Genomic DNA, 56786 nt, shown 5'->3' on the forward strand with positions numbered 1-56786 from the left:
GGAAGTACGTCGTGCCGCCGGAGCTGCAGTTGCCCGAGCCGCCCGACGTCACGCCCTGGGCCTGGTCGCCGGAGATGAACGAGCCGCCGGAGTCGCCGGGCTCGGCGCAGACGTTGGTCCGCGTCACGCCGGAGACGGTGCCCTCCTGGTAGGTGACGCTGGCGTTGAGCTGCTGGACCGAGCCGCAGTGGTAGCCGGTGGTCGATCCGGCGCGGCAGACGGCCGAGCCCACCTGGGCCACGGTCGAGCCGCGTACGGGCAGGATGCCGGCGCTGTAGCCGTACACCACGCCGGTCGGGGTCCACTGGCCGTTGACCTCGACCCAGGAGTAGTCGTTGCCCGGGAAGGACGAGCCGCGGAACGTGCCCATGGCGACCCGGTTGGAGCCGGACGTGCTGGACCCGGCGGTGCCGCAGTGGCCTGCGCTGACGAAGCCGCCCTGCGAGCCGGCCTTGGTCACCGAGAAGCCGACGGAGCAGCGGGTGCCGGAGCCGATGTAGTAGGCGTCGCCGCCGCGGACGTCGTAGAACAGCGTGGGCTGCTCGGCCGAGCGCACGACCTGGACGGCGGAGGCGTCCGCGCCGCTGGCCCGCACCCAGGCGGCGGCCTTGGCGGGGTTGGAGCTGAGGACGACGACGGTGTTGTTGACGACGTCCACGTACCAGACGGGGGCGGTCTTCGGGGCCTTGGCCGACGCGGCGTCCAGCCTGGCCTTGACCCCGTCGAGGCTGCTCAGCGAGCGGGCCACCACGCGGGCCTGCACACCGGCCTTGGCGATGGCGGCCACCTGCGCCGGGTCGGTGGTGGCGGTGATCGGGGTGGAGGTGGGGCCGGTCACCCAGGAGCCGGCGTAGGAGGCGCCTAACTGGGCGCGCAGGGTGGGTTCGAGCCCGGCTGCGGCGGCCTCGTTGACCAGGCGGGCCTCGGCCTGCTGGCCGGTGATGCCGAGGTCCCGGCTCATGGCGTCGACCAGGCCCTGCGGGGGGTCGGCGACGGCTTCGGCGTTGGCGCGGGCGATGGAGTAGGGGGTCTCGTCCTGGGCCGTGGCGCCCTTCGCCGCGAAGGCCAGGGCCGGGACGCTGATCATGGTGACGGCGATCGCGATGCCCGCCGTCACGGTCTTCCTGGGGAGCATGTGCACGTCTCCTCGCGTACAGGGGGGTGTCTGCACGGTACGAGCCCGAATACGAGGAGTGGTCGTCTCAAAACACCCCTATCACCGTGTTATGGGGCAAACCGTTTGGAGCCTTATGTGGGGGTATGCGGGATTTGTGCCGTCCGAATCCCATCTGGAGGCGTCATGAAGGCCGTCACCTGGCACGGCAAGCGGGACGTACGGGTCGAGGAGGTCCCCGACCCGGCCATCAAGGAGCCCAACGACGCGGTGATCAGGGTGACCAGCTCCGGCATCTGCGGCTCCGACCTGCACCTGTACGAGGTGCTCGGGCCCTTCATGGCCGAGGGCGACATCCTCGGCCACGAGCCCATGGGCGTCGTCGAGGCCGTCGGAGCCGCCGTCACCGACATCAAACCCGGCGACCGCGTCGTCATCCCGTTCAACATCTCCTGCGGCCACTGCCACATGTGCGGCCTGGAGCTGTACGCGCAGTGCGAGACCACCCAGGTCAAGGAGCAGGGCATGGGCGCCGCGCTGTTCGGCTACACCAGGCTGTACGGCCAGGTGCCCGGCGGCCAGGCCGAGTACCTGCGCGTGCCCGAGGCACAGTTCGGCCCGATCAAGGTGCCCGAGGGCCCGCCGGACGAGCGGTTCCTGTTCCTGTCCGACGTGCTGCCGACCGCCTGGCAGGCCGTGGACTACGCCGAGATCCCGGACGGCGGCAGCGTCACCGTCTTCGGCCTCGGCCCCATCGGCCAGATGTGCGCCCGCATCGCCCGCCACCTCGGCCACCGCGTGATCGGCGTGGACGGCGTCACCGAACGCCTGGAGATGGCCCGCCGCCACGGCATCGAGGTCGTGGACGGCAGCGAGACCTCCGACGTGCCCGGGGCGATCCGCGAGCTCACCTCGGGCCGCGGCACCGACTCGGTGATCGACGCCGTCGGCATGGAGGCGCACGGCTCACCGGCCGCCAAGATCGCCCAGACGCTCACCGGGCTGCTGCCCGACGCGGTGGCCGCGCCGCTGATGTCCCACGCGGGCGTCGACCGGCTGGCCGCGCTCAACCAGGCCATCGACACCGTCCGCCGGGGCGGCGTCATCTCCGTCATCGGCGTCTACGGCGGCATGACCGACCCGATGCCGATGCTGCGCATGTTCGACAAGGGCGTCACGCTGCGGATGGGCCAGGCCCACGTGCGGCGGTGGATCAACCGGCTCATGCCGCTGGTCACCGACGACTCCGACCCGCTCGGCGTCATGGACCTGACCACCCACCGCATGCGGCTGGAGGAGGCGCCGCAGGCGTACGAGATGTTCCAGAAGAAGGCGAATGGTGCGATAAAGATCGTGCTACAGCCCTGACCAGGGGTTTCACCTTCCGGAGCGCGGGCAGCGGTGCGGGCATGAGAGTCGTGGTGGTCGGGGCTACCGGCAATGTCGGCACGAGCGTCGTACGCGCGCTCGCCGCGGATGACAACGTGACGTCGATCGTGGGCGTGGCCCGCCGCCTGCCGGGATGGCGCATCGACCGGACCGAGTGGCGGCAGGCCGACGTCGCCACCGGCGACCTGTCCCGCATCTTCGAGGGCGCCGACGCCGTCGTGCACCTCGCGTGGCTGTTCCAGCCCACCAGGGACCCGGCCGTGACCTGGCGGGCGAACGTGCTGGGCAGCATGCGGGTGTTCCGCGCGGTGGCCGAGGCGGGGGTGCCCGCGCTGGTCCACGCCTCCTCGGTCGGCGCGTACTCGCCGGGCCCCAAGGACCGGCCGGTGGACGAGAGCTGGCCCACGCACGGCTGGCCCGGGGCCGCGTACGGCCGGGAGAAGGCGTACGTCGAGCGGGTGCTCGACGTCTTCGAGCACGACCACCCGGCGATCCGCGTGGTGCGGATGCGGCCGGGGTTCATCTTCCAGCGGGCGGCGGCCACCGAGCAGCGCCGCCTGTTCGCCGGGCCGTTCCTGCCGCGCCGGCTGATCCGGCCCGGCCGCATCCCGTTCGTGCCCGACGTGCCCGGACTGCGGCTGCAGGTGCTGCACGCCGACGACGCGGCCGAGGCGTACCGGCTGGCGGTGACCAGGACGGTGTCGGGGGCCTTCAACCTGGCCGCCGAACCCGTGCTCGACCCCGCCGACCTGGCCAAACTCCTCGGCACGCGGACGATACCGGTCAAGCCCTGGCTGGCCAGGACGCTGATGTCGGCCGGCTGGCACCTGCGGCTGGTGCCCGCCTCGCCCGGCCTGCTCGAACTGGCCCTGCGCATCCCCGTCATGAAGACCGACAGGGCCAGGGACGTCCTGGGCTGGCGGCCGCGGCACTCCTCCTGGGACGCCATGCGCGAGCTGCTGGACGGCCTGCACGACGGCGCCGGCATGGAGACCCCGCCGCTGGCCCCCGACGGCGGCCCGCTGGGCCGGGTCAAGGAGCTGGCCACAGGGGTCGGCACCCATCCCTGATCCGCAGGTGTAGCGCCGCCCGGCCGGGGAAGGGGACGGTTCTCTACGCAAGGTCCAGAGGCGTGGCCTGCGTGTCGTGACGACACGAAGGAGCGCCATGGCCCTTCTCCTGACCCAGGTCTTCACCCTCCACGACGTCACCAAGCTGCGCCGCGCGGTCGCCGAGCAGGCGGAGAGCAGCGGGCTGCGCGACGGCCGGCTCGACGACTTCGTGCTCGCCGTGCACGAGAGCGTGGTCAACGCCGTGGAGCACGCGGGCGGGCGCGGGCATCTGACGTTGTGGACGGTCGACGGCGTCATCCGCTCGGAGACGACGGACCAGGGGACGGGCATCCCGCAGGCGTACCTCGACGGGGACGTCCGGCCGTCCAGCCTCTCCTACACCGGTCGCGGCATCTACCTGATCCGGCGGTTGTGCGACGTCGTGGACGTCCGCACCGGCCCGGACGGCACCACGGTCCGGCTCACCATGCGCCTGCCGCACGCGTCCGTCTCCCCGAGCTCCATGAAGCGCATCCGGGTCACCGGCGGCGGCGGGCCGCCCGGGCGCTTCCAGGTCTGAGCGCGGGCGCGCCCGACCGCCCCGCCACGGCCCCGGGTAGGCTCGGCAGGAGACGGAAGGGGCCACTACGTGAGCGGCGGAAACAATCCCCCCGAGATCATCTCTCCGGTCCGCCGCATCGGGCGGCGGGAGTTCGATTTCGAACGCCAGATCGCCATCATGGCCATCGTCAACAGGACCCCCAACTCCTTCCACGACCAGGGGCGCACGTACGAGCTCGACCGCGCGGTCGCGGCCTGCGCCCGGGCCGTCGAGGAGGGCGCCGACTGGGTGGACATCGGCGGGTTCGCCTTCAGCGCCGCCCAGGCCGCGATCGGCGTCGAGGAGGAGATCGAGCGGGTGGTCCCGGTGATCGCCGAGGTCAGGGCCGCGACCGACGCCGTCATCTCGGTCGACACCCACCGCCCCGAGGTCGCCAGGGCGGCCGTCGAGGCCGGCGCCGACGTCATCAACGACACCAACGGCCTGCGCGAGCCCGGCCTGGCCGAGGTCGCGGCCGAGACCGGCGCCAGCGTGGTCGTCACCCACAGTCTCGGCGGGCCCGGCCGGCGGGTCTTCCGCCCGAGCTACGACGACGTCGTCGCCGAGGTCGCCGGCTTCCTGCGCGAGCGGGTCGCCTTCGCGCTCAAGGCTGGCATCGCCCCCGACCGGATCATCATCGACCCGGGCCACGACCTGAACAAGAACACCTTCCACTCCCTGGAGCTGACCCGGCGGCTGGAGGAGATCACCGCCATCGGCTATCCCACCCTGGTCGCGCTGTCGAACAAGGACTTCATCGGCGAGACCATCGACCGCCCGCAGGGCGAGCGTAAGGAGGGGACGATCGCCGCGAACGTCGTCTCCATCCTCAAGGGCGCCCGGATCCTGCGGGTGCACGACGTCGCCGCGACGGTGGCGTCCGTGCGCATGACCGAGGCCGTGCTCGGCTGGCGCGGGCCGGTCGCGCCGAGCCACAACCTGGCGTGAGAGGAGCCGCGTCCGTGACCGACCGCAAGCCGGTGGGCATGCCGTTCGAGAGCTGGATCGACCGTCAGATCCGCGAGGCGGCCGAGCGTGGGGAGTTCGACGACCTGCCGGGCGCGGGCAAGCCGCTGCCCGGCCTCGACCGGCGGGACGACGAGATGTGGTGGATCAAGCAGAAGCTGGAGAGCGAGGGGCTGTCCATGCCGCTGCCCCCGACGCTGGCGCTGCGCAAGGAGGCCGAGGAGGCGCTGCGGCAGGCCCGCGGGGCCCGGTCCGAGACCGAGGTGCGGCAGATCCTCGAAGAGGTCAACGAGAAGATCCGCGAGGCGATCAGGAAGGGCCTGCCGGGGCCGCCGCTCAACCTGATGCCCTTCGACGTCGATCGCGTCGTGTCGGAGTGGCGCGAGAGCCGCTGACCCGCGCCCGGCCGAGTCGCGCCGGTCGAGGGGACGGGGCCCGGCTTCCTTCACCGGACGAGGGGCCCGGGTCAGGCGGGCCCCTCGTCCGGCGGCCGGGGGCCCCGGAGCCCCCGGCCGGCTCGGTGAGCTAGCTGACCGGCGGGTAGGCGTTCCTGACCAGCTCCTGGAACTGGGCGGAGAACCACTGGCCGGACAGCGGGGCGCCGCCGAGGGCGCCCGACATGTTGTTGCCGTTGAGGTTGTTGCCGGTGTAGGTCGGGTCGCACATCCGGTCGAACTTCTTGCCCTCGTCGTTCGGGATGTCGGTGCTGGCGCCGTCGGACTCGCCCGGCGGCTTGATCCAGACGTAGGCGTCGAAACCGGCCTCGGGGCTGGCCGTCGGCCGGGCGCCGAGGCCCGCGCCGCTCTGGTTGCACCAGTTGCCGGCGTGGATGCGCCGGTCGACGCGTGACTGGTTGACGAAGGTGTTCACGTCTGTCGAGGTGCTCGCGCCGCCCGGACGGGCGGTGCCGCCCCAGCCGTTGCGCGAGGTGTCGACCAGCATGCCGAGCCCGGACTTGAAGCCCTTGTTGACCAGCGCGGTGCGCAGAGCCGTGGCGAAGGTGGACTCGTCCACGTAGTAGTTCCAGTCGATCCACTTGGACTGGCGGACGGTCTGGCCGTTCACCAGGGTGTTGATCGTGAAGTACGGCTCCTTGGTGGCGGAGTAGTTGGCGGTGTTGACGATGAAGCCGTCCACGCTGTCCACGCCGGCCGTGGTGCCCGCGGCCATGTTGTAGAAGAGGTTCACGGCGGGGCCGAAGTTCGAGTCCCAGCCGAGCCAGGCGTGGTGGGCGGCGTCCACGTAGGTGTAGACGTTGGTGATGGCGTGCAGCTTGTCGAGCGCGTACCGGACGCCGTCCACGTAGCCGCCGGGCCCGTTGGCCTCGGCGCACTTCGGGAAGTTGTTGGTGTTGGTGATCAGGTTGGGCAGCGAGTCGGGCTCGATGATCGTGACGATGCGCAGGTTGGCGTACTTGGGGTCGCGCAGGATGTTCGCGATCACGTCGATGTACTCGGCCTTGTAGCGGTTGAAGCCGTTCTCGGCGATCAGCAGCTCGCCGTTGGAGGCCAGCGCCGAACAGTCGCGGTTGGGCAGGTCGTAGATGACGAACTGCACGGTCAGCGGGGCCGTGCCGTTGAGCGCGTCCTGGGCCACGGCCTCGTCCAGGTGGGCCTGGAGGCCCATGGCCGAGGAGGAGCCGGCGATGGCCGCGATGCGGTCCAGCCACACGGCGGTGGAGGTGTTGGCGACGGCGGCGCCGCCGGGCTCGGCCGCGGCCTTGGCCTTCCACTGCGGGTTCACGTAGCCGGTGGCGCCGGCGTACGGGTTCTCGACGTGGCCGGTGGGCGGCTGGCCGTCGTCGTCGGCCTCGGTGGCGGTGACCGTCTTGCTGGTCAGGCCGGTGGCGGCGACCGTGAAGGGACGGGTGCCGTTGGTCGAGTCGGCGTCCTGGGCGGCGGCCAGGGTCACCGTCTGGGCGGTGTTCCAGTTGGCCGTCGTGAAGGTGAGGCTGCCGCCGGCGGAGACGGTCAGGTCGGCGTCCCCGCTGCCCGCCGTCGAGGTGACGGTCACGTTCGCGGACGGCTGCGCGGCCAGCTTGACCGTGTACGCCGCCGTCCCGCCCTCGGGCACGGTCACCGACGTGGGCGTCACGAGCAGCGCCTGCTCCACGACCGCGTCGTCGTCCACCTCGGTCGCGTTGACGGTGGCCGAGGTGACGCCGGTGCCGCCGACGGAGAAGGCCGCCGTGCCCGCGGTGGTGTCGGCGTCCTGGGCGGCGGCCAGGGTGACCGTCTGGGCGGTGTTCCAGTTGGCGGGCGTGAAGGTGAGCGAGCCGCCCGCGCTGACGGTCAGGTCGCTGTCACCGCTGGTCCGCTGGGTGGTGACGGTGACGTTCGAGGAGGGGGCGGAGGACAGCTTGGCGGTGAAGGTGGCGGTGCCGCCCTCGTTGACCGCGACCGAGCTGGCGGAGGTGACCACCGCGGGGGTGGTGGGGGTGACGCCGCCGCAGGTCACGCCGTTCACGGTGAAGGAGGTGGGCGGGTTGTTGCTGCCCGTCCAGGTGCCGTTGAAGCCCATGGTGGTGGAGGCGCCGGTGGCCAGGCTGCCGTTGTAGGGCATGTTCGTCGCGGTGACGTGCGTGCCCGACTGCGTCCAGTTGGCGCTCCAGCCGGTCGGGGTGTACTTCTGGCCGGTGCCGGGGAAGTCGAAGCCCAGCGTCCACGAGGTGATCGGGTCGCCGGTGTTCTTCAACGTGATGTTCGCGGTGAAACCGCCCTGACCGGGGCTGCTCGTCCACGAGTTGGCGGAGTAGGTCACGTCGCAGTTCACCGCGGCGCTGGCGGCCGTGGTCTGGCCGACGACGAGCCCGAGGGCCGCGACGCTCGCGGCGGTCATGGTCACGGCCCATCGGCGTGGGCCGCTGTGGAGTCTCACTAGCGATCATCTCCAGAACGTCAGTTGGCTGGGAGCGCTCCCATAGTGAGACGCCCTCCCGGCCCTGTAAATGAGGGCGGCCGTGCGGCGGGCGTTCCCGGGCCGCATGCTCGCCGAATGCCCCGTAACGTGGATGAAACTTTCATCATCGGCAGCCTGGTGAGAGGAAACGCGGGGGCCGCCGGACGGGCGATCCGTTGACATACGCCGCCGGTCACCCACAATCCCCCTTGGGAGCGCTCCCATACCCCCTACTCCCATGGAGATCCCTTGAAACACAGACCTCCTTCCCGTCTTTCCCGCCTGTCGAGGCGGCTCGCCGGAGCCGCGACGCTCGTGCTCGCGGCGGGCACGACCACGACCCTCGCGGCGCTGCCCGCGCACGCCGCCGCCGCCTGCGACGTGACGTACACCGCCAACCAGTGGACGAGCGGCCCGGGCCAGGGCGGGTTCACCGCCAACCTGACCCTGAAGAACACCGGCGACCCGATCACCTCGTGGACGCTCGGCTTCGACTTCCCGACCGCGGGCCAGAAGTACACGCCCACCGGCTGGAGCGCCAACTGGACGCAGTCCGGCACGCACGTCACCGCCACCAACATGCCGTGGAACGGCAGCCTGGCCACCGGCGCCTCGACGACGCTCGGCTTCAACGGCACCTGGACGGGCAGCAACCCGAGCCCGACCTCGTTCACCGTGAACGGCGTGACCTGCGGCGGCGCCAACACCCCGCCCACGGTCGCGCTGACCTCGCCCACCGCCGGCCAGACGTTCACCGCCCCGGCCACCGTGGCCATCGCCGCGAACGCCGCCGACGCCGACGGCACGGTCTCCAAGGTCGACTTCTACCAGGGCTCCACGCTGCTCGGCACCGACACCTCGGCGCCGTACGGCTACACCTGGCAGAACGTGGCCGCGGGCAGCTACTCGATCACCGCGAAGGCCACCGACAACGGGGGCGCGACCACGACCTCGGCCCCCGTCGGGATCACCGTCTCGCAGAACACCGGGCCCGCCCTCGTGGTGAGCCCGACCACGATCTCCGTGCCGGAGAAGGGCACCGCGGGCTTCGGCGTGAAGCTCTCGCAGGCGCCCGCCGCGAACGTGACCGTCACCACCGCCCGCACCAGCGGCGACGCCGACCTGACCGTCGGCTCCGGCGGCTCGCTCACTTTCACCCCGGCCAACTGGAACACCGTCCAGAACGTCACCCTGGCGGCGGCGGACGACGCCGACACCACCAGCGGCACCGCCGAGTTCACGGTGAGCGCGACCGGCTACACCCCGGTCAAGGTCACCGCCAGTGAGGCGGACGACGACCTCGGCGGCGACAACGAGTACGTCAAGCGGTTCGTCGAGATGTACAACGAGCTGCACGACCCGGCCAACGGGTACTTCTCGCCCGACGGCGTGCCGTACCACTCGGTGGAGACGTTCATGGTCGAGGCGCCCGACCACGGGCACGAGACCACGTCCGAGGCCTACAGCTACTACCTGTGGCTGGAGGCGACCTACGGGCAGGTGACCGGCGACTGGGCGAAGTTCAACAACGCGTGGGCCTCGATGGAGAAGTACATCATCCCCTCGACCGCCGACCAGCCGACGAACTCCTTCTACAACCCCGCCAAGCCGGCCACGTACGCCGGTGAGTGGAACGACATCAAGCAGTACCCGACGCAGCTCGACTCCGGGGTGTCCGTGGGCTCGGACCCGCTGGCCAACGAGCTGAAGAGCGCGTACAACACCAGTGACGTCTACGGCATGCACTGGCTGCTCGACGTCGACAACACCTACGGCTTCGGCCGCTGCGGCGACGGCACGAGCAAGAACACCTACATCAACACCTACCAGCGCGGCCCGGAGGAGTCGGTCTTCGAGACCATCCCGCAGCCGTCCTGCGACACGTTCAAGTTCGGCGGCCCCAACGGCTACCTCGACCTGTTCACCAAGGACAGCAACTACGCCAAGCAGTGGAAGTACACCAACGCGCCCGACGCCGACGCGCGGGCCGTCCAGGCGGCGTACTGGGCGCAGACGTGGGCCAAGCAGCAGGGCAAGGAGTCGCAGATCTCCGCGTCGGTCGCCAAGGCCGCCAAGATGGGCGACTACCTGCGGTACGCGATGTACGACAAGTACTTCAAGAAGCCCGGCTGCACCAGCACCTCGTGTGCCGCGGGCACCGGCAAGGACGCCTCCAACTACCTGCTGTCCTGGTACTACGCCTGGGGCGGCGCGAGCGACACCAGCGCGGGCTGGGCCTGGCGCATCGGCTCCAGCCACAACCACTCCGGCTACCAGAACCCGCTCGCGGCCTGGGCGCTGGCCAACGTGGCCGAGCTGAAGCCCAAGAGTGGCACCGGCGCGGCCGACTGGAGCACCAGCCTGACCCGCCAGCTGCAGTTCTACACCTGGCTGCAGTCGGCCGAGGGCGCCATCGCGGGCGGCGCGACCAACAGCTGGGAGGGCCACTACGCCACCCCGCCGGCCGGGCTGCCGAAGTTCCACGGCATGACCTACGACTGGCAGCCGGTCTACCACGACCCGCCGTCCAACCAGTGGTTCGGGTTCCAGGCGTGGACCATGGAGCGGGTGGCCGAGCTCTACTACGCCTCGGGCAACGCCGACGCCAAGGCGCTGCTGGACAAGTGGGTCGCCTGGGCGATGGCCAACACCACGATCAACGCGGACGGCACGTACCAGATGCCGTCGACGCTGAAGTGGACCGGCCAGCCCGCCGGTGACTTCAGCGACCCGAACGGCATGCCGCCGCCCAACCCCGGCCTGCACGTGACGGTCGCCGACTACACCAACGACGTCGGCGTGGCCGGCTCGTACGCCAAGGCCCTGATGTACTACGCGGCCAAGGCGAACCACGCCGGGGCCAGGACCATGGCCAAGGCGCTGCTGGACGGCGTGTGGAAGAACCGCGACGCCAAGGGCGTGTCGGTGTCGGAGACCAAGACCGACTACAAGCGGCTGAACGACCCGGTCTACGTGCCCCCGGGCTGGACCGGCAAGATGCCGAACGGCGACACGATCAACTCCAGCTCGACGTTCATGTCGATCAGGTCCTTCTACAAGAACGACCCCGACTGGCCCGAGGTGAACGCCTACCTCCAGGGCACCGGGCCCGCGCCGACGTTCAACTACCACCGCTTCTGGGCGCAGGTGGACGTGGCCGTGGCCCTGGCCGAGTACGGGCGGCTCTTCCCGTGAGAAAGTCGGCGATGATCGCCGCGGCGTCGCTGGTCCTGCCCCTGCTCGCAGGGGTGGGGCCGGTGGCCCACGCGGCCGCGCCCGCCTTCGCCTACGGTGAGGCGCTGCAGAAGTCGCTGTGGTTCTACGAGGCCCAGCAGTCGGGCGACCTGCCCGCCTGGAACCGCGTCTCCTGGCGCGGCGACTCGGGCCTGAACGACGGCAAGGACGCCGGGCTGGACCTGACCGGAGGCTGGTACGACGCGGGCGACCACGTCAAGTTCGGCTTCCCGATGGCCTTCTCGGCCACGATGCTGGCCTGGGGCGGCGTGGAGTACCGCGACGCCTACGCGGGCTCCGGCCAGCTCACCCACCTGCTGAACAACCTGAGGTTCGTCAACGACTACTTCGTCAAGGCCCACCCGTCGGCCGACGTGCTGTACGGGCAGGTCGGCAACGGCGGCACCGACCACGCCTGGTGGGGCCCGGCCGAGGCCATGCAGATGAACCGGCCGGCCTACAAGATCGACGCGTCCTGCGGCGGTTCGGACCTGGCGGGGGAGACGGCGGCGGCGATGGCGGCATCGTCGATCGTCTTCCGTCCGACCGATCCGGCGTATGCCGACAAGCTGGTGACGCACGCCAAGCAGCTGTACTCCTTCGCCGACACGGTCAGGAAGAAGTACAGCGACTGCATCAGCGACGCCCAGGGCTACTACAACTCCTGGAGCGGCTACAACGACGAGCTGGTCTGGGGGGCGATCTGGCTCTACCGGGCCACGAACGACGCCGCCTACCTGGCCAAGGCCGAGGCCGGTTACGACAACCTGGGCAACGAACCGCAGACCACGACGAAGTCGTACAAGTGGACGATCGCCTGGGACGACAAGTCGTACGGCGCGTACGTGCTGCTGCACAAGCTCACCGGCAAGCAGAAGTACCTGGACGACGCCGACCGCTGGCTCGACTGGTGGACGGTCGGCGTCAACGGCTCCAAGGTCAGGTACTCGCCGGGCGGCCAGGCCGTGCTGGACCGGTGGGGGTCGCTGCGGTACGCGGCCAACACCTCGTTCGTCGCGCTCGTGCACAGCGACTCGATCAGTGACCCGGCGCGCAAGGCCCGCTACCACGACTTCGCGGTCCGGCAGATCAACTACGCGCTCGGCGACAACCCGCGCAACTCCTCGTACCTGATCGGGTTCGGGGCCAACCCGCCGAAGAACCCGCACCACCGCACGGCGCACGGCTCGTGGACCGACCAGATCACCAACCCGGTCAACAGCCGCCACACGCTGTACGGCGCGCTGGTCGGCGGCCCGCCCGACCCCGACGACGTCTACGCCGACAAACGCGACGACTACGTCATGAACGAGGTCGCGACCGACTACAACGCCGGCTTCACCAGCGCCCTGGCCCGGCTCTACAAGGAGTACGGGGGAGCGCCCGCGGCGAACTTCCCGCCCGCCGAGACCCCGGACGGCCCGGAGATCTTCGTCGAGGCCGGCGTGAACGCCTCCGGCACGAACTTCACCGAGATCAAGGCCATCGTGCGCAACCAGTCGGCCTGGCCCGCGCGGGTCCTGTCGGACGGCTCGTTCCGCTACTACTTCACCCTCGACGGCTCGACGACCGCCTCGCAGATCAGCGTGTCGTCGGCCTACACGCAGTGCAAGGCCCCCACGCTCGGCTCGGCCGGCGGGAGCGTGCTCTACGTGAACATCGACTGCTCGGGGCAGGCCATCGCCCCGGCCGGGCAGTCGCAGCACCGCAGGGAGGTGCAGTTCAGGATCACCAGCGCGGGCGCCTGGAACCCGGCCGACGACTGGTCGTACCAGGGCATCCCGGCCACGCCGGGCGCGACGCCGGTGCAGACGAAGAACATCACCCTCTACAGCGGCGCCACCAAGATCTGGGGTGAGCCCCCGGGGCCGCAGGAGCAGGACACGACAGCGCCCAGCAAGCCGGGCAGGCCCGCGGTCTCCGCGATCACGGGCACGGCGGCGAAGCTGAGCTGGACGGCCTCCACGGACAACGTGGGGGTGACCGGTTACGACGTCTACCTGGGGTCCACCAAGGCGGGCACGGCCACCGGCACCTCCTTCGACCTCAGCGGGCTCACCCCTGCCACGGCCTACGCCGTCCACGTGGTGGCCAGGGACGCGGCGGGCAACACCTCGGCGTCCTCGGACGAGACGACGTTCACCACCACGGACTCCGAGGACAAGACGGCGCCCACCAAGCCCGGCAAACCGTCCGTCTCGGGCATCACCGGCTCGGGCGCGAAGGTCACCTGGGCGGCCTCCACGGACAACGTGGGCGTGACCGGTTACGACGTCTACCTGGGGTCCGCCAAGGCGGGCACGGCCACCGGCACCTCGTACGACCTGGGCGGGCTCAGCCCGGCGACGGCGTACACGGTCTCGGTGGTGGCCAGGGACGCGGCGGGCAACAGCTCGACGCCGTCCGACGGCACGTCGTTCACGACCGCCGACCCGCCCCAGGGCGGCTGCGCGGCCACGTTCAAGGTCACCAACTCCTGGGGCGGCGCGTACCAGGCCGAGGTGACCGTCAAGAACGTCGGCTCCGCGGCCATCACGGGCTGGACGGCCGCCTGGACGTCCGCGAACCAGATCACCCAGCTCTGGGGCGGAAAGCTCACCCAGACCGGCTCGTCCGTGTCCGTCAGGAACGAGGCGTGGAACGGCGGGCTCGCCGCCGGCGCCACGACCACGTTCGGCTTCATCGCCAACGGCACCCCGTCCACCTCCGACCTCACCTGCACCCCCGCCTGAGCCCGCCGACCCCGCCCTCGCCCCGGCTGCCGAGCAGGGGCGAGGGCGGATCCACCGGCTCAGGGAAAGGCAGCACATGCGATCACTGTTCACCGCGCCGGCGCTCGCCGCCGCGCTTGTGGCCGCCTCCTTGATCGTGCCGGGCACCGCGGCGCGGGCCGCCACCGGCATCCACGTGAGCGGCACGAAGATCCTGGAAGGCGACGGCCAGGAGTTCGTGATGCGCGGCACCAGCCATGCCCACACCTGGTACCCGGCCCGGACCAAGGCGTTCGCCGACATCAGGTCGCTGAAGGCCAACACCGTGCGCGTCGTGCTCAGCGGCGGCCGGTGGAGCGCCAACTCCGCCTCCGACGTGGCCGGCGTGGTCTCCCTGTGCAAGCAGAACAAGCTCATCTGCGTGCTGGAGGACCACGACACCACCGGGTACGGCGAGCAGAGCGGCGCGTACACGCTCGACCAGGCCGCCGACTACTGGATCAGCGTCAAGAGCGCCCTGGCCGGACAGGAGGACTACGTCGTCGTCAACATCGGCAACGAGCCGATCGGCAACAACGCCACCACGCCGGGCTGGGCCGAGGCCACCAAGGCCGCGATCGCCAAGCTGCGCGCCAACGGCATCCACCACGCGCTGATGGTGGACGCCCCCGCCTGGGGCCAGGACTGGCAGAACGTCATGCGGGACAACGCCGCGTCCGTCCTCGCCGCCGACCCCGACAAGAACACGATCTTCTCCGTGCACATGTACGGCGTCTACGACACCGCCGCCGAGATCACGTCGTACCTGGACGCGTTCCGGACGGCCGGGCTGCCGCTGGTCATCGGCGAGTTCGGGTTCAACCACTCCGACGGCGACCCCGACGAGGACACGATCATGTCCCAGGCCGTGAGCCGCGGCCTCGGCTACCTGGGCTGGTCGTGGAGCGGCAACGGCGGCGGCGTCGAGTACCTCGACCAGGTCACCGGCTTCGACGTCACCCGGCTCACCTCGTGGGGGCAGCGGCTGTTCAACGGCCCCAACGGCATCGCCGCCACGGCCAGGCAGGCGTCCGTCTACGGGGGCGGCACCACCGACCCGACCCCGCCGAGCGCCCCCGGCGCCCCGGCGGCCTCGAACGTCACCTCGTCCGGCGCCACCCTGACCTGGCCGGCCGCCACCGACGACGTGGGCGTGACCGGCTACGACGTCTACACCTCGGCCGGCGTCCCGCTCGGGACCACGGCCACCACCTCGATCACCCTGACCGGCCTGTCGCCCTCGACCGCCTACCAGGTGCACGTCAAGGCCAGGGACGCGGCGGGCAACCAGTCGGCCGCCTCGCCCACGGCCTCCTTCACCACCCTGGCCGGGGGCGGCGACGGGGGCTGCACGGCCGTGGGGACCGTCCAGAGCCAGTGGGGCAACGGGTACGTCCTGCAGCCCGTCACGGTGACCAACACCGGCACGACCGCCAGGAACGGCTGGACGGTGACGTTCACGCTGCCCGCGGGCCACACCGTGACCGGCTTCTGGAACGCCGCGGTGACGGTCAGCGGGCGGACCGTGACCGCGCGGAACCTGAGCTACAACGGCACGCTCGCGCCCGGCGCCGCCACCGGTTTCGGGGTCCAGGCCGGTCGTCCGGACGGCGACTCGTCCGTCCCGTCCGGCTACACCTGCGCCGGCTAGAGAAGGAGGAGGTGAGGCCCATCAACTGATCCTGCCCGCGACACCATCCCGCCCGGATGGGACGGACGCGGCCGGCGAACCCCCAGCCGGCCGCGTCCGTTTGCACCATCCACCGGCTCGGCCTTGCCCGGCGGTCAGCGGGGATCCTGGGCGTGGGAGAAGCGTTCGCGGGCCGCGTCGATGGCGGCCTCGTCCGAGAAGTCGGCGAACGCCTCGTCGTGGTAGCGCGCGGGGATCAGCGCCCGGACCCGCTCCGGATATCCGGGCCCGGCGGCAGGCACCTTGACCTGCGGCGGCACGCCCAGGCGGACGGCGATGGGCCCCGAGGCCCGGACGGACATCGCCCAGTCACGGCTCTCGCCGACGATCGCGCACAGGTGCCGGGCGTAGACCCAGCGCACCTCGGCCAGGCCGGCGGCGTCCGGCGGGTCCGTGCCGAACGGCTCCACCGCGCACACCACCCGAGCCTCGAACCCGTGCCCGTGGTCGTGGTGCTCCTTGGGCGTGGCCCGTTCGAGGATCAGCGTCACCTGGGCGGCGAGCTCCTGGTCGAGCCGCGCCGACTCCTGGTGGGCGGCGAACAGCGTCGCCCCGGCCAGCGCCAGGCCGGCCAGGGCGACGCCTGCCGCGATCTTCCCGCGACGTGGTCCGGTCACGGGCTCGTGCAGGTCAGCGCGGGTGCGGGGCTCGGGATCGAGCCGGTGGCGTTGAAGCCGAACGTGGTGGACGCGTTCGGCGCGAGCTGACCGTTGTAGGAGGCGTTCTTGACGGAGACGTTCGGCGGCTGGGCGGACAGCACGCCGTTCCAGGGCGCGCCGTCGAAGCCCTGGCCGCCGGAGTAGGTCCACTTGACCGTCCAGCCGTTCAGTGACGTCGTGCCGGTGTTCCTCACCGTCACCTCGCCCTGGAAGTGACCGGCCCAGCCGGTGTCGGTGGCCTTCCAGGTGGCGGTGCAGCCGCCGGGGGGCGGGGTCACCGTCGGGGTGACCGTGGGGGTGGACGTGGGCGTGCCCGAAGGCGTGCCGCCGCCGGGGCCGACGCCGGTGACCTGGCCGTTGCCGCCGTCGAAGACGACGTCGGAGCAGCTGTAGAAGTTCTCGTTGCTGTCGGAGCGGATCCAGTGGGTGTAGATGATGTGCCGCCCGGTCTTGCCGGAGGGAAGCTGGGCGTTCCAGTAGTAGTAGTTGAGCCCGCCGGGGCCGCCGCTGGCGGGCGGGTTGGTGACGCTGCCGAACGACTCCAGGTCCGACCACTTGAGCGGGCCGTCGGGGTTCCAGCCGTTCTTGGTGACGTAGTAGACGAAGGTGCCGGGGTGCTGGGCCCAGTTGCTGTGCCGCATCTGGATGCTCGCGCCCGACGTCAGGTGGGTCAGCGGCCAGTCGGAGCGGACGGCGTTGTAGGCGGTGAAGTCGTAGGGGCCGCCGGTGCCGCCGCTGCAGAGCTGGCCGTCGGGGATGAAGCCGCTGGTGCGCCCGGCGCCGTCGGAACGCAGCACGGCGAACCAGTTGTAGAGCGGGGTCGCGCCGCTCTGGGCGACGGCCGCCGCGCAGGCCGGGTTGTAGGACTGGATCTGGCCGTTCTCGCGCAGGCCGTCCTGCCAGCACAGGAAGGTCCTGGCGCCGGGGAACATGGACACGCCGTGGGCCTGCGCCTGCGGCGGCGCGATCAGGACGGTGGCCAGCAGGACCAGGGCGGCGGTGAGCGCCGCCGTTCGAAAGTGTTTCATGGGGCTTCCTTCGTGCAGGGGAACACAGGAACGCCCACGATCAGCCCGCCCGGCCAGCGCATTGAACCATGGGCGGCGCCGTCCCGACAACGTGGTGTGAAACTTTCAGCCGATCTTGGTCAGCGCCTGACCCGGCGGGCGCGAGGGGCATCGATCCCGGCGAACCCCTCAGCCGGGTTCCATGGCCCGGTCGAGCACCTTGAGCCTGGCCTCCAGCTCCGCCCGGCAGGCGGGGGCCAGGCGGCCCTCCCTGGCCCGGTCGGCGACCTTGCGCCGCACCTCGGCCGTGCCGGTGACCGAGGGGCCGCGGACCAGCGAGTCGAGCACCTGCTTGAGGTCGAGCACCACGTCCGCGTCGGTCGCGTCGCACGGTTCGCCGTCTTCGAGCGTGTCGTGGAAGCCGTCCACGGCCTGCTCGACGGTGACCGGCCCGGCCGGTGAGCTCCGCAACGCCCGGGAGGCCGACGCCGCGGCCGACGGCGTGACGGACGGCGTGACGGGGGGCGTGACGGACGGTGTGACCTGCGGCGACAGCACCGGCTCCGGGTCGGACCGCTGGAACCACAGCAGCACGGTGAGCGCAAGCAGCGCCGACCCGGCCACCGTCAGCCCCCGCCGCACCTGCCGGGCGATCCCGGCCGTGCCGAGCGCCGAGGTCAGCGCGGCGACGATCTCCTCGGCCGTGGGCCGCTCCTCGGGCAGGTGCGCCAGGCAGCTCTGGCAGAGCGAGGCGACGCCGTGCGGCACGCCGGTCACCCGGGGCGGGGGATCGGTCCGGCGCGCCGCCTCGATCTCCTCCCACGTCGTCTCCGGGTACGGGGTGCGCCCGGTGAGCATGGCGAACAGCAGCACGCCCAAGGCGTACACGTCCACGGCCGGGTGGGTGGGGGCGCCGAGGAGGCGTTCGGGGGCGACGTAGGGCGGGGTGCCGCGGTCGTCGTCGGGGTCGCCGGCCCAGGCCGCGATGCCGAAGTCGAGCAGCTTGGGGCCGTCGGCGGTGAGCAGCACGTTCTCGGCGGTGACGTCCCGGTGGACCAGGCCGCGGGCGTGCCCGGCCATCAGCACGCGGGTCAGCCGCAGGGCGATGGCCGCCGCCTCGGTCCACGGCAGCGGCCCCTCGGCGATGCGCTCGGCCAGGGGGGTGCCGTCGAGCAGGGGCATCACCACGTACGCGGCCACGCCGCCCTTCGCGGTGACGGTCTCGCCGTAGTCGTAGATCTCGATCGAGTCCCGGTGGATGAACCGGGCCGCGGCGCGGGCCTCGCTGCGCACCCGCACGCGTTCGCCGTGGTCGGTGTGCAGCGAGGCGGTCAGCACCTTGACCGCGACCAGCCGCTGCAACGACTGGTCGAAGGCACGCCAGATGACCGACATGCCGCCGTGGGCCAGCGGGTCCAGCAGCAGGTACCGCCGGGCCAGCACGTCCCCCGGCTCAAGCTGACTCACGGATGACCAGTTCCGTGGGGAGGACGGGGTCGATCCCCGTCGCCCCGGTCAGGAGCAGGCGGGTGGCGACCGTGGCGAGCTCCTCGACGGGCTGGCGGATGGTGGTCAGCGCCGGGACGGTGTGCCGGGCCACGGGGGCGTCGTCGAAGCCGATCACGGCGACGTCCGCGGGCACCTTGCGGCCGGCCCGGCGCAGGGCCTGGATCGCGCCGGCCGCCATCAGGTCGGAGGCGACGAAGACGGCGTCGAGGCCCGGCGCGTGGCGTAACAGCCACTGCATGGCGTGCGTGCCCGAGGCCGCGGTGAAGTCGCCGTAGGCCACGGGCACGTCGGGCGCGCCGGCCGACTGCAGGGTGCGGACGAGCCCTTCGAGCCGGTCGCGGGCGGCGGGCAGGGAGGGCGGGCCGCCGATGGCCGCCACGTTCCTGCGGCCCTGTAACAGCAGGTGCTCGGCCGCCTGCCGGCCGCCGTCGAGGTTGTCCACGTCGGCGTAGGGCAGCTTGAGGTCGTGGGGCGGCCGGCCGATGTTGCGGACCGGGATGCCGGCGGTGGACAGCTTGATGGCCAGCGGATGGCGTTCGCGCGCGCCGACGATGAGGACGGCGCCCGACAGCGCGGGCAGCGTGGAGGAGGTGGGCGTCACGGTCGTCACCATGAGGTGGGTGCCGTGCTCGGCGATCACCGCTCCGGCGGCGGACAGGAGCCTGGCGTAGTAGGGCTCGGAGAACAGGCGGGGGAGATGGTCGCAGATCACCGCCGTGACGCCGTCGGTCAGCGTCTTGGCGGCGCTGCCCCTGGGCGCGCGTTGTCGGACGTAGCCCATGCGGGAGACGGCGTCGTAGACTTGCCGGCGGGTCGAGGTACTGACCCGCACCGAGCCCGTGAGGACTCGAGATGCGGTCGCGGGGGAAACCCCTGCAGCGGCCGCCACCTGTGCCAGTGTGGGCTGCTCGGTCATGGAGCACCTCGCGGAAAGATCCTGGGAGCGCTCCCACGTTACCAATGTTTCGCCGCTGTTAATAGGGCCTTTGCAGGGGGTGCGCCCGGGTGTGCGGACGCCCGCCGAATCTGCTCAGGTGGGGGCGGTGGTCACCGCCGGAGGTTTTCCCGCCGCAGGTCGATCACGACATATTGACCATCCGTTAGGGGTATCCGGGACGCGCCGGATACCCCTGGACGTCCGTCTCTAGCGCCTGCCGCGGCCCCGGCCGTGACCGTTGCCGTCGCCGTTCTGGTAACCCTGGCCGGGGCCGAAGTCGCCGTCGGGGTTGACGTCGGTGAGGCCCTGGTCCCCGTTGTCGTCGGGCTCCTGCCTGCGGGGGGCGCAGCCCTGGCCGCAGCCGCCGAAGCGGGAGGAGTCGACCGGGGTGAAGGCCGTCGGCGGGGTGCCCTTGAGCGCGGCCTTCATGGTGGCGTTCCAGATCGGGCCGGGGATGGAGGCGCCGAAGACCGAGGAGTAGTACCGGCCGCCGATGGTGATGCCGTTCAGCTTGTGGGTCGTCGAGCCGCGCGGGTCGCCGATGCTGACCGCGCCGGCCAGGTCGGGGGTGAACCCGGCGAACCAGGCGGTGGCCTGGTCGTCGGTGGTGCCGGTCTTGCCCGCCGCCGGACGGCCGATGCCGCCGACCGCGCGCATCGTGCCCTTGGTGAAGACGCCGGACAGGATGTTCGCCGCCGCGTCGGCGACCTCGGGGTCGAACGCCTGCGTGCACTTGGGCTTGTACTCGGTCACCTTGCCGTTGCGGTCGGTGATCTGGGTGATGGCCGTCGGCGGGCAGTACTTGCCGCGCGCGCCGATCGCCGCGTAGGCCGTGGCCACGGTCACCGGGTCCATCTCGTTGATGCCGAGCGTGAACGTCTCGAACTCCTGGAGCTTGCCGCCGTCAGAGCGCTTGATGCCGAGCGACTTGGCGGTCTCGACCACCTTGCAGAGGCCGACCTTCTGCTCCAGCGTCATGAAGAACGTGTTCACCGAGCCCCAGGTGCCGGTGGCCAGCGACTTGAAGCCGCCGCCGCCCTCGTCGTTGGTGACGGTGTGGCTCGGGTCGCCGACGTTCTGGCCCTTGCAGTTCTTGAACGCCCAGTAGTTGGGGGCGGTGTAGCCGCTGCCCACGTTGAAGCCGTCGTTGATCTTCATGCCCTGCTTGAGCGCGGTGAGCAGGGTGAACGTCTTGAACGTCGAGCCGGCCTGGAAGCCGACGCCGCCGCCGTGCACCGCGTCGGCCACCACGTTGTACGACATCTCGTGCTTGCGCCTGGAGTTGCCGTACTTGCGGCTGGCGGCCATGGCCTTGATCTCGCCCGTGCCCGGCTTGACCAGGGCCTCGGAGGCGACCGGGTTGTCGGAGGCGAAGACGTGCTTCTTGATGGCCTCCTCGGCGGCCTTCTGCATCTTCGGGTCGATCGTGGTCTTGATCTCCAGGCCGCCCCGGTTGAGGAACTGGGTGCGGGCCTTCTTGGTCTTGCCGAAGGCCGGGTTGCTCAGGATCTCGTTGCGCACGTACATGCAGAAGTAGGGATACGGGCTGGCGCCGCAGCCGCCGGGCAGCGGGGTGCCCTTGTAGCCGAGCTTCTTGGCCCTAGCCTCCTCGTGCTGCTCAGGCGTGATCTTCTTGAGCTCCAGCATGCGGTCGAGCACCACGTTGCGCCGGTTGAGCAGTTGCGCGCGCGACTCCTTGCCCAGGTTGGGGTCGGTCCGGTTGGGGTCCTGGACCGCGCCGGCCAGCGTGGCCGCCTGGGGGAGCGTCAGCTCGGCCGCCGACACGCCGAAGAACCGCTTGGCCGCCGCCTCGACGCCGTACGCGCCGGCGCCGAAGTAGGCGATGTTGAGGTACTTGCCGAGGATCTCGTTCTTGCTGTACTTCTCCTCGACCGCCATCGCGTAGCGCAGCTCCTTGAGCTTGCGGGCGTAGCTGGCTTCGAGGGCCGCGTTCTTCTCCTTCTCGGTGGTGGCCGAGTTGAGCAGCACCTGCTTGACGTACTGCTGGGTGATGGAGGAGCCACCCTGGGCGATGCCGCCCCTGCTGAGGTTCTTGGCGAGGGCGCGCACGGTGCCCTCGATGTCGATCGCGCCGTGCTCGTAGAAGCGGTAGTCCTCGATGGAGATGATGGCCGTCTTCATGATGTCGGCCACCTCGTCGAGCGAGACGTTTACCCGGTACTCCTCGTAGAACTGGGCGATCTCGTTGCCCTTGGCGTCGAGGACCGTCGTCTTCTCGGCGAGCGGCGGTTCTTTGAGGTCTTCCGGTTTGATGTTCAGTTCCTCGGACGCCGAGACGAACATCGCTCCGGTGCCGCCGACCGCCGGCAGCGCGATGGCCGCGGCCACCACTCCCGCGGCCATCGCAGCCCCGGTCAGGCGCACGATGCTCGACATTCGGGAACCCATGCGGAAAAACCTCCCCATCTCGGCTTTTGGGTGCATCCTAAACCCGCCCATGACCTGCTCTCTGTAAAAAGACGAAGCCCGCGCCGGCGGTGGATGCTTCTACCCCGGGTGAGACGCCGAAGCACGGGATTTGGTTCGCCGGGTTTCCCGTCGAATTCGTTTCCTGTGGGTCTGCGGGGATAGGGCGTGGTCATGACTTCTCACCGAGTGTTGCCACGCGAGCAGGCGCGGGTCCGTGAGCCGGTCACCGCTCCCCGCCGGAGGCCGGTCCTGGACGACACCCTGACGCTGCTGCTCGACCCGTACCGCTTCATCGGCGACCGGGCGCGGCGGCTCGGCTCCGACGTCTTCGAGACGCGGCTGCTGCTCCAGCCGACCATCTGCATGACCGGCGCGCAGGCCGCCGAGGTCTTCTACGACCCCGAGCTGTTCGTCCGGGACGGCGCCGCGCCCCGGCGGCTCCAGGCGACGCTGTTCGGCAGGAACGGCGTGCAGGCCCTCGACGGCGAGACCCACCGGGCGCGCAAGGCCATGTTCATGTCGCTGATGGGCCGGGAGGGCCGCGACCGGCTGGCGGAGCTGGCCGGCCGGCGCTGGCGCGAGCGCATCCGCGCCTGGCAGGGCATGCCGCGGGTCGTCCTGTACGAGGAGGTCAGCAGGCTGCTGTGCCAGGCGGTCTGCGACTGGACGGGCGTGCCGCTGCCGCCCGCGCGGGTGCCCGAGGTCACCGCCACCCTCCAGGCGGCCATCGAGGGCGCGGGCGGGCTCGGCCCCCGCTACCTGCGCGGCCGGTACGCCCGGATCAAGGGCGACCTGTGGCTGTCCGGCCTGATCCGCTTCGCCCGCGACGACCCCGGCCGCTTCGCCGGCACGGTGACCGGCCTGATCGCGGGCTACCGCGACCCCGACGGCACCCTGCTCCCGGTCAGGACCGCGGCCGTCGAGCTGCACAACGTGCTGCGGCCCACGGTGGCGGTGGCCAGGTTCGTGACGTTCGCGGCCATGGCACTGCACGCCCACCCGGAGTACTACGAGCGCGTCCGCGAGGGCGACGAGCAGTTCGTCGAGCACTTCGTCCAGGAGGTACGCCGGTTCTATCCGTTCTTCCCGTTCGTCGCCGCCAAGGTGGCCAAGCCCTTCACCTGGAACGGCGAGCACTTCCCGCAGGGCCGGCGGGCACTGCTCGACCTGTACGGCATCGACCACGACCCGCGCCTGTGGGACCGCCCAGGCGAGTTCCGCCCGGAACGGTTCGCCGAATGGGACGGCGGCGAGTACGACTTCGTCCCCCAGGGCGGCGGCGACCACTACGAAGGGCACCGGTGCCCCGGCGAGTGGATCACCGTGGACCTGATGAAGCTGGCGGTGACCGCGCTGACCCGCTGGATGACGTACGGCGTGCCGGCCCAGGACCTGCGCATGCCGTCGTGGCGCGCTCCGGCCGTCCCCAACAGCCGTTTCGTCATCGACCAGGTCGAGGCCGTCTGAGATTCGGGCAGCGCCCGGCAAAGAAGCGTGTTGTCGCGCGGGTACGCGCGCGAGGGTCTGGCAACGTTCACCGGGGCGATTCTTCCTGGCCTTGGTGGAGGGTTTCATGCGTCGTGTCGTGGACGACGAGGAGCAGGTCGATCAACTGGTCTCGGCCGCCAGGGCGTACTGGGGGGACAGCGCGGGCGACACGGGTTGCGTGGTGGCCGAGGCGTTCGACGAGGACGTCCGGGCGGTCGTGCGCACCGTCATGGTTGCCAAGGCCGTGTGCGGGCTGCTGTCGGCCCGGCTGGTCGTGCTCACCGACCCGCGGTGGCGGCCGCTGGCCGAGGCGTTCGGGGCCGCCGCCGATCTCGGGCCGCCCGACGCGCTGGTCACCAGCCGGATCGATCCCGGCGTGCGCACCGACATCCCGGTCGTGCACGTGCACGGCACCGGGTCGCTGCAGGCGTACGCGCTCTTCCCGGGTGAGACGCCCGTCTCCTTCGGCGAGGAGCTGCCCGGCCGGGTCGCGGAGTTCTTCGAGCGCCAGATCTGGCCCAACAGGGAGGCGATCCGGCCGAGCGCCGAGCGTACGGCCTGGCGGGCCAAGGAGGGCTACCAGGTCCGCACCGACACCGAACGCCGCCAGCTCCGCCTCTACGGCTGCTCCCGGCTGCGCCTGGACCCCGGCCGGCCCACCGTCACGGTGTTCGGCCACATGCCGGGCCGCGACACCGAGCTGTTCGAGGAGGCCGAGCGGTACGCGGCCGGCGAGGAGTCGGCCAACTGGCTGTTCCTCGACCGCCTGCGCTCCGGCCTGCTGTCGCCGAACATCCTGTGGAGCATGACCGACGTCGCCGTCACGTTCGGCGGCAGCGACCTGCCCGCCTTCGGCGTCCCCGTCATCCAGGCCGGCTGGTCGGAGGGCGCCGCCTGCGGGGCCACCCACCTCGCGCGCACGCCGGAGGAGCTGCGCGACCGGCTCGGCGAGGCCGTCGCCGTGCACGGCAAGGCGGAGACCATCCTCGGCCCGGAGCAGCGCGAGCGCGCCCGCCTGTGGTTGTGGCTGCGCCGCTGCGGCGCCGACGTGCCGACCCAGGTCCTGCCGCGCTGGGAGCTCGGCCCCGACTACCCGCGGGCCCTGGCGGTCGCCCTGCGGCACGCCGAGCCCGACGGCGACCCGCTCTTCGAGGCGGTGCGCCGCATGTGGGAGCGCCGCGACCCGGTGCTCACCCGATTCGACTTCCAGGACCTGGCCAAGACCACACTGACCCCCGCGAGGAGCGCCCGATGACCGGAACAGGACCCATCACAGAGCTCGACCCGGTGATCCTGCCCGCGATCCCGCCCGTGCACGTGACCAGCGGGCGGTTCCCCGCGCTCCAGGTGATCGACCGGCTGCACCGCGGCAGCCAGATCGTGGGCAGGTTCGAGACGTCCGGGCTGGTCGGCTTCAAGGTGTCCGCGCAGGGACGGCCGCTGCGGGTGCAGATGTCGCTGTCCATGGACGAGCGGTCGGTCAGCGGCTGGCACACCGGCAGGACGGGCCCCGACTTCACGACGCCCCGGTGCGTCCAGATCCGTTCCCAGGGCCGCCTGCGCCAGTGCGTGCTGCTGCGCGGCCGCAACCCGCACGCCCGCGTGGCCTTCGACCTGACCCCCGAGGAGATCCCGGACGACGGGCTGATCTGCGTCGAGGCCCTGGACGTCATGGAGGGCGACGGCGTCTGCGACGAGGTGCGCACGTTCCTGTCCGGCCGCGTCCAGGAGGACGGGGCGGCCGGGCTGCGGCTGAACAAGATCGTGTTCGAGGAGCCGCCCGAGGTCGACTACGACCCCGACACGCTCGACGGCTCCCGCTGCGAGCTGTCCTCGCTGATCAGCGGCGGCGGCCTGGCCAACGTCAACCGGCAGGGCGTGCGCGTCCTGCGGTCGGGCATGTTCGTGGTCAACCCGGTGCTGCGCGACACGTTCGGGGCCAGCGGGCGGATCACGCTCCGGCTGGGCACGAAGGCGGAGGCGGCCAGCATGATCCCGGCGACCTGGCGGCGGGTCAACAGCGAGCTGCGCTGGCTGCGGCACGCCACCAGGAAGCTCCTCGGCACGGCGGCCCCCACGGTGGAGCGCGTCTACAGCCTCAGGGACGGCGTGGCCGGGCCCTTCGGGCAGACCGTCCACGGGAACGTCACCGAGCTCGTCCTGCCGAGCCCGACGGTCTCGCCGTTCCTCGTGGTGATCGAGCGGGTGCCGGGCGTCCTGCCGACGCTGGAGTCGGGCACCTCGGACTAGCGGGAACTCCGGTTCCCTCGACCCGCGTGACCTGCGAGACCCGCCGTTTCGGCGGGAAAACTGGTGATCAGCTGTGATAACGCCACTCTGCGGGCAGTTGTCATGGGTGGGCGGGAACGGTTTGAGCATCGAGACGATCCGGCATCAGCAGTGCACGGTCATGCGCGCCACGGGCGAGCTCGACCACGCGGGACGGGTCGGGTTCAGCGCCCACATCAACGCGGTGTGGGACTGGTCGCCCGGACCCGTCCTCGTCTTCGACCTGGCCGACCTGGTCTTCTACGACTCCTCCGCCATCGGCGTGCTGGCCACGGCGATCCAGCGGATGGAGGCGGAGCCGGGCGGCCGGATCATCGTGGTGAGCCCGTCCGACCACCTGCTGTCGGTGCTGCGGCTGACCGACCTGCTCTCCCACGTCGAGCTGCGCGGCAGCGTCGAGGAGACCGTGGCGGAGCTGACGGTGGGCGCCGTCCCGCCGCCCGTCCCCCCGACCTGGTCCGGGGGGACGTCGGACGTCGCCTACAACCCGTAGGTCTCCAGCAGCCGCAGCCAGATCTCGCTCACGGTCGGGAACGACGGCACGGCGTGCCAGAGCCGGTCGAGCGGCACCTCGCCGGTGACCGCGATCGTGGCGGCGTGCAGCAGCTCGCCGACGCCGGGACCGGCGAAGGTGACGCCGAGCAGCACCTTCCTGTCCTCGTCCACCACGGCCTTGGCACGGCCCCGGTAGCCGTCGCCCAGCAGGTACGCGCCCGAGACCGAGCCGAGGTCGTACTCGACCGCGCGCACCCGGAAGCCGGCCTTCCTGGCCTCGGCCTCCGTACGGCCGACCGCGCAGACCTGCGGGTCGGTGAAGACCACCTGCGGCGCGCCGAAGCCGCCGGCGAGGTCGCGCATGGCGGGCAGGTCGTCGCCGTGCGCCCGCGCCGCGATCACGTCGCCGCAGATCCTGGCCTGGTACTTGCCCATGTGGGTGAGCAGCGCGCGGCCGTTGACGTCGCCGACGGCGTAGAGCCAGCCGCCCGGCACGCCGGTGGCCCGCATGCTGTCGTCGACCTCGACGGGCGCGTCGTCGGGCAGGCCGACCGTGTCCAGCCCGATCCCGTGGGTGGCGACCTTGCGGCCGGTGGCCACCAGCAGCTCGTCGGCCTCCAGCGGCGGCCCCTCCGACAGGTGCACGGTCACCTTGCCGCCCGGCTCGGGCCGCTCGACCCTGACCACGTCGGTGTGCAGGCGCACGTCGATGCCCGCCTCGCCGAACGACCGGGCCACCAGCTCGCCCGCGAACGGCTCGATCCGGCCGAGCAGCCCGCCGCCGCGCACCAGCACGGTCGTCTGCCGCGCGCCCAGCCCGTGCATGGCCTGCGCCATCTCGCAGGCGACCACGCCGCCGCCGATCACCACCAGGCGTTCGGGCACCTTCGTCGCGGCGGTGACCTCGTGGCTGGTCCACGGCTTCGCCTCGGCCATGCCCGGCACCGGCGGGACCGCCGCCGTGCTGCCGGTGGCCAGCACGACCGCCTGCCGGGCCGTGAGCACCCGCTCGCCGCCGTCGGGGGTCGTGACGACCACCCGCCGCTCGCCGTCGAGCCGCCCCCTGCCGCGGACGAACTCCGCCGGCACGCCCTCGACCCAGCTCACCTGCCCGGAGTCGTCGTAGCGTGAGACCGCCTCGTCACGCCGGGCGAGCACCGCGGCCACGTCGATCGGCCCCAGCGAGAGCCCGGGCACCCGGGACACCTCGCCGGCCAGGTCGACCGGGCGCAGCAGCGCCTTGCTCGGGACGCACGCCCAGTAGGAGCACTCGCCGCCGGCCAGCCGCTCCTCGACGATCGCGGCGCTCAACCCGCCGCGCACCGCCCGCGCGACGACGTTCTCGCCCGCCGGACCGGCCCCGATCACGATGACGTCGAACTCCTCAGCCACGCTGCCTCCCCATACTCGTCCTCGATTCGCACTCTTTCATGCCCTGCCCGCGCCACCCGAGGTGGCCACGGGCGTGAACCCTTTCGGCCCGCGACGGAGAGACCGGGTAGATGCCCGCGCCGTCCGGGGGAGCCCGCTCGGCACTCCCATGAAGGAGCTTCCCCATGCCGGCGCCGTCTCCTGTGTTCGTGCTGCCCGGAAACGCCCTGGGGCGGCATCGGGCGCTGCTGGTCGCGCTGGTGCCCGCCGTCGCGCTGCGGCTGCTCGCGATGGCGGGGTACCGGCCCGCGCTGTGGTTCTGGGCGGACTCCTTCTCCTACCTGGAGGCCGCGGCCGACCCCGTGCCCGGGACGTTCCGGCCGCTCGGGTACTCGCTCTTCCTGGCCGCGCTCGGGCCCGGGAAGAGCCTGGCGCTGGTGGCCGCCGTGCAGCACGCGTCCGGGCCGGCGCTCGCCGTGGCCGTCTACGCCCTGCTGCGGCGGCGCGGCCTGCCTGGCTGGGGCGCGACGGCCGCCGTCGCGCCGCTGCTGTACGACGAGTTCCTGATCCTGCTGGAACACATGATCATGGCGGACGCGCTGTTCACCGTGCTGGTCACGGCCGGGATCCTGGCGCTGTCGGGCCGGCTCAGCCCGGCAACGGCGGCCGCCGGCGGCGTGCTGCTCGGCCTGGCCGCCGTCACCCGCACGATCGGGGTGGCCGTCCTCGTGGTGGCCGCCGCCTGCCTGCTGCTGCGCCATCCCGGGCCGCGCGCGCTGCTCTGCCTGGTCCTGGCGGGGGCGGCGCCGCTGCTCGGATACGCCTCCTGGATGTGGGCCACCAGCGGCACCTTCGGCCTGACCAAGGCCGACGGCCTGTTCCTGTGGGCCCGCACGACGACCTTCGCCGACTGCTCGGTCATCAGGCCGGAGCCCGAGCTGGCCCCCCTCTGCCCGCGGACGCCGGTGGCCGGGCGGCCCTCTCCCGCCCACTGGATGTGGGGGCCCACCCTGGCCGCCGTCCCCGGCGACCGGAACGCGCTGGCCGGGCGCTTCGCCCGCGAGGCCGTCCTCGCCCAGCCCGGCGACTACCTGGCCGCCGTCGGGCGCGACCTGCGGTGGCTGCTGCGCTGGGAGCGCACCACGGCCAGGAAGGCGTCCGACAGGAAGATCAATCCGTACTGGTTCCCCTACGAGGAGCGCCCGCTGCGCTCGTCCGTACGGCGGATCGCCGGGGCGTACGAGGGCGGGCCGGCGGACACGCGGATCGTCGAGCCCTACGCGGGCTGGCTGCGGGCCTACCAGCGCTTCGGCTACCTGCCGTACCCGGTGCTCCTTGCGCTGCTCGGCGGCGCGCTCGCGGTGGCGGCCGTACGGCGGCGGCCGGACGCGCTGCTGCCCGGCGTGGCCGCCGCCGTGCTGGTCGTGGCGCCGTCCTTCCTGAGCGGGTACGACGTGCGGTACGTCGTACCGGCTCTCCCGCTGGCCTGCCTGGCCGCCGGGCTGGCATCGGGACGTCCGCCGGAGGTCGGGAGACGTTCACCTGCGGGGCCTAGCGTTCGCGCATGACTCCTTACCCCACGTCGGTGGTGTACCGGGCGGCGACCGAGGGTTATCACACCTTCCGCATCCCGGCGGTCGTGGTGACCGGGGCCGGGACGCTCCTCGCCTTCGCCGAGGGGCGGCGCGGGTCCGCCGGTGACTCGGGGCACATCGACCTGGTGCTCAGGCGGTCGGCCGACGGCGGGCTGACGTGGGGTCCCCTTCAGGTGGTCGCCACCGAACCGCGCCGCGGCACCGTGGGCAACCCCGCGCCCGTGGTGCTGGACGACGGCCGGATCCTGCTCGTCACGGTCCGGCAGGGCCCGTCGGCGACGGAGGAGAAGATCAGGCGGGGCCAGGTGCAGGCGGCGGAAGGGCGGCGGGTGTTCGTCCAGGTCAGCGCGGACGACGGGATCACCTGGCCGGCCCCGCGCGAGATCACCGCCCAGGTCAAGCGCCCCGAGTGGCGCTGGTACGCCACCGGCCCCGGGCACGCCGTCCGGCTCCGGAGCGGGCGCGTCGTGGTGCCGGGCAATCACTCCCTGCCCCCGTCCGGCTCGGACGACGGCACCGAGGGCCGCTACAACGGCGGCCACGCGCTGCTCAGCGACGACGGCGGCCGTACCTGGCGCATCGGCTACGTGGACGACAACCCCGACGGCTACGTCAACGTCAACGAGACCACCGCGACCGAGTTGCCCGACGGCCGCCTCTACCTCAACGCCAGGACGGACTCCGCCGCGCCGGGCACCCGCGCCGACGCCTGCTCCTCCGACGGCGGGCAGCGGCTCGACCTGCCCTTCCGCCCGCAGGCCGGGCTGGCGGGGCCGGTGGTGGAGGGCAGCGTGCTGTGGTGCGAGCCGCCCGGCGTGCTGCTGTTCTCCGGCCCGGCCGCGCCCGACGCGCGGGCCCTGATGACGGTACGGGCGAGCACCGACGCCGGGGTCACCTGGCATCCCGTGCACACCGTGTCGGGCCTGCCCGCCGCCTACTCCGACCTGGTCAGGGTGGACGGCGACACGGTGGGGCTGCTGTTCGAGACCGGCGACTTCGGGCCGTACGAGAGCATCGTCTTCCGGCGCGTCCCGGTCGCCGAGCTCGACCCCCGCCGGGCGTAGCCGCCCGTTCCTTTCCCCCAGCTCTGTGCTGACACAGGGCTGTGCTGACTACGCTGAGACGACCACTGTGCGACCGCGTGTGCGGAGAGTTCCGTATTACGCGCTAGCATTCCGATCAGCGGAACAGGCGAGGGAGAGTTCAGTGGCTGAGACCCAGTCCCCTGTGGGGAGCGTCGATCGTGCCCTGCTGATCCTGCAGGAGATCGGGAGACACAGCAGGGGAGTGACGCTCGACGAGCTGGCCACCAGGCTGCGGCTGCCGAAGAGCTCGCTGCACCGCCTGCTCGGGGCGTTGAAGCACCGGGGCTTCGCGGCCCAGCCGGAGCCGAGCGGGCCGTACTTCCTCGGCACCGAGATGCTGGCCACGGCCTTCCGGTTCTACGAGACGATGGACCTGCGCACGCTCGTCCGGCCGCTGCTGCTGCGGCTGAGCGAGGAGTTCTCCGAGACCGTGCACATGGCCATGCTCGACGGCGGCGAGGTCGTCTACCTGGACAAGGTCGAGGCGGTGCGGTCGATCACCATGACCTCGGTGGTCGGCGGGCGCAACGCGGCCCACTGCACGGGCGTGGGCAAGGCGCTGCTGGCCTGGACGTACCCGACGGACGAGTCGGTCAAGGCGTGGGCCGAACGCCACGGGCCGCTGGCCGCCAGGACCAGGAACACGATCACGAACCCCACCAAGCTGGCCACCCACCTCGACCAGGTCAGGCAGCAGGGGTACGCGCTCGACCTGGAGGAGAACGAGCCGGGGGTGCGGTGCGTGGCGGCGCCGGTCTTCCTGGGCAAGACCGCGCCGGTGGCGGCGGTGAGCGTGACCGCGATCAAGGACCGCATGTCCGTCGCCCGCCTCGAAGAGGTCGGCCTCGGCCTCCGCCGCGCCATCTCCGCCCAGGTCTGACCCCCCACCCACAAGCCCCCGCCCCCGCGCCGCCTCCGTCCCCACGCCGCCTCCGTCCCCGCGCCCGCGCCGCCCCCGCGCCCGCGCCGCCCCCGCGCCCGCGCCGCCCCCGGGCCGCCGCATCGGGCGGTGGCGCCGGCTCCTTCCCCCTCTCCCCAAAGGGACCTCGACCGGCTACGGTCGGAAAGAACGCGGAACAGCATTCCGTATCACGGACCAGAAGGACGCAAGGCATGAAGCTGGAGCAGGTCCCCGTCCCCCGTGCCGCCCTCGCGGAGGGCCCGAGGTGGGACGCCGCCACGGGCACCCTGCTGTGGGTCGACATCCCCGCCGGTCACGTGCATCGGCTCGACCCGGCCGGCGACGAGCGGGAGACCATCGAGCTGGGCCAGCCGGTCGGCGTCGCCGTGCCGCACGCCTCCGGCGGCCTCATGCTGGCACTCAGGGACGGCTTCGCCCGCCACGCGGACGGCCGCACCGAACTGGTCGCCCGGCCGCCCGAGCCCGAGGGCAACCGGATGAACGACGGCGCCTGCGACCGCGCGGGCCGCTTCTTCGCCGGCACCAAGGCCGAGGACGACACCCCCGGCGCGGGCTCCCTCTACCGCCTGGCCCAGGACCGTACGTGCGACAAGGTGCTGGACGGCGTCACGATCTCGAACGGCGTCGGCTGGAGCCCCGACGAGCGCCTGATGTACTACGTGGACACCGCGACCGACCGGATCGACGTCTTCGACTACGACCCGGCGACCGGCACGCTCGACGGCCGCCGGGAGTTCGCCGCACTCCCGAGCCCCGACGGCCTGACCGTGGACGCCGCCGGCCACGTGTGGGTCGCGCTGTGGGGCGGCGCGGCGGTCGTGCGGCTGCGGCCGGACGGGCGTACGGACCTCACCGTGGACGTCCCCGCGGCCAACGTGACGAGCTGCGCCTTCGGCGGCCCCGACCTCGACGTGCTGTACGTGACCACCGCCTGGGACGGCGGCGCCGGCGGGGAGCTGTGGCGCTGCCGCACCCCCCACACCGGCCTGCCCGCCAACCCCTACCGCGGCCTCACCCCTTGACCGCCCCGGTCAGCGCCTGCACGAACCGGCGCTGGCCGAACAGGAACACGGCCAGCACCGGCAGCGTGGTCAGCACCGTGCCCGCCATGATCGCGGGCCAGTCGGCCCGGTGCTGGCCCTGGAACGTGGTCAGCCCGGCCTGCACGGTGTAGTTCGCCTCGGAGTTGATCACCACCAGCGGCCAGAAGAGGTCGTTCCAGGCCGTGATGAACGTGATCACGGCGAGCGCCGCCAACGCCGGCTTGGCGACCGGCAGCACCACCCGGAAGAACAGCGCGACCCGCGAGCACCCGTCGATCCGCGCCGCCTCCTCCAGCTCCCTCGGGAAGGACTGGAAGAACGACGTCATCAGATAGATCCCGACCGACGAGCTGAGCTGCGGGATGACCAGCGCCCCGAGCGTGTCCACCAGCCCGGCCTGGCTGAACATCAGGAACGTCGGGATCACGGTGAGCTGGAACGGGATCAGCGCGGTCGCGATGATCAGGACCAGCGTCAGCCGGGAGCCGATGAACCGGATCCGGGCGAAGGCGTACCCGGCCATGCTGCAGAGCACGACCTGGGCCGCCACGATGGCGCTCGACACCAGCACGCTGTTGAGGAACCAGCGGGGGAACTCGGAGCGCTCCATGACCGTGCGGTAGCCGCCGAGGTCGATGCCCTCCGGCAGGATCGGCGGCGGGAACCTGTTCAGCTCGGCCTGCGTCATGACCGAGCTGAGCACCAGCCACACGAACGGCAGCAGCGTCACCACCGACATCGGCGCGAGCACCAGGTGCCACTTGCTGGGCAGGCGTCGTCTCATCGCACGGCCCCCCTCCGCCGCGCGACCACCAGGCCCGCGACGATCAGCAGCAGCGTCCCGGCGAAAAGCGTGTACGCCACGGCCGCGCCGTACCCGGCGGCCGAGTAGCGGAAGGCGAGCTGCCAGACGTAGTAGACGATGGTCACGGTCGCGCTGGCCGGGCCGCCCTGGGTGGTGGTCATGACGAGGTCGAAGAACTGCAGCGCGTCGATCACGCCCCAGACCGCGAGGAAGACCGTGATCGGCCGTACGGACGGGACGATGATGTGCCGGAACGTGGCCCACCGGCCCGCGCCGTCGATGGAGGCCGCCTCCAGCACCGCCTTGTCGATCTCCTGGATGGCGGCCAGGTAGATCACCACCGCGAAGCCGAACCGGGTCCAGAAGAAGATCAGCGTGAGCACGTACATGGCCTGTGACGGGCTGCTCAGGAAGCCCTGGAGCGGCAGGCCGAGCCGGCCGAGCACACCGTTCATCAGGCCGAAGTCGCGGTCGAAGATGTAGCCCATGAGCAGGCCGGCCGAGGTGGCCGAGGCCACGTACGGAACCAGGAAGGCGGTCCGGTAGAAGCCGATCCCGCGCACCTTCCTGTTCAGCAGCACCGCCACCGCCAGGCCGAAGACCAGCGAGGCGGGGATGTAGAGCACCAGCAGCAGCCCGGTGTTGCGCACCGCCTGGAAGAACACCGGGTCCTGGAACAGCGCCCGGTAGTTGTCCAGGCCGACGTTCTCGGGCGTCTTCATCAGGTCGGAGTCGGTGAACGACAGCGCCAGCGCCCACGCCATCGGCACCAGCGCGAACCCGAGGATGATCAGCGTGGCGGGGCCCGCGAACGACCAGCCCGCGACGTGGTCGCCGAGCCCGCGGGTCTTCCTGGCGTGCCGGGCGGCGGGCGCGCCGACGGCGGCGCTGCTCATGAGCCCGGCACCGCCAGCACCGCGTCGGACCTGGCCGCGGCCTCGTCCAGGGCGGTCTTGGCGTCGGCCTTGCCCAGCAGCGCCTGCGCGATGGCCTCGGCGACGAAGGACGACACGCGGGGGTACCTGGTGGTGGGCGGCCTGACCCGCTTGGCGTTGGCCAGGTTCTCGGAGATCACCTCGATGCCCGGATATTTCTGCAGATAGTCCTGGTAACCGGACAGCTTGGTGATCGACTCCCTGATGGGCAGCGAGCCCGTGTCGCTCATCCACACGAGCTGCTGCTCCGCGGCCGTCAGCCAGCTCAGGAACGTGGTCGCCGCCTTGACGCGGCGCTCGTCGTGCTCGAACACCACCCAGTTGTCCGGGCCGGAGACGGTCTCGTGGTTGCCGTTGGTGCCGGGCAGCCGCGCGACGCCGTAGTCGACCTTGGCCGCCTGGAGGTCGGGCAGGACCCAGGGACCGGACAGGAACATGGCCAGCCGTCCGGACTCGAACAGCTTCTGGCCCTTCTCGGCCGGGCTGGAGTCGAGGTAGACCGACTTGTCGTCCACGGCCATGCTCCGGACCAGGCCGAGCGCCCGCTGCCCGGCCGCGGAGTTGAACGCCGACTTCTTGTGGTCGGGGGTGAGGATGTCGCCGCCCGCCTGCCACAGCAGCGGCCAGAGCCCCCAGACGGCCTCCTCGCCGCCGCTGATCGCCCAGGTCGTGCCGAAGACACCTTTCTGCGCGTCGGTGGTCTTCCTGGCGATGTCGCGGAAGTCGTCCCAGGTCCAGTCGGGGCCGGGGGCCTTGACGCCCGCCTTGGCCAGCAGCTTCTTGTTGTAGAGGACCACCATGTTGTCCACGACGGCGGGGAAGCCGATGACCTTGCCCTGGACGGTGACCGCCTCGCGCTCGTTGGCCCAGAAGTCGTCCCAGCCGACGGCCGGGTCCTTGACCAGGGAGGTGAGGTCGGCGGTCTTGGGGTTCCTGGCCACGTTGGGGGCCCAGGAGCCGTACAGGTAGGCGATGTCGGGGTAGGCGTCCGAGGTGAGGGCGGCAGTGATCTTGGGTAGCATGCCGTCTGCGGTCGCGCCGCCGGACTCGGTGCTGACCTTGACGTCGGAGTGACTCTGGTTGAACCGGGCGACCAGTTTCTCGATCGACTTCGCCGAGGTGTCCTCCTGGCCGTGCCAGATGGTGATCTCGACCGGGCCGTCCGCCCGTTCCTGTCCGCCGCCCCCGCAGCTCGCCGCGGCCAGAGCCAGGGCGACGACGGCCAGCGTCGTGCGGGGCCTCATCGGGCGGTCTCGCGGATGTGGTGAATGAGTCGTGCCATGGGGTTCCCTCCACAGAGCACGGCGGGCGTGGCGGCCCGCTGCGTGCGGCGAGTATAGTCACGCATCCACGATGCAGACTAGAGTTCCACCAGACGGAATGAGGGGCGCGAACGTGCGAACCATGACTCTCTTAGCCCGGCTGGCCGCGGTCGCGGCCCTGAGCTGCGCGCCGCTCGCGGCGCTCGCCGCACCGGCCACGGCCCGGACGGGGCAGGCGGCGCAGGCCGCGCAGGCGGGGGTGTGGAAGCCGCCGCTGCAGAGCCGCTGGCAGTACCAGCTCCAGGGCAACGCCAAGTACGCCGCCACCGGCGGCGTCAACGTCGACATCTGCGTGGTCCCCCAGTCGGGCGGCGCCTGCGTCCGGCCGGCGGTGTTCGACATCGACCTCTACGCCGACGGCGACGTGGTGGGCAACAACACCACGCTCAACACCGCGGCGGTGAAGGCCATCCATGCCCGCGGCGCGAAGGCCGTCTGCTACGTCGACGCCGGCTCGATCGAGGAGTACCGGCCCGACTACCAGCAGTTCGTCGCCTGGCACAAGAGCCACGGCAACTCCCTGCTCGGCAAGCCGTTCAGCGCGGAGTTCCCCAACGAGCGCTGGGCCAACGTCAACAACGACCAGGGCCAGCGGGACTTCCTGCTGAAGATGATGGAGGCCCGGGTCGACAAGTGCGTCCAGGCCGGCTTCGACGGGGTCGAGTTCGACGTCGTCAACGCCCACGAAGAGGGCAAGTCGGTCACCGGCTGGACCGTCAGCCCCGCCACCCAGCTCGTCTACAACAAGGCGCTGGCCGACCTGGCCCACCGCAAGGGCCTGTCCGCGGCGCTCAAGAACGACCTCAGCCAGGCGGCCGAGCTGGTGTCCAGCTTCGACTACGCCGTCAACGAGGAGTGCTTCCAGTACGACGAGTGCGGCCAGTTGAGCGTCTTCGTCAAGGCGGGCAAGCCGGTGTTCCAGGTCGAGTACGAGACGGCGCCGTCGGCCTTCTGTCCCAAGGCGGCCAAGCTCGGCATCAACGCGATCAAGAAGGCCGTGGACTACTCGCTGAAGGACACGCCGTACAAGCCGTGCAAGTGACAGCGACCCCGCCCGTCGCGGGCTAGGGCCTCGGTGGGGGTGTCACGGTCGTCCGGCCGTGACACCCCCACCCGATGTGGTCACAGAATGCAGTTCCGAAATCCCCGCCATAGCCCTCTGGTTCCGTAGAACGGAACGCCAGTGCAGGATGCGGAACCAGTGCTATTTTCTGATGACCCGACGGGCAGGCCACCACAGGTCTGCGCGTCGCGGCACGTTGAGGAAGGACGGCGTCATGCGCGGACTGGCCGGGAAGCGGGTGCTGATCAGCGGGGGCAGCAGCGGCATCGGAGCCGCCACCGCCCGCAGGTTCCTGGAGGAGGGCTCCCGGGTGGTGCTCACCGGGCTGGACGGCGACGAGGTCGAACGCACCGTCGCCGAGCTCGCGCCGCTCGGCGAGGTGGACGGGCTGACCGGCGACGTCAGCTCGGAGGACGACGTCGCACGGCTGGCCGCGGCCGCGATCGAGGCCATGGGCGGCGTGGACGTGCTGATCAACAACGCCGGAACGGCCTGGCGGGAGCCGTTCCTGGAGATCACCCCCGCCCACTGGGACCGGATCATCTCGGTGAACCTGCGCGGCATGTTCCTGATGGCCCAGACCGTCGCCCGCCACCTGGTGGACCGGGGGACGGGCGGCGTGATACTCAACATGTCCTCGACCAACGGCCTCGGCGGCGAGGCCGACTACGCCCACTACAACGCCTCCAAGGGCGGCGTGCTGCTGCTGACCAGGACCATGGCCGTCGAGCTCGGCAGGCACGGCATCCGGGTCAACGCCCTGTGCCCCGGCTACATCCGCACCCCGCTGAACGCCTCGATCTCGTCGGGGCTCGCCGACGACTTCGTCTCCGCCTACGAACGCGACCACATCCCGCTGGGCCGGGCCGGGCTCGCCGAGGAGGTCGCCGCCGCCTACGCCTTCCTGGCCTCGGACGACGCCGCGTTCGTCCACGGCACCGAGCTGGTGATCGACGGCGGTCAGCTAGCGATCATGTGAGTCGCCGGGGCGCGGCACCTTCATGGCGATGATCAGGCCGCGCCCGGAGTCGTCGCCGGGACGCAGGCGGGACAGCTCGACGGTGAGCCGCGTCGGCCGGCCCCGGCCGTTGACCACGTCGAGCGCGACCCTCCTGGCTCCGGCCCTGGCCGTGCCCCCGGCCGGCGTGTCGCGCACGAGCGGGACGATCCGCTCCACCGGCAACCCCGTGCCCAGCGAGGCCAGCGGACGGCCCACCGCCTCCCCGGCCCGCACCCCCCACAACTCCTCGGCCCCCGCCCCCCAGATGAGCACCCGCATGTCGGCGTCGAGCACCACCGCCGCGTCGCCCAGCCCGTGGACCAGCGAGGCGGTGATCCGGCCGACCTCGTCGAGCTCGGCCGTGCGGGCGGCCAGCGCGTCGTTGGCGCGGCGCAGCTCGGCGGCGCGGGCGGTGAGCGCGTCGTTGGCGTGACGCAGCTCGGCGTTGGCCGAGCGCAGCTCGTCGTTCGCGCGTTGCAGGTCAGCGTTGGCCGAGCGCAGCCGGCCGACGATCGCGGACCAGCGGCCGGGTGGCGGCAGGTTCTCCTGGCGGTCGGGGGTGATGGGCGTCTCGTCCCGTTGCGGCCGGAGCCGGCGGGTGCCGTGGTGCTGCTCGGAGCGGGGGTCGCGGGCCCGGCGGAAGCACGCCAGGTGGCGGCTGACCGGCCTGGGCGGGCCGGTCTGCTCGTAGATCTCGACGCCGGTCCCGGCCAGGGCGTCGGGCATCGTGCTGAACAGGGGGATCGCGGTGCCGCCGTGCTCGGTCATGAGCGCGATGAGGCGGCACAACGCGGGCTGGGCCTCGGCGACGGCCAGGTGGCCGCCCTTCTCCTGCATGGCCCGGTGGGTGATCGCGAGCTGTTCGAGGCCGTTCAGGTCGCAGAACCAGAGGTCGCCCGCCGCGACGATCACGTGTTTCACCCGCGAGCGCGGCAGGGGGTCGAGGAAGGCGGCCAGGATGGGGCTGGTCGTCGAGTCGAGCTCGCCCGCCAGGGCGACCACCAGGGTGGTGTCGCCCACGGGCACGAGCCGTACTGAGAGCTGCATCATCGGATTCGCTCCTTCCCTGAACTCTGCGTGATCGAAGATCGACGCGCAGCAGGGTCCGGCTGCATGCCCCATACTCCTCCTCCTTCGGGAAAAGAGCCAGGCGCTCACCGTGCGTGAGCGAGGGTCCAGGACGCTCCCTGGGTGAGGGGGTTGGGCAGCGTCGTCCAGCTGTCGCCGGGCGGGGCGCCCGCGAGCTGGGCGAGCAGGTGGGCCTTCACCCGGATCCGCTCGCCGAACAGGGCCGCGCGGTCGGCGCGCACGTCGGCGGTGTCGGGGAGCGCGTCGAAGGCCCGCCGCGCGGCCCGCGCCACGACGGCCCACAGGCGTGACTCGGCGGCACGGTCGCCCTCTCCCAGAAGGGAGACCAGACTGCCGAACGTGGTGCCGACGAGCGAGCCGAACAGCTTGGCGTGCAGGACGCCGGGGTCGTCGCTGAGCAGCCGGGGGCTGACCGGCGGCGTCCCGAAGCCGTTGCGGGCCAGCCGGGCCGGGCTGATCCGGACGTCGGCCAGGTCGCGGTAGACCACCTCGACCGGACGGCCCCGCCGGTCCAGCACGACCAGCAGGTTCTGGCCGTGGGCCTCCAGCGCGACCCCGAGGGCCAGCAGGCCGAGCGCCGCCGCCGTCGCCACGCCGGCGAAGGCCGCCAGCCACTCGCCGGCCTCCTCGCCACGCGGCGCGTCCCACTGGGCTGCGGCGGTGAGGGCGGCGACGGGCAGCACGGTGTGGCCGGGCACGCGGGGCGTCGGATCGCGCAGCATGACGGACAGGTCGGCGGTGTGCTCGCCGCGCACGGCCCCCGCGGCCCCGGACAGGTAGCGGGCGATGCGCGGACGGCCGCCGAGCCGCGCCGACAGGGCGGTGAGCAGGTCCGACAGGGGGACGCAGTCGCGTACCGAGCCGGGGGAGATGTCCCTCACGCCGGAGGTCATCCTGGTGGTGAACGCCGTCTTGAGGTGCGGGCCGCCGTCCAGGGGAGCGAGGGTCCGTACGGACATCAGCGGATGGCACGGCAACGCCCCGATCGCGTAGGGGCGCACCCCCAGCCCGGCCAGCACGTGCCGGGTCTGCCAGGGGTGGACGGGCAGCAGCAGCCGGTCGCCGTCCATGAGCGAGCCCGGCCACGGCCCGGTGACCAGGCATTCGGCGGCGGGCACCGCGACCAGGTCGAGCGCGACGACGGGCCGGTGCTCCGGCATGTACGCCAGTTGCTCGGCCACCGACACCCCCGGCCGGTTGCGGCAGCCCGGATGGTAGGGATGGCCGTCGACCACGCTCTGCTCGTACCGTTCGGGGCCCGGCTCGCGCAGCGGGGAGGCCGCCCCCGCCCGGGACAACGCCAGGGAGGCGACGCTGTTGTCCAGGTCGGCGACCAGCCCCTGCGCGCCGGGCAGGCCGAGCGCCGCCAGCAGCTCGGCCGGGTCCGGGTACGGGACGCCGTCCAGCCGCAGCACCGGCTCGTCGGCCAGGTCGTAGGGCAGCCGGGCCCGTCCGGTCAGCTCGCGCCCGTCCGAGAGCCGTACGCACAGGTCGCCGCCCACGGCGACGGGCTCGGCGAGACCGGGCAGAGGCTCGCAGAGCAGGCCCCGCCACAGCCGTCCCATGACGGCGGCCCGCGCCCCCGGCAGGGCCGCGGCGTAGCCGGGCGTGAGGTCCGGGCGCACGGCGGCCAGCTCCCTCGCGAACCGCGCCGCAGAATGCCGCATGAACCCCCCCGATGTCAGGAACATGCCCAGGTGAGCACCCTGTGGACACTGATCGGTACAAAAGGGTAGGACAGGTCGCCATGGCATATATCGACGGCCTCCTCCCACCGGCCGGTCCGGCACCCGAGGCACAAGACCACCAGGCCGCGGACGAGGCCACGGCCCTCGCGGTGACGGCCCTGCTCAACTGCCTGCTCCGCGAGGTGGCCGAACCCGCGTCCGCCGAGGACGACGTGTGGGTGCTGCCCGCGACCGGGCAGGTCCTGCACGTCCGCCCCGGACGGTACCCCGGCGCCCCCGCCCTGCGCACCCCCGACGGCCCGCGCCCGCTCTCCCTGGCCGGACTGGTGGCGCTCACCGAGGACGAGCTGCGGACGCGCACCGGCCACGCCAACCCGTCCCTGGCCAAGGAGATCACGGAGAGCAGGGACGTCATGGCCGCGCTGCTGTCGGCCCAGCGCGCCACCACCCCGCCCGCCGACCTGTACCTGCGCTCGGAGCAGGCGCTCGTCGCCGGCCACCGCTACCACCCGGCCCCCAAGGCGCGCGGCGGATCAGGCCCGGACGCCTGGCTGCCCTACTCGCCGGAGGCGCGCGCGAGCTTCGCGCTGCCGCTGCTCGGGGTGCCCGCCGAGGCGCTGGTCGAGCAGGGCGACGCGAGCGCGCTCGACCGGCTCGGCCCGCCCGCACCCGACGGCCTGACGCTGCTGCCCGCCCACCCCTGGCAGGTGGAGCTGCTGGGCGGGCTGAAGGAGCTGCGCCACCTCGGCGTCACGCCCGCGCGGGCGGTGGCGACGGCCTCGATCCGCACGGTGTACCTGCCGGAGGCGGACCTGTTCTGCAAGTTCAGCCTGGATGTGCGGATCACCAACGACATCCGCCGCCTGTGGCTGCACGACCTGCGCTGGCTGGGCCTGATCGACGACCTGCTGGGCGTGGCGTTCGACGACCTGCCCGCGCACCGGCCGCGGCCCGCCGTCCTCGGCGACCGCGGTTACCGCAGCCTGGAGCTGGACGGGGACGGCGGCGAGGCGCTGGCGGTGATCGTCCGCGACGGGCTGGGCGGGCACCTGCGGCCGGGGCTGACGGCCCTGCTGGCCGCCGGGGTCAGCGAGGGCTTCCCCGGCAACCCGCTGGACGGCCTCGACGCCGCCGAGGCGCTCGGATGGTGGCGGCGTTACCTCGACCACGTCGTGCCACCGGTGCTGCACGCCTACTTCCGCCACGGCGTGGTGCTCGAATGCCACCTGCAGAACGTGCTCATCGGCGTGGACGAGCGGGGCCTGCCCGGCCAGGCGATCTTCCGCGACCACGAGGGCGTCAAGCTGACCGCGGACCGCCACAGCCTGCCCGGCGCCCGCACGCCCGTCGTGAGCCCCGCCTACGGCTGGGAGCGGCTGCTGTACTGCCTGGTCGTCAACAACCTCTGCGAGATCGCCGGAGCCGTGGCCGAGCGGCACCCGGAGCTGCGGGCCGAGCTGTGGGCCGCGGCGAGATCGGTGTTCGCCGGCTGCGCCGAGGACCACGGCGGGCCCGAGGAGCTGCGCGAGCTGCTCGCCGGCGCGTACGTGCCCGCCAAGGCCAATCTGCTGCTGCGCTGGCTGGAGGCGGACGGCGCCGACATGCGCTGCGTGCCCATGCCCAGCCCTTTGCGACTCTTTACGCCATAAGCTATCCTTCCCGAGGACAACAGTTTACGGTGTATCGAATTCACGGAGGCTCCCGATGGCCACGGCGACGCTGCACGACGGAAGCACCATCGAGACAGAGGTCCACGGCTCGGGCCCGGTCCTGCTCCTGGCCGTCAACCCCAAGCCGGTCGAGGGCGAGGCGGCCGAGGAGATGCGGAAGTGGGGGGCCGACCCCGCGCTCGGCCGCTCGCTCATCGACGGCCTCTCCGACGGCTTCCGCGTCGTGGCCTTCGACTACGAGGGCCACGTCCTCGCCCATCCCAAGCCGGACACGCTCACCCCCGACAACGTGGCGGCCGACATGCTGGCGGTGGCCGACGCGGTGGGGGCCGACCGGTTCGCCTACTACGGCTACTCCTGGCTGGCGCTCAGCGGGCTCCAGCTCGCCCTGCGCACCGACCGGCTCTCGGCGCTGGTCATGGGCGGCTTCCCGCCGCTCGGCGGGCCCTACGCCGAGATGCTGAAGGTCACCGAGGCCACGTACCGGATGGCCGTCGAGCCGAAGACCGCCACGCCGCCGGCCACGGGGACGGGCGAGCCGGGCGACTGGTCCTCGACCGAGGTGACGCTGAGCGAGGGCCAGGCCAGGCAGTTCGCCACCCTGTACCGGGCGCTGCGCGGGTTCGACGACAGCCGGGTGCGCCTGTCCTGCCCCCGCCTGTGCTTCGTCGGCTCCGCCGACGAGATCGTCTACGACGAGCGGTGGGGCGGCGCCCACGTCAGCATCGCCGGCCCGGTGATCCGCGAGCGGGCCGCCATCGAGGCGCTGGGCTGGGACGTCGAGGTGCTCGACGGGCTCGACCACGCAGGGGCCATGCAGGCGGCCAACGTGCTGCCCATCCTGCGGCCCTGGCTGGAGAGGGCGCTGTTTCTCCCGGCCTGAGCTGGGCAGATGCCCGGCGGATCGGGGAACGGGGGGACCATGGCGAAGGGGAACGGCCGCGACGGCGTTCAGCCGGTCGATCAGCCCATCGGGAAGCTGGAACTCGTGCACGCCTTCGAGTCCGGCCCGATGCCGACCGGCGTCACGGTCTCCCGTGCCGGCCGGATATTCGTGAACTTCCCCAAATGGGGTGACGACGTTCCGGCGACCGTGGTCGAGCTGCGGGACGGCGACGCCGTCCCCTATCCCGACCAGGAGTGGAACACCGAGGCCGACGAGCCGTCGAAGTGGCTGGTCTCGGTGCAGAGCGTGGTCGTCGATCCCCTGGACCGGCTGTGGATCCTCGACACCGGCAGCCCGATGTTCCGGCCCACCAGGAAGGGCGGCCCCAAGCTCGTCTGCGTGGATCTGGAGACCGACACCGTGGTCAAGGTCATCATGTTCGACCGCGGTGTCGCCCTGGAGACGTCCTATCTCAACGACGTGCGGTTCGACCTGCGCAAAGGGGTCGCCTACCTCACCGACTCCGCCGACAAGGGGCCCAACGGGATCATCGTGGTCGATCTGGCCAGCGGGCAGGCGTGGCGCCGGCTGCACGACCACCCGAGCACCAAGGCGGCGCGGCCGCCGGACTTCGTGCCGGTCGTGGAGGGCCGGCCGTTCATGGAACGGCCGCAGGACGGGCCGCCGTCGCCCGTCCTGATGGGCTCGGACGGCATCGCGCTCCCGGCCGGCGGCGAGCGGCTCTGGTACTGCCCGCTGCTCTCCCGCCGCTGGTACAGCGTGTCCACGGACGCCCTGGTCGACCGCACGCTGGACGACGCCGAAGTGGCGGCGACGGTCAGGGACGAGGGCGACAAGGGCGGCTCGGCCGACGGCCTGGAGGCCGACGACGCCGGGCGCATCTACCTGACCGACTGGGAGCACAACGCGGTGCTGCGCCGGACGCCCGACGGCACGATCGACACCCTGGTCCACGACGCCCGCCTGCTGTGGCCGGACACGCTGTCGGTGGCCGACGGCCACCTGTACGTGACCGCCAACCAGCTGCACCGGCAGGCCAGGTTCCAGGAGGGGCAGGACCGGCGGCGGTATCCGTACGCGCTGTTCCGGGTGCCGATCGACGCCGGACCGGTCCGGCTGGTCTAGCGGCGCGGGCGCGCAGGGTCTGGGTCATGGTTTGCCGCCTTCGCCGACGCGGTATGCCCGCTACGTAGAGGTAGTGATCGGATACCGAACGACGCCATGGCTGAACCTCTGCAATGGCCACTTGGGGGGCTTAAGGCCGATGAATGCCGCTAAATACGACTGGTTTCCTGACGGCGTGACCGTCCTGGGGGCGTCATGTCGCTGAACGCACGCATCGGCAGGATCGAGAGCCTGCTCGAACGGGCCGAACCGCCCGCCGTCGAGCTGGCCCAGGCCCTGCTCGACCTCTACGGCGAGGGCCTGACGCGGATCATGGCCGCGGCCGACGACGACCTGGCCGCCCGGCTGGCCGCCGACGACGTGGTCGCGCACCTGCTGCTGCTGCACGACCTCCACCCGATCGACGTGCGGACCCGGGTCGAGGACGCGCTGCGCGGCACCGCCGCCGAGGTGATCGCCGTCGAGGGCGACCTGGTACGCCTGCGGCTCCCGGACGACGACGGGAACTCGGCGGACGCGGTGCGCCGGGCCGTGCGCGACGCGGCCCCCGAGGTCGAGCAGGTCGAGATCGTCCGGTCGGCGCCCGGCGTGGGGGCCGGCAGATGGACCACGTGAGGCGCATCGCCCGCGCCGTCCTCTACGGGGGCTACCTGCTGTGGCCCAGCCGCCACTCCGCCCCGCCCGATCGGCGGCGCTGGAACTTCGGCGGCGTGCACCCCGAGTCCTACGGCCGGGCGCACGAGGGCAACCCGTGGCTGACCCAGACCCAGTGCCTGCTGGAGGCCGGCGGCGACGACGTCGTGGACGTGCACGTGCGCTTCCTGCACCTGGTCACCTGCGAGGTGGCCGTGCGGCGCGAGGGCGAGCTGGTCCGCGTGCCCGAGCTGACCGTCGGCGGCGCCCGCCACCTGCCCAGGGAGGAGGCCAAGGAGCGCGAGGTGGCCGAGACCGGGCTGCGCCTGGCCGACCTGCTGGCCTGCCCGACCGGCATGGAGATCCACGTGCCGCCGGGCCAGCGGGCCGAATGGCTCGACGGCGAGGGCGTGCTGCTGCGCGGCTGGGAGGCGCTGAGCGGCCGGGCCGAGGTGTTCGCCGAGCGGCTGCGCGAGGGCCTGTTCCGGCTCACCGTCCGGGTGGCGAACACCAGCCCGTGGCAGGGCGACTCGCGCGCGGAGGCCATGAAGCACACTCTGATCTCCGCGCACACGGTCGTGAGCTCGCCGGGCGGCCGGTTCGTCTCGCTGACGGAGCCGCCCGACGCGCTGCGCGCGCTCGCCGCGGGCTGCCACAACATCGGCACCTGGCCGGTGCTGGTGGGCGAGGAGGGCGACCGGCACACGATGTTGTCGGCCCCGGTCATCCTCTACGACCATCCCAAGGTCGCCCCTCAGAGCGGCACGTTCGACGCCATGGAGATCGACCAGCTCCTCGACCACTGCGCCGCGCTCACCCCGGAAGAGCTCATGCGCCTGCACGGCACCATGCGGGAGACGTGACATGGACACTCGGTACCCGACGGAACGGCCGGCCCCGGCCGAGGCGATCGTCGACGGCGTGCGGCTGGCCCCGGGCAGCCGGGTGCGCCTGCGCCCGAAGAGCCGCGCCGACATCCTCGACCTCGCGCTCGACGGCCGCCTCGCGGTCATCGAGAGCGTCGAGCGGGACGACGTCGGCGGCTTCCACGTCGGCGTCACGCTCGCCGGCGACCCGCTGCGCGACCTGGGCGAGTCCAGGCTGCCGTGCCACCGGTTCTTCTACTCGGCCGAGGAGCTCGAACCCGTCGGAGGGGGCTGCCGCCCGCGCGTCCTGGTGGCCGGGATCGGCAACGTCTTCCTCGGCGACGACGGCTTCGGCGTCGAGGTCGTGCGCCGCCTGGCCGACGACGACCTGCCCGCCGACGTGCTCGACTTCGGCAGCCGCGGCCTCGACCTGGCCTACGCGCTCCAGCGCGACTACGAGGCCGCGATCCTCGTGGACGCCGCGCCGCGCGGCGAGCCGCCGGGCACGCTCACCCTGCTCGAACCCGACATGCTCGAACCGGACATGCCCGGCCCGGGCGGCCCCGGCGGCATCGCGGCCGAGAGCCACGGCCTCGACCCGGTCAAGGTGCTGCGCATGGCGCGCGAGCTCGGCCGGGTGCCCGCGCGGGTGCTCGTGCTGTGCTGCGAGCCGGCCCGGCTGGTCACCGACGACGTGCTGGTGGAGCTGAGCGAGCCGGTGCGCGGGGCGGTCGAGGAGGCGGTGCGGATGGTGCGCTCGCTGGTCATGGACGTGCTGGCGGAACGGGCCTGACCCCGTCCGGCAGAACGGGCGTGGCACCGTCCGGGGCGCCGGGCACCGAGCGCATGCGGCCGATGATGGCGGTCGTCGAGCGGTCGGGCAGGTAGTCCAGCACCAGCACCTCGCCGCCGAGCGAGCGCACCAGCGGCGCCTCCGGCAGCATCTCCGGGGTGTAGTCGCCGCCTTTGACGTAGATCTCCGGCCTGATGAGCCTGAGCAGGCGTTCCGGGGTGTCCTCGTCGAACTCGGTCACGTAGTCCACGTCGTTCAGGGCGGCCAGCACCGACATGCGGTCCTCGCACGGGTTGAGCGGGCGGCCAGGGCCCTTGAGCCGGGTGACGCTGGCGTCGCTGTTGACCGCGACCACGAGCACGTCCCCGAGCTGCCCGGCCTGCTCCAGGTAGCTGACGTGGCCCCGGTGCAGCACGTCGAAGCAGCCGTTGGTGAACACGATCCGCTCGCCCCTGCGCCGGTGCTCGTCCAGGAGCTGGGCCAGGCGCTCGGCCGCCTGCACGGTGCCCTCCTGGCGGCGCAGGGCGCGCAGCAGCTCGTAGCGGGTGCAGATGGACGTGCCGGAACGGCGTACGACCACCCCGGCCGCGGCCTGGCCCGCCTCGGCGGCCTCCTCCGGCGTCGCGCCGGCGGCCAGCCAGAGCGAGAAGGCCGCGGTGTAGGTGTCGCCCGCGCCGGTCGCCATGTGCTGCGGCGCGGGCCGGGCGTAGGTCCGGTACGGCGGGCAGCCGGCCCGGTGCAGCAGCGTGCCCTCGCCGTCCAGGGTGGTCACCACGATCCCGGCCCCGGTGGCGGCCAGGATCTGCGCGGAGCGCGCCATCAGGTACGCCGGCCGGTCGGCCGCGGCGTCCACCTCGCCGAGCAGGCTCACCACCTCGGCGTAGTTGGGCAGCACCGCCGCCGGCGCGCACTCGACCCAGGGCGCGACCGCGTGCGCGTCCACCACGAGCAGCGGCAGCCCGGCCAGCACCCGGCGCACCGCCGGGGTGAACACGCCGCCGCCGTAGTCGCAGGCCACGACGACGTCCGCGCCGGTCACGGCCGCGGAGACGCGGGCCAGCAGCGCGCGTTCGGCCTCGGGCGGGATGACGTCGAGGTCCTCCTCGTCGTAGCGGGCGGTGAGCTGGCCGCTGGTGACCAGCCGCCGCTTGTGCGCGGTCCGCCGCCCCGGCACCGCCTGCAGGTCCGTCTCCACGCCGAGCAGCCGCAACGCCTGGACGAGCTGCTCGCCGCAGGCGTCGTCGCCCACGACGCCGACGAGCCGGACGCGGGCCCCGAGCGCCGCCAGGTTGGCCGCGGTGTTCCCGGCGCCGCCCGGCGCGTCCTCGACCGCCTCCAGGCTCATCACGGGCACCGGCGCCTCCTGGGCCAGCCGCTTGGCCGAGCCGTGCAGCCACGAGTCGAGCATGACGTCGCCGACGACGACCGCGCTGACCGTCTCTTCCCTCAGGGTGCCCATAGAGGGCGAGTACCTGTAAAAGCCCAGCTCAAACGCATACCAGCTCAAATAGGTTCGTCCGAAACCGAAGTTACGGGCCATCCCTGCCGGGTAGCCCGGCCGCTATGTACGGCCCTTCGGACACCGGGCTGCCGCCCAGGCGGGCCTGCCGCCTGGAGCTGCCGACCACTGTCGCGGACAGGAGCGCGGAATGCTACGACTACATGCCGGGGACCCCATGACGGCCCGGCCCGGCCTGGTCGAGGGCGTGCGGAGCATCGCCGTCCTGCGGGCCAACGCGATCGGCGACTACCTGCTCGCGCTGCCGGCCATCGAGGCGATCAAGCTGGCCTACCCCGACGCCCGGCTCACCCTGCTCGGCACGCCGTGGCACGCCGAGTTCCTGTCCGGGCGGCCGGGACCGGTGGACGACGTGGTGGCGCTGCCGCCGATCACGGGGGTCTCGACGTCGGAGACCGGCTACCCGGTGCCCGGCGGGGCCCGTGCCGAGCTGCGGGAACGGGCGTTCGACCTGGCGGTGCAGATTCACGGCGGCGGGCGCTTCTCCAACCCGTTCGTGCGCTCGCTCGGGGCGCGGGTGACCGCCGGGCTGCGCTCCCCGGACGCCGAGGAACTGGACCGGTGGGTGCCCTACACGTACTTCCAGCACGAGACGCTGCGTTTCCTCCAGGTCGCCGAGCTGGTCGGCGGGGTCGCCGAGCGGCTCGAACCGCTGGTGGCCGTCACCGCCCGCGACCGGGCGGAGCTGGCCGAGTCGTTCGGCGAGCCGCCGGCCGGGCTGGTGGCGCTGCATCCCGGGGCTACGGACCCGCGGCGGCGCTGGCCCCCCGAACGTTTCGCCGAGGTGGCCGACCGGCTGGCCCGGCCCGTCGCGGTGACCGGGAGCTGGGCCGAGAAGGACCTGGTGGAGGCGACGGTCGCGGCCATGCGCGGGCGGGCGCACCCGGTGCTCCCCGTCGTCGGCACGCTCACCCTCGGCGGCCTGGCCGCCCTGTACGAGCGCTGCGCCCTGGTGGTCGCCAACGACACCGGCCCGCGCCACCTCGCCGCGGCCGTCGGCACGCCCACGGTCGCCGTCTACTCGTGCGTCAACGTCATCAACGCCGGGCCGCTCAGCAGGACCGCGCACCGGCCGCTGATCTCCTGGACCACCCGGTGCCCGGCCTGCGGCGCGAGCGGCGTGGACGTGGAGGCCGAACGCTGCGAGCACGACGGGACGTGGGTCGCCGACGTCTCGGTGGACGACGTGACAGAACAGGCCGAAGACCTACTGAAGGGATATCGCGATGACTGACCAGGCCGTGCTGGACGAACTGCAGGAAGCCCTGGACGAGGCGTTCCAGGGACGGGACCGGGTGGCGATGCGCGAGGTGTACGCGCGGGTCTCCGCGCACGTGCACATCCCCGCCGACATGCTGGCCCATCTCAACGAGGTGCCCGAGGGCAGCTACTCCAGAGAGGAGATGGCCGAGGCGATCAACGACGTCATCAGGCGGCGCGGCGAGCAGGACAGCCTGGGCCTGCTGAGCATCCCGCGGCAGCGGCCGGTGGAGGAGACCGCCGCCGCGGAGCGGGCCGTCGCCGACGACACGCCGCTCGAATACCTCAACCCGCCCCAGAACCCGCCGGACGACGGCCAGGCCCCGGAGTTCCGCGAACCGTAGAGGCTCTTTGAATTAGACCGTTCGTTCTTGAATGTGGTAGCTTCGCCGCGTGGCACGCAGCAAGGAGTTCGATCCCGAGGTCGCGCTCGACCGGGCGCTCGACCTGTTCTGGGAGCGCGGTTACGAGGCGACCTCGATGGCCGACCTGGTGGAGCGGCTGGGGCTGGCGCGGGCCAGCATCTACGGCACCTTCGGCGGCAAGCGGGAGCTCTACGTCAAGGCGCTGGAGCGCTACCTGGCCCGGCGCAACGTGGTCGAGCCGCTGGCCCAGCCGGGGCCCGCGGTGCCGGCCGTGCGCGCCTTCCTCGACGCGTACGTGGCCGAGATCCTCGCCGACGAGCTGCGGCGCGGCTGCATGGTCGTCAACACGGCCGTGGAGTTCGCCTCGCGCGACGCCGAGCTGGCCCGCCGGGTGACGGCGAGCTGGGCCGAGCTGGAGACCGCGCTCGCCGCCGCGCTGGTGCGCGCCCGCGCCCAGGGGGAGATCCCCGAGTCGAAGGACCCCTACGCGCTGGCCCGGTTCCTGCTCGTGCTGCTCCAGGGCCTGCGCGTGCTCGGGCGGGCCGACCCCGACCCGCGCCGCCTGCGCGACGCGGTCGAACAGGCCATGATTGCCGTGCAAATTTGAGACCGATCGTTCCAGGAGCTTGTCGTGTTCGAAGGAAAAGTCGTGCTTGTCACCGGGGCCACCGGGGTCGTGGGCCGGGCCGCCGCGCTGGCGTACGCCAGGAAGGGCGCGTCCGTGCTGGCCGCCGGGCGGGACACCGCGCGGCTCGGCGCGGTGGTCAAGGAGATCGAGGCGGCGGGCGGCCGGGCCACCGGATTCACCGCGGACGTCACCGACTCGGCCTCCGTCGCCGCCATGGTGGAGGCCGCCGTCACCCGTTACGGCGGGCTCGACGTGGCGCTGAACGCCGCCGGCGTCTTCGGCATGCTGGCTCCGGTGGCCGACTACGACGAGGACACCTGGGACACCGTGCTCGCGGTGAACCTCAAGGGCGTGTTCCTGTCGATGAAGCACGAGATCGCCTACATGCGCGAGCACGGCGGCGGCGTGATCGTCAACGTGGCCAGCAACCTCGGCGCCCACTGGCGACTGCCCGGGGCCGCCGCCTACGCCGCCTCGAAGGCCGCGGTGAGCCACCTGACCCGCACCGCCGCCCGCGACCACATCGCCGACGGCGTCCGCGTCAACGCCGTCAGCCCCGGGCCCATCGACTCGCCCATGTCCACGCGTCCCGGCGAGACGACGGCCGAGCGCGACGAGCGCATGCGGCACGCCCTGCCCATCGGCCGCGTCGCCACCCCGGAGGAGATCGCCGCGGCCGCGTTGTGGCTGTCCTCGCCGGAGTCCAGCTTCGTCGTCGGCCAGGACCACGTGATCGACGGCGGCGCCACGGCCTGACTCAGCCGGCGGCCACGGGCGGGCGGGTCTCCTTCATGGCCAGCACCGCCACCAGGCTGATCAGCCCGACCCCGGCCATGTACGCCGACACCGACAACGACGTGCCGGTCGCCTCGTGCAGGGCGGTCGCGACCAGCGGGGCGAACCCGCCGCCGAGCAGCGCGCCGACCGCGTACGAGAAGGAGACCCCGCTGTAGCGGTAGCGGGGCTCGAACATCTCGGCGAACAGCGCCGACTGCGGCCCGTACGTCGCGGCGAGCCCCACGTTGAGCACCACCACGGCGACCACCATCAGCGCCGCCACCCTGGTGTCCACCAGCAGGAAGAACGGCACGGCCCAGACCACGAGGAGCACCGAGCCGGCCAGGTAGACCGGCTTGCGGCCGATCCGGTCGGACCAGATCGCCGTGGCCACGATCCCGGCCAGCCAGGTCAGGCTGCCGACGATCACCACGACGAGCATGAGGTTCCTGCTCACCTTCAGCACCTGGGTGCCGTAGGACAGCAGGTAGGCGAGGAACACGTAGCCGATCGCGGTGTTGGCGACGAAGCTGGCCGAGGCGAGCAGCAGCGCCCGCGGCCGCTCGCGGAAGACGTCGAGGACGGGCCGCCTGCTGCGGGCCTGCTCGGCGGACAGCGCCCGGAACACCGGCGTCTCGGTCACCCGCAGCCTGATGAACAGCCCGACCGCGACCAGCACGACGCTGAACAGGAACGGCAGCCGCCAGCCCCAGCTCGCGAACTGCGCCTCCGACAGCCCGGCCGTCACCGCGACGTACACCAGTTGCGCGAGGATCAGCCCGGCCGGCACGCCCACCTGGGAGTACAGCCCGTAGCGGCCGCGCCTGCCGGGCGGGGCGTGCTCGACGGCGAGCAGCGCCGCGCCGCCCCACTCGCCGCCGGCGCTGAGCCCCTGGAGCAGCCGCAGGACCAGCAGCAGGATCGGGGCAGCCACCCCGATCCGGTCGTAGGTCGGCAGCAGCCCGACGCCGACCGTGGCCGCGCCCATCAGCAGCAGGGACGCGACCAGCATCGCCTTGCGCCCGAGCCGGTCGCCGAAGTGCCCCCACACCAGGCCGCCCACGGGCCGGGCCAGGAACCCGACGCCGAGCGTGGCGAACGCGGCCAGGGTGCCCGACGCGGGCGAGAGCGGGGAGAAGAACTGGGAGCCGAAGACCAGCGCGGCGGCCGTGGAGTAGATGAAGTAGTCGTACCACTCGATCGTGGTGCCGACCGCGCTCGCCATGGCGACGCGACGGAGTTGGGCGGGATCCGGCTCTGCTGCCTCGTGGGTCATGGCGCCTCCCTCGACGCCAGAGTAGATCTTCCTCCGCCCGCTTCCCAGGGGCGCGGGGCAGGCGTCCCTAGAACGCCACCCCGCACCGCAGGATCACGTTCGCGTACGGCGTGGCCTCTCCGGTGCGGACGGCCAGCCGCACCCCCGCCGACAGCCGCTTCAGCTCCTCGTGCGGCACGTACGCCAGCCCCGGCAGCCGGGCCGCGAGCAGCTCGGCGCAGCCGGGGTTGCCCGCGCGCACCTCCTCGGCCGCCGTGGCCCCCTCGACGACGAGCTCGGTGAGCAGCCCGTCGAGCACGTCGGCGAAGGCCGGGATGCCCGGCAGGAAGGCCAGGTCGACGACCCGCACGCCGGGCGGCACGGGCATCCCGCTGTCACAGACCAGCACCTGGTCGGTGTGGCCGAGCCGGGCCATGGCCCCCGCCAGCTCGGCGTTCAGAATCCCCGCGCGTTTCACTGGAAGTCCGCGACGTTCTCCTTGGTCGCCACCTTGACGGGCACGGCCACCGTCTTGTCGATGGTCTCGCCCTTGGCGGCCTTGACCGCGGCCTGCACCGCCTGCTGGCCGAGCAGCGACGGCTGCTGGGCGACGCTGGCGGCCAGCGTGCCCGCCTGCACCGCCTTCAGGCCGTCGGGGGTGCCGTCGAAGCCGACGACCTTCACCTGCTGGCCCGCCTTGGCGCCCAGCGCCTTGATCGCGCCCAGCGCCATCTCGTCGTTCTCGGCGAAGACGCCGGTGATGCCGGGGTTCGACTGGAGCATGTTGGTCATGACGTCCAGGCCCTTGGTGCGGTCGAAGTCGGCCGGCTGCTTGGCCACGACCTTGATGTTCGGGTACGCGGCGATGCCCTCGGCGAAGCCCTGGCCCCGGTCGCGCGAGGCGGACGTGCCCGCCGTGCCCTGCAGCACGACCACGCTGCCCTTCTCGCCGAGCTGCTTGGCCAGCTCCTGGGCGGCCAGCTTGCCGCCGGCCACGTTGTCGGAGGCCACGGTCTGGGCCACCTCGGCGCCGTTGACGCCGCGGTCGGCCGCGATCACCGGGATCTTGACCCGGTCCGCCGCCTTGACCGCCGGGGCCGCCGCGTCGGAGTCCACCGGGTTGACGATGATCGCCTTCATGTTCTGGCTGGTGAAGTTCTGGACCTGGTTCACCTGCTGGGAGGCGTCGTTCTGGGCGTCGGTGACGGTCAGCGTGACGCCCTCCTTCTTGGCCTCCGCCTCCGCGCCGCTGCGCAGCTGCACGAAGTAGGGGTTGTTCAGGGTCGACACCGACATGCCGATCTTGATGTCCCCGCCCCCCGAGGACGAGCCTCCGGAACCGCCGTCGCCGGAGGAGCCGCAGGCGGCCAGGCCGAGCGTGAGCGCGGCGCCGGCCATGACAATCGCGGGAATCCGCATGATCTTTACTTCCTTTTCCTAGTTCGTTCCCCTGCGCCGCAGGGTGTCGACGAGGACCGCGAGCGCGATCACCACGCCGATCACGACCTGTTGCCAGAACGCCGAGACGGACAGCAGGTTCAGCCCGTTGCGCAGCACGGCGAGGATGAGCGCGCCGACGAAGGTGCCGAGCGCCCTGCCCTTGCCGCCGGACAGGCTCGCGCCGCCGATGACGACGGCCGCGATCGCGTCCAGTTCGTAGCCCGCCGCGGCCTGCGGCTGCGCCGAGGCCAGCCGGCTGGCCAGGACGATGCCGGCCACAGCCGCGAAGGCGCCGGACAGCGCGTACGTGATGAGCTTCTGCCGGTTGACCTTGATGCCGGACAGCCGGGCGGCCTCCTCGTTGCCGCCGATGGCGTACATGGCCCGGCCCGGGTACGTGCGGTTGAGCACCACGGCCGCGATCACGCCCATGACCAGCATCACCAGCACCGGGATCGGCAGGTAGTCGCCGAGCGTGTCGCCCAGGTGCGAGACCGAGTCGGGCATCGCGATCGGGCTGCCCTGCGAGATGACCAGCGCCAGACCGCGGGCGATGCCCAGCATGGCCAGCGTGGCGATGAACGGCGGCAGCTTGCCGTACGCGATCAGGGCGGCGTTGACCAGGCCGCACACGACGCCGACGGCCAGCGAGACCACGACGGCGACCGGCCACGGCAGCCCGGCGCTGGTGGCCGTCCAGGCCAGCACGATCGCCGACAGCGCGGCGACCGAGCCGACGGACAGGTCGATGCCGCCGGTGACGATCACGAACGTGGCCCCGAAGGCCAGGATCGCGGTGACGGCCGCCTGGACGCCGACGTTGAGCAGGTTCGTCACGCTGAGGAAGTCGGAGGACAACAACGACAGCGCCACGACCAGCACGACGAGCGCGGCGAGCGCGCCGTTCTCGGCGAACCAGGCCGCGGCGGGCGACCGGCGGCCGGTGAGCTTGTTCGGAACGGTGCTACTTGGCACGGGGACCCTCCACATCCGTGACCGCGAGGGCCATGACGTCGTCTTGCGTGGCCCCGGCCGCGGGCAGCTCGCCGACGAGCCTGCCGCGGGCCATGACCAGAATGCGGTCGCTCATGCCGAGCACCTCCGGCAGATCGCTGGAGATCATGAGCACGGCGTGCCCGGAGGCGGTGAGCGCGTTGATGAGCTGGTAGATCTCGACCTTGGCCCCGACGTCGATGCCGCGGGTCGGCTCGTCGAGGATGAGCACGCCCGCGTCGGCGACCAGCCACTTGCCGATGACGACCTTCTGCTGGTTGCCGCCGGACAGCGTGCGGACCTCCTGGTCCAGGCCGGTCATCCGGATGCCGAGCTGCTCGGCCACCTTCCCGGCGGCCCTGCGCTGGCCGGCGCGGTCGACGAAGCCGGCGCGGGTGGCGGCGCGCATGGTGACCAGGCCCAGGTTCTCGGCGACGTCCGCGCCGAGCACCAGGCCCTGGCCCTTGCGGTCCTCGGGGACCAGGCCGAGCCCGGCCTCCATGGCGGCGTGCACGTCGCCGGGCGCCAGGCGGGTGCCGCGGACGACCACCTCGCCGGTGTCGTAGCGGTCGGCGCCGAAGACGGCCCGCGCGACCTCGGTGCGGCCGGCGCCGACCAGCCCGGCGACACCGACCACCTCGCCCGCGCGCACCTCGAACGAGACGTCGTCGAAGACGCCCCTGCGGCCGAGGCCGGAGACCTTGAGCAGGGCCTCGCCGCGTTCGGCGGCCTGCCGCGGGAACTGCTGGTCGATCGGGCGGCCCACCATGAGCCTGACCAGCTCGTCCTGGGCGGTGTCGGCGGGGATCTCGGTGACGGACCTGCCGTCGCGCAGCACGGTCACCCGGTCGCCGATCTCGGCGATCTCCTCCAGGTGGTGGGTGATGAACACGATCGAGACGCCCTCGTCGCGCAGCTGGCGGACGATCGTGAACAGCTTGGCGACCTCGCCGGAGGTGAGCACGGCGGTGGGCTCGTCCATGATGAGCACGCGGGCGTCGAGCGCGAGCGCCTTGGCGATCTCCACCATCTGCATGCGGGCGATGCCGAGCCGGGAGATCGGCGTCGCCGGGTCGACGTCCACGCCGACGCGGTCGAGCAGCGCCTTGGCCTGCCGTTCCATGCGCTTCTTGTCCACCAGCCCGAAGCGGCGCGGCGGGCGGCCGAGCGCCAGGTTCTCCGCGACGGTGAGCTGGGGGACCAGGTTGAACTCCTGGTAGATGGTGGCGATGCCGAGCCGCTGGGCGTCGCCCGCCGACCGGATGTCCACCGGCTGCCCGTCGACGGTGACGTGCCCGCCGTCCGGCCGGTACGCGCCCGACAGGATCTTGATCAGCGTGCTCTTGCCCGCGCCGTTCTCGCCGAGCAGGACGTGCACCTCGCCGGCGCGCAGGCTCAGATCGACGCCGTCGAGTGCCACGACGCCGGGGAAGACCTTGCGCAGGCCCTCGGCCTTGAGTATCTCCGCGGTCACTCCATGATCCCTTTCCGCTCGCATGATCGGCGAATCACCAGGCGCGCCGGCAGGACGTGCGAGTCGGCCGCCTGCCCGCTCTGGATCCGGCCGATCACGAGCCGCACGGCCAGGCGCCCCATCTCGGCCGTCGGCTGGGCGATGGCGGTGATCGGCGGGGCGGTGTGCTTGAACCAGGTCACGTCGTCGAAGGAGGCGACGGCCACGTCGGCGGGGATGCGCAGGCCCCTGGCCTGGATCTCCTCCAGACCGCCGAGCGTCATCAGGTTGTCGCCGAAGAAGATCGCCTCGGGCGGCTCGGGCAGGTCGAGCAGCTCGGCGGTGATGCGCCGGCCGCTGCCCTCGCGGAAGTCGCCGGGCCGCACGTACTCGGGGCGCACCTCCAGGCCCTCGGCCGCCATCGCGGCGGCGAAGGCGGCCGTGCGCTCGCGGCCGGTGGACAGGGTGGCCGGGCCGGAGGCCAGGGCGATCCGCCGGTGGCCCTGCTCGCGCAGGTGGCGGACCAGCTCGGCGATGGCGGCGGCGCCGTCGGAACGCACGGAGGGCACGTCGAGCCCGGAGATCGTGCGGTCGAGGAACACCACCGGCCGGCCGGCCTCGGCGAGCTGCTGCACCAGCGGCGTGACCTCGGCGGTCGGGCAGATCAGCAGCCCGT

General features: G+C 72.2%; 48 protein-coding genes (2 of these 48 cut by a window edge). 28 read left to right on the forward strand and 20 right to left on the reverse strand.

The window, feature by feature from the left end:
• Positions 1 to 1135: the 5' portion of a carbohydrate-binding protein gene (locus ACWEJ6_RS23975; protein WP_387671437.1), read on the reverse strand. 242 nt of this gene lie to the left of the window's left edge; only the first 1135 of its 1377 coding nucleotides appear in the window; the start codon lies at positions 1133 to 1135; its stop codon lies off the left edge, out of view.
• A 165-nt stretch (positions 1136 to 1300) separates the two neighbouring features.
• Here ACWEJ6_RS23975 and ACWEJ6_RS23980 point away from each other — a divergent pair, with 165 nt between their 5' ends.
• From ACWEJ6_RS23980 to ACWEJ6_RS24000, 5 genes are all read left to right on the forward strand, one after another.
• Positions 1301 to 2482: a zinc-dependent alcohol dehydrogenase gene (locus ACWEJ6_RS23980; protein ID WP_452426240.1), complete on the forward strand. Its 1182-nt coding sequence runs from the start codon at positions 1301 to 1303 to the stop codon at positions 2480 to 2482.
• A 41-nt stretch (positions 2483 to 2523) separates the two neighbouring features.
• Complete coding sequence (locus ACWEJ6_RS23985; protein ID WP_452426242.1) at positions 2524 to 3573, forward strand: NAD-dependent epimerase/dehydratase family protein; 1050 nt, start codon at positions 2524 to 2526, stop codon at positions 3571 to 3573.
• A gap of 97 nt (positions 3574 to 3670) precedes the next feature.
• Positions 3671 to 4135 carry an ATP-binding protein gene (locus tag ACWEJ6_RS23990; protein WP_452426245.1) on the forward strand — a complete coding sequence of 155 codons (465 nt, stop codon included), beginning with the start codon at positions 3671 to 3673 and terminating at the stop codon, positions 4133 to 4135.
• Between the two features lie 69 nt (positions 4136 to 4204).
• Positions 4205 to 5104, forward strand: a complete 900-nt coding sequence (gene folP, locus ACWEJ6_RS23995; protein WP_352323007.1) for a dihydropteroate synthase — start codon at positions 4205 to 4207, stop codon at positions 5102 to 5104.
• Between the two features lie 14 nt (positions 5105 to 5118).
• Positions 5119 to 5517, forward strand: a complete 399-nt coding sequence (locus tag ACWEJ6_RS24000; RefSeq protein ID WP_387671431.1) for a DnaJ family domain-containing protein — start codon at positions 5119 to 5121, stop codon at positions 5515 to 5517.
• A gap of 130 nt (positions 5518 to 5647) precedes the next feature.
• Here ACWEJ6_RS24000 and ACWEJ6_RS24005 read toward each other — a convergent pair whose 3' ends face one another.
• A complete protein-coding gene (locus tag ACWEJ6_RS24005; protein ID WP_452426247.1) occupies positions 5648 to 7960 on the reverse strand; it encodes a glycoside hydrolase family 6 protein in 2313 nt (770 codons plus the stop codon).
• A gap of 309 nt (positions 7961 to 8269) precedes the next feature.
• Here ACWEJ6_RS24005 and ACWEJ6_RS24010 point away from each other — a divergent pair, with 309 nt between their 5' ends.
• The 3 genes from ACWEJ6_RS24010 to ACWEJ6_RS24020 all read left to right on the forward strand — a co-directional run bounded on the left by ACWEJ6_RS24010 (position 8270) and on the right by ACWEJ6_RS24020 (position 15655).
• Entirely contained in the window at positions 8270 to 11215 is a 2946-nt protein-coding gene (locus ACWEJ6_RS24010) for a glycoside hydrolase family 48 protein (RefSeq protein WP_452426249.1), read from the forward strand.
• A gap of 11 nt (positions 11216 to 11226) precedes the next feature.
• Complete coding sequence (locus tag ACWEJ6_RS24015; protein WP_452426251.1) at positions 11227 to 13986, forward strand: glycoside hydrolase family 9 protein; 2760 nt, start codon at positions 11227 to 11229, stop codon at positions 13984 to 13986.
• A gap of 76 nt (positions 13987 to 14062) precedes the next feature.
• Positions 14063 to 15655 (forward strand): cellulase family glycosylhydrolase, encoded by a 1593-nt coding sequence (locus ACWEJ6_RS24020; RefSeq protein WP_452426253.1) that lies wholly within the window; start codon positions 14063 to 14065, stop codon positions 15653 to 15655.
• 134 nt (positions 15656 to 15789) lie between these two features.
• Here ACWEJ6_RS24020 and ACWEJ6_RS24025 read toward each other — a convergent pair whose 3' ends face one another.
• The 5 genes from ACWEJ6_RS24025 to ACWEJ6_RS24045 form a co-directional block, all read right to left on the reverse strand.
• Entirely contained in the window at positions 15790 to 16311 is a 522-nt protein-coding gene (locus tag ACWEJ6_RS24025; protein WP_452426255.1) for a hypothetical protein, read from the reverse strand.
• Positions 16308 to 17381, reverse strand: coding sequence for a lytic polysaccharide monooxygenase (locus tag ACWEJ6_RS24030; RefSeq protein ID WP_387671420.1), 1074 nt, complete (start codon positions 17379 to 17381; stop codon positions 16308 to 16310). The genes ACWEJ6_RS24025 and ACWEJ6_RS24030 overlap by 4 nt, the downstream gene beginning before the upstream one ends.
• A gap of 168 nt (positions 17382 to 17549) precedes the next feature.
• On the reverse strand, positions 17550 to 18827 hold the full coding sequence (locus ACWEJ6_RS24035; protein ID WP_452426257.1) for a serine/threonine-protein kinase: 1278 nt from the start codon (positions 18825 to 18827) through the stop codon (positions 17550 to 17552).
• Complete coding sequence (locus ACWEJ6_RS24040; protein ID WP_352358712.1) at positions 18814 to 19785, reverse strand: LacI family DNA-binding transcriptional regulator; 972 nt, start codon at positions 19783 to 19785, stop codon at positions 18814 to 18816. Before ACWEJ6_RS24040 ends, ACWEJ6_RS24035 begins: the two co-directional genes overlap by 14 nt.
• 228 nt (positions 19786 to 20013) lie before the next feature.
• On the reverse strand, positions 20014 to 22215 hold the full coding sequence (locus tag ACWEJ6_RS24045; RefSeq protein WP_452426260.1) for a transglycosylase domain-containing protein: 2202 nt from the start codon (positions 22213 to 22215) through the stop codon (positions 20014 to 20016).
• A 192-nt stretch (positions 22216 to 22407) separates the two neighbouring features.
• On the opposite strand from ACWEJ6_RS24045, the gene ACWEJ6_RS24050 reads away from it, so the two are divergent.
• From ACWEJ6_RS24050 to ACWEJ6_RS24065, 4 genes are all read left to right on the forward strand, one after another.
• Positions 22408 to 23703 carry a cytochrome P450 gene (locus tag ACWEJ6_RS24050; RefSeq protein ID WP_452426262.1) on the forward strand — a complete coding sequence of 432 codons (1296 nt, stop codon included), beginning with the start codon at positions 22408 to 22410 and terminating at the stop codon, positions 23701 to 23703.
• Positions 23704 to 23809: 106 nt separating this feature from the next.
• A complete protein-coding gene (locus ACWEJ6_RS24055) occupies positions 23810 to 24979 on the forward strand; it encodes a hypothetical protein (protein ID WP_452426264.1) in 1170 nt (389 codons plus the stop codon).
• Complete coding sequence (locus tag ACWEJ6_RS24060) at positions 24976 to 25974, forward strand: hypothetical protein (RefSeq protein WP_452426266.1); 999 nt, start codon at positions 24976 to 24978, stop codon at positions 25972 to 25974. Before ACWEJ6_RS24055 ends, ACWEJ6_RS24060 begins: the two co-directional genes overlap by 4 nt.
• A gap of 121 nt (positions 25975 to 26095) precedes the next feature.
• The gene (locus tag ACWEJ6_RS24065; RefSeq protein WP_452426268.1) at positions 26096 to 26506 is read left to right on the forward strand and encodes an STAS domain-containing protein; all 411 of its coding nucleotides are present in this window, start codon (positions 26096 to 26098) and stop codon (positions 26504 to 26506) included.
• Here ACWEJ6_RS24065 and ACWEJ6_RS24070 read toward each other — a convergent pair.
• Positions 26494 to 27900, reverse strand: coding sequence for a dihydrolipoyl dehydrogenase family protein (locus ACWEJ6_RS24070; RefSeq protein WP_452426270.1), 1407 nt, complete (start codon positions 27898 to 27900; stop codon positions 26494 to 26496). The two genes, ACWEJ6_RS24065 and ACWEJ6_RS24070, sit on opposite strands and share 13 nt — an antisense overlap.
• 164 nt (positions 27901 to 28064) lie before the next feature.
• Between ACWEJ6_RS24070 and ACWEJ6_RS24075 the strand changes: the two genes are divergently transcribed.
• The 4 genes from ACWEJ6_RS24075 to ACWEJ6_RS24090 all read left to right on the forward strand — a co-directional run bounded on the left by ACWEJ6_RS24075 (position 28065) and on the right by ACWEJ6_RS24090 (position 32503).
• Positions 28065 to 29447, forward strand: a complete 1383-nt coding sequence (locus ACWEJ6_RS24075) for a hypothetical protein (protein WP_452426272.1) — start codon at positions 28065 to 28067, stop codon at positions 29445 to 29447.
• Complete coding sequence (locus ACWEJ6_RS24080; protein ID WP_452426274.1) at positions 29444 to 30538, forward strand: sialidase family protein; 1095 nt, start codon at positions 29444 to 29446, stop codon at positions 30536 to 30538. Before ACWEJ6_RS24075 ends, ACWEJ6_RS24080 begins: the two co-directional genes overlap by 4 nt.
• A 142-nt stretch (positions 30539 to 30680) precedes the next feature.
• Positions 30681 to 31439, forward strand: coding sequence for an IclR family transcriptional regulator (locus ACWEJ6_RS24085; RefSeq protein ID WP_452426276.1), 759 nt, complete (start codon positions 30681 to 30683; stop codon positions 31437 to 31439).
• A 233-nt stretch (positions 31440 to 31672) separates the two neighbouring features.
• Positions 31673 to 32503, forward strand: a complete 831-nt coding sequence (locus tag ACWEJ6_RS24090; protein WP_452426278.1) for an SMP-30/gluconolactonase/LRE family protein — start codon at positions 31673 to 31675, stop codon at positions 32501 to 32503.
• Here the strand turns inward: ACWEJ6_RS24090 and ACWEJ6_RS24095 are convergent.
• The 3 genes from ACWEJ6_RS24095 to ACWEJ6_RS24105 are packed head-to-tail and all read right to left on the reverse strand — an operon-like array spanning position 32493 to position 35508.
• The gene (locus ACWEJ6_RS24095) at positions 32493 to 33308 is read right to left on the reverse strand and encodes a carbohydrate ABC transporter permease (protein ID WP_358291701.1); all 816 of its coding nucleotides are present in this window, start codon (positions 33306 to 33308) and stop codon (positions 32493 to 32495) included. The two genes, ACWEJ6_RS24090 and ACWEJ6_RS24095, sit on opposite strands and share 11 nt — an antisense overlap.
• Positions 33305 to 34225: a carbohydrate ABC transporter permease gene (locus ACWEJ6_RS24100; protein ID WP_387671397.1), complete on the reverse strand. Its 921-nt coding sequence runs from the start codon at positions 34223 to 34225 to the stop codon at positions 33305 to 33307. The genes ACWEJ6_RS24095 and ACWEJ6_RS24100 overlap by 4 nt, the downstream gene beginning before the upstream one ends.
• Positions 34222 to 35508 carry an ABC transporter substrate-binding protein gene (locus ACWEJ6_RS24105; protein WP_452426281.1) on the reverse strand — a complete coding sequence of 429 codons (1287 nt, stop codon included), beginning with the start codon at positions 35506 to 35508 and terminating at the stop codon, positions 34222 to 34224. The genes ACWEJ6_RS24100 and ACWEJ6_RS24105 overlap by 4 nt, the downstream gene beginning before the upstream one ends.
• 160 nt (positions 35509 to 35668) lie before the next feature.
• On the opposite strand from ACWEJ6_RS24105, the gene ACWEJ6_RS24110 reads away from it, so the two are divergent.
• Positions 35669 to 36628, forward strand: coding sequence for an endo alpha-1,4 polygalactosaminidase (locus ACWEJ6_RS24110; protein WP_452426283.1), 960 nt, complete (start codon positions 35669 to 35671; stop codon positions 36626 to 36628).
• 235 nt (positions 36629 to 36863) lie between these two features.
• Positions 36864 to 37628: an SDR family NAD(P)-dependent oxidoreductase gene (locus ACWEJ6_RS24115; protein ID WP_452426285.1), complete on the forward strand. Its 765-nt coding sequence runs from the start codon at positions 36864 to 36866 to the stop codon at positions 37626 to 37628.
• Here the strand turns inward: ACWEJ6_RS24115 and ACWEJ6_RS24120 are convergent.
• Together ACWEJ6_RS24120 and ACWEJ6_RS24125 are read right to left on the reverse strand one after the other, a co-directional pair.
• Positions 37614 to 38699 (reverse strand): STAS domain-containing protein, encoded by a 1086-nt coding sequence (locus ACWEJ6_RS24120; RefSeq protein WP_452426287.1) that lies wholly within the window; start codon positions 38697 to 38699, stop codon positions 37614 to 37616. The two genes, ACWEJ6_RS24115 and ACWEJ6_RS24120, sit on opposite strands and share 15 nt — an antisense overlap.
• Positions 38700 to 38803: 104 nt before the next feature.
• A complete protein-coding gene (locus ACWEJ6_RS24125; RefSeq protein WP_452426289.1) occupies positions 38804 to 40405 on the reverse strand; it encodes an IucA/IucC family protein in 1602 nt (533 codons plus the stop codon).
• Positions 40406 to 40485: 80 nt separating this feature from the next.
• On the opposite strand from ACWEJ6_RS24125, the gene ACWEJ6_RS24130 reads away from it, so the two are divergent.
• The 6 genes from ACWEJ6_RS24130 (at position 40486) to ACWEJ6_RS24155 (ending at position 46420) form a co-directional block, all read left to right on the forward strand.
• The gene (locus ACWEJ6_RS24130) at positions 40486 to 42075 is read left to right on the forward strand and encodes an IucA/IucC family protein (protein WP_452426291.1); all 1590 of its coding nucleotides are present in this window, start codon (positions 40486 to 40488) and stop codon (positions 42073 to 42075) included.
• A gap of 55 nt (positions 42076 to 42130) precedes the next feature.
• The gene (locus ACWEJ6_RS24135; RefSeq protein WP_452426293.1) at positions 42131 to 42979 is read left to right on the forward strand and encodes an alpha/beta fold hydrolase; all 849 of its coding nucleotides are present in this window, start codon (positions 42131 to 42133) and stop codon (positions 42977 to 42979) included.
• 39 nt (positions 42980 to 43018) lie between these two features.
• A complete protein-coding gene (locus tag ACWEJ6_RS24140) occupies positions 43019 to 44128 on the forward strand; it encodes an L-dopachrome tautomerase-related protein (RefSeq protein WP_452426296.1) in 1110 nt (369 codons plus the stop codon).
• 195 nt (positions 44129 to 44323) lie between these two features.
• Positions 44324 to 44743, forward strand: a complete 420-nt coding sequence (locus ACWEJ6_RS24145; protein ID WP_387671383.1) for a hypothetical protein — start codon at positions 44324 to 44326, stop codon at positions 44741 to 44743.
• A complete protein-coding gene (locus tag ACWEJ6_RS24150; RefSeq protein ID WP_387671381.1) occupies positions 44731 to 45624 on the forward strand; it encodes a hypothetical protein in 894 nt (297 codons plus the stop codon). Before ACWEJ6_RS24145 ends, ACWEJ6_RS24150 begins: the two co-directional genes overlap by 13 nt.
• Position 45625: 1 nt before the next feature.
• Positions 45626 to 46420 (forward strand): hydrogenase maturation protease, encoded by a 795-nt coding sequence (locus ACWEJ6_RS24155; protein ID WP_387671380.1) that lies wholly within the window; start codon positions 45626 to 45628, stop codon positions 46418 to 46420.
• Here ACWEJ6_RS24155 and rfaE2 read toward each other — a convergent pair.
• Positions 46392 to 47879: a D-glycero-beta-D-manno-heptose 1-phosphate adenylyltransferase gene (gene rfaE2, locus ACWEJ6_RS24160; RefSeq protein ID WP_452426299.1), complete on the reverse strand. Its 1488-nt coding sequence runs from the start codon at positions 47877 to 47879 to the stop codon at positions 46392 to 46394. The genes ACWEJ6_RS24155 and rfaE2 overlap by 29 nt on opposite strands.
• Before the next feature lie 190 nt (positions 47880 to 48069).
• Between rfaE2 and ACWEJ6_RS24165 the strand changes: the two genes are divergently transcribed.
• The 4 genes from ACWEJ6_RS24165 to ACWEJ6_RS24180 are packed head-to-tail and all read left to right on the forward strand — an operon-like array spanning position 48070 to position 50948.
• Positions 48070 to 49173, forward strand: coding sequence for a glycosyltransferase family 9 protein (locus ACWEJ6_RS24165; RefSeq protein WP_452426301.1), 1104 nt, complete (start codon positions 48070 to 48072; stop codon positions 49171 to 49173).
• Positions 49166 to 49543 carry a hypothetical protein gene (locus tag ACWEJ6_RS24170; protein ID WP_358291728.1) on the forward strand — a complete coding sequence of 126 codons (378 nt, stop codon included), beginning with the start codon at positions 49166 to 49168 and terminating at the stop codon, positions 49541 to 49543. Before ACWEJ6_RS24165 ends, ACWEJ6_RS24170 begins: the two co-directional genes overlap by 8 nt.
• A 49-nt stretch (positions 49544 to 49592) precedes the next feature.
• The gene (locus ACWEJ6_RS24175; protein WP_358291730.1) at positions 49593 to 50171 is read left to right on the forward strand and encodes a TetR/AcrR family transcriptional regulator; all 579 of its coding nucleotides are present in this window, start codon (positions 49593 to 49595) and stop codon (positions 50169 to 50171) included.
• A gap of 42 nt (positions 50172 to 50213) precedes the next feature.
• Positions 50214 to 50948 carry an SDR family NAD(P)-dependent oxidoreductase gene (locus tag ACWEJ6_RS24180; protein ID WP_364332392.1) on the forward strand — a complete coding sequence of 245 codons (735 nt, stop codon included), beginning with the start codon at positions 50214 to 50216 and terminating at the stop codon, positions 50946 to 50948.
• A gap of 1 nt (position 50949) precedes the next feature.
• Here ACWEJ6_RS24180 and ACWEJ6_RS24185 read toward each other — a convergent pair whose 3' ends face one another.
• The 6 genes from ACWEJ6_RS24185 to ACWEJ6_RS24210 form a co-directional block, all read right to left on the reverse strand.
• Positions 50950 to 52245 (reverse strand): MFS transporter, encoded by a 1296-nt coding sequence (locus tag ACWEJ6_RS24185; RefSeq protein ID WP_452426304.1) that lies wholly within the window; start codon positions 52243 to 52245, stop codon positions 50950 to 50952.
• Between the two features lie 67 nt (positions 52246 to 52312).
• Entirely contained in the window at positions 52313 to 52702 is a 390-nt protein-coding gene (gene rbsD / locus ACWEJ6_RS24190; protein WP_452426306.1) for a D-ribose pyranase, read from the reverse strand.
• Positions 52699 to 53643, reverse strand: a complete 945-nt coding sequence (locus tag ACWEJ6_RS24195) for a substrate-binding domain-containing protein (RefSeq protein ID WP_352358764.1) — start codon at positions 53641 to 53643, stop codon at positions 52699 to 52701. The genes rbsD and ACWEJ6_RS24195 overlap by 4 nt, the downstream gene beginning before the upstream one ends.
• Before the next feature lie 18 nt (positions 53644 to 53661).
• Positions 53662 to 54639, reverse strand: a complete 978-nt coding sequence (locus tag ACWEJ6_RS24200) for an ABC transporter permease (RefSeq protein WP_352320688.1) — start codon at positions 54637 to 54639, stop codon at positions 53662 to 53664.
• Positions 54629 to 56131, reverse strand: a complete 1503-nt coding sequence (locus tag ACWEJ6_RS24205; RefSeq protein WP_358291741.1) for a sugar ABC transporter ATP-binding protein — start codon at positions 56129 to 56131, stop codon at positions 54629 to 54631. The genes ACWEJ6_RS24200 and ACWEJ6_RS24205 overlap by 11 nt, the downstream gene beginning before the upstream one ends.
• Positions 56128 to 56786 carry the 3' portion of a LacI family DNA-binding transcriptional regulator gene (locus ACWEJ6_RS24210; RefSeq protein ID WP_352358770.1) on the reverse strand. 349 nt of this gene lie beyond the right edge of the window, so 659 of the gene's 1008 nt are visible here — the last part of the coding sequence; its start codon lies beyond the right edge, outside the window — the gene reads right to left on this strand; it ends in the stop codon at positions 56128 to 56130. The genes ACWEJ6_RS24205 and ACWEJ6_RS24210 overlap by 4 nt, the downstream gene beginning before the upstream one ends.

This window comes from Nonomuraea sp. NPDC004702, from assembly GCF_053601695.1.

Excerpts from the sequence above, each read along its gene's own strand:
- ACWEJ6_RS23980 (WP_452426240.1), top strand. The coding sequence starts at position 1,301 with ATGAAGGCCGTCACCTGGCACGGCAAGCGGGACGTACGGGTCGAGGAG.
- ACWEJ6_RS23985 (WP_452426242.1), top strand. The coding sequence starts at position 2,524 with ATGAGAGTCGTGGTGGTCGGGGCTACCGGCAATGTCGGCACGAGCGTC.
- ACWEJ6_RS23990 (WP_452426245.1), top strand. The coding sequence starts at position 3,671 with ATGGCCCTTCTCCTGACCCAGGTCTTCACCCTCCACGACGTCACCAAG.
- ACWEJ6_RS24005 (WP_452426247.1), bottom strand. The coding sequence starts at position 7,960 with ATGACCGCCGCGAGCGTCGCGGCCCTCGGGCTCGTCGTCGGCCAGACC.
- ACWEJ6_RS24015 (WP_452426251.1), top strand. The coding sequence starts at position 11,227 with ATGATCGCCGCGGCGTCGCTGGTCCTGCCCCTGCTCGCAGGGGTGGGG.
- ACWEJ6_RS24020 (WP_452426253.1), top strand. The coding sequence starts at position 14,063 with ATGCGATCACTGTTCACCGCGCCGGCGCTCGCCGCCGCGCTTGTGGCC.
- ACWEJ6_RS24030 (WP_387671420.1), bottom strand. The coding sequence starts at position 17,381 with ATGAAACACTTTCGAACGGCGGCGCTCACCGCCGCCCTGGTCCTGCTG.
- ACWEJ6_RS24040 (WP_352358712.1), bottom strand. The coding sequence starts at position 19,785 with ATGACCGAGCAGCCCACACTGGCACAGGTGGCGGCCGCTGCAGGGGTT.
- ACWEJ6_RS24045 (WP_452426260.1), bottom strand. The coding sequence starts at position 22,215 with ATGGGTTCCCGAATGTCGAGCATCGTGCGCCTGACCGGGGCTGCGATG.
- ACWEJ6_RS24050 (WP_452426262.1), top strand. The coding sequence starts at position 22,408 with ATGACTTCTCACCGAGTGTTGCCACGCGAGCAGGCGCGGGTCCGTGAG.
- ACWEJ6_RS24055 (WP_452426264.1), top strand. The coding sequence starts at position 23,810 with ATGCGTCGTGTCGTGGACGACGAGGAGCAGGTCGATCAACTGGTCTCG.
- ACWEJ6_RS24060 (WP_452426266.1), top strand. The coding sequence starts at position 24,976 with ATGACCGGAACAGGACCCATCACAGAGCTCGACCCGGTGATCCTGCCC.
- ACWEJ6_RS24075 (WP_452426272.1), top strand. The coding sequence starts at position 28,065 with ATGCCGGCGCCGTCTCCTGTGTTCGTGCTGCCCGGAAACGCCCTGGGG.
- ACWEJ6_RS24080 (WP_452426274.1), top strand. The coding sequence starts at position 29,444 with ATGACTCCTTACCCCACGTCGGTGGTGTACCGGGCGGCGACCGAGGGT.
- ACWEJ6_RS24090 (WP_452426278.1), top strand. The coding sequence starts at position 31,673 with ATGAAGCTGGAGCAGGTCCCCGTCCCCCGTGCCGCCCTCGCGGAGGGC.
- ACWEJ6_RS24095 (WP_358291701.1), bottom strand. The coding sequence starts at position 33,308 with ATGAGACGACGCCTGCCCAGCAAGTGGCACCTGGTGCTCGCGCCGATG.
- ACWEJ6_RS24100 (WP_387671397.1), bottom strand. The coding sequence starts at position 34,225 with ATGAGCAGCGCCGCCGTCGGCGCGCCCGCCGCCCGGCACGCCAGGAAG.
- ACWEJ6_RS24105 (WP_452426281.1), bottom strand. The coding sequence starts at position 35,508 with ATGAGGCCCCGCACGACGCTGGCCGTCGTCGCCCTGGCTCTGGCCGCG.
- ACWEJ6_RS24110 (WP_452426283.1), top strand. The coding sequence starts at position 35,669 with ATGACTCTCTTAGCCCGGCTGGCCGCGGTCGCGGCCCTGAGCTGCGCG.
- ACWEJ6_RS24115 (WP_452426285.1), top strand. The coding sequence starts at position 36,864 with ATGCGCGGACTGGCCGGGAAGCGGGTGCTGATCAGCGGGGGCAGCAGC.
- ACWEJ6_RS24120 (WP_452426287.1), bottom strand. The coding sequence starts at position 38,699 with ATGATGCAGCTCTCAGTACGGCTCGTGCCCGTGGGCGACACCACCCTG.
- ACWEJ6_RS24125 (WP_452426289.1), bottom strand. The coding sequence starts at position 40,405 with ATGCGGCATTCTGCGGCGCGGTTCGCGAGGGAGCTGGCCGCCGTGCGC.
- ACWEJ6_RS24130 (WP_452426291.1), top strand. The coding sequence starts at position 40,486 with ATGGCATATATCGACGGCCTCCTCCCACCGGCCGGTCCGGCACCCGAG.
- ACWEJ6_RS24135 (WP_452426293.1), top strand. The coding sequence starts at position 42,131 with ATGGCCACGGCGACGCTGCACGACGGAAGCACCATCGAGACAGAGGTC.
- ACWEJ6_RS24140 (WP_452426296.1), top strand. The coding sequence starts at position 43,019 with ATGGCGAAGGGGAACGGCCGCGACGGCGTTCAGCCGGTCGATCAGCCC.
- ACWEJ6_RS24145 (WP_387671383.1), top strand. The coding sequence starts at position 44,324 with ATGTCGCTGAACGCACGCATCGGCAGGATCGAGAGCCTGCTCGAACGG.
- ACWEJ6_RS24150 (WP_387671381.1), top strand. The coding sequence starts at position 44,731 with ATGGACCACGTGAGGCGCATCGCCCGCGCCGTCCTCTACGGGGGCTAC.
- ACWEJ6_RS24155 (WP_387671380.1), top strand. The coding sequence starts at position 45,626 with ATGGACACTCGGTACCCGACGGAACGGCCGGCCCCGGCCGAGGCGATC.
- rfaE2 (WP_452426299.1), bottom strand. The coding sequence starts at position 47,879 with ATGGGCACCCTGAGGGAAGAGACGGTCAGCGCGGTCGTCGTCGGCGAC.
- ACWEJ6_RS24165 (WP_452426301.1), top strand. The coding sequence starts at position 48,070 with ATGCTACGACTACATGCCGGGGACCCCATGACGGCCCGGCCCGGCCTG.
- ACWEJ6_RS24170 (WP_358291728.1), top strand. The coding sequence starts at position 49,166 with ATGACTGACCAGGCCGTGCTGGACGAACTGCAGGAAGCCCTGGACGAG.
- ACWEJ6_RS24185 (WP_452426304.1), bottom strand. The coding sequence starts at position 52,245 with ATGACCCACGAGGCAGCAGAGCCGGATCCCGCCCAACTCCGTCGCGTC.
- ACWEJ6_RS24195 (WP_352358764.1), bottom strand. The coding sequence starts at position 53,643 with ATGCGGATTCCCGCGATTGTCATGGCCGGCGCCGCGCTCACGCTCGGC.